The organism is Streptomyces sp. NPDC088746 (assembly GCF_044751065.1).
In the GTDB taxonomy this organism is placed as follows: Bacteria; Actinomycetota; Actinomycetes; order Streptomycetales; family Streptomycetaceae; genus Streptomyces.
On the sequence record NZ_JBIVLA010000007.1, the window covers coordinates 228259 to 283251 of the forward strand.

The window sequence follows — 54993 nt, forward strand, 5'->3', positions numbered from 1 at the left end:
GGCCGGGGGCGCGTACGGGGGAACTCCCCGCACGCGCCCCCGGCCCGCGTCGGCCGTGGAGCCGCCCTGTCACGGCCGGCGGTTCAGCCGGGTGTGATCGCGACGCGGTCGATGCCCTCGTCCAGGAAGGCGGCCAGCCCGTGGCCCTCCTCCTCGACGGCGGCCCGCTCCTGGGGAGACAGGGGCCGCAAGGGCGTGACGCACAGCTGCCGGTCGCGCGTGGTCCAGGTGGCCGAGACGCGGCCGTCGACGAGCACGGCGCGTTCCCCCGCGACGGACAGGCCGAGGTCGGCGTCGTCGATGATGCGGCTGCGGTCGCTGTAGCCGAGGATCGCGTTGTCGAAGGCCGGAAGGAACCGGACGGGGGCGGGTGTGTCCGGCGCCGGCCGCGGTGCGTCGGGCAGGTCGAGGAGCAGCCGGCCGCGTTCGTCCCGGAAGGTGACCAGCTCGTCCCGGAGCGCTTCGACCGCCGCGGGGAGACCGGCCAGACCGCTCCAGGAGCGTATGTCCGCCGTGGCGGCGGGCCCGTAGGCGGCGAGGTAGCGGCGCACCAGCCGCTGTCCGACCGGGTCGTCGGCGTCCTCGGGCAGCGGGGCGGGATCACGCCCGAGCCACGCGGCCAGGGGCAGGTTCCGTACGCCGGCCGTCGTCTGCCACAGCCCGCGCGGAGGAAGCTGCGCCATCGGGACCAGAGCGGCGACGACGAGCTCGCCCAGGGCGCGGCGCGGCGGGCCGGGCCAGCGGTCCTGGAGCGCCTGGACGAGCTCGGCCATGGTGCGGGGCCGGCCGTCGGCCATGACCGCCCGGCCGGCCGCGGCGACTTCGCCGGGGTCGATGCCCGCGAGTTCGCGCCGGTAGGTGCCCCTCACCCGCTGGAGCAGCATGGCGTCGTGGCGGGACCGCCAGGCGAGAGCGTCGTCGCCGGTGACCAGGTGGACGGTGCGCCGCATCAGGTGGGTGCGTACGACGTGCCGTTCCACCAGCGCCCGGTCGAGCCGGTCGGGTGTGAAGGCGCGCAGCCTCGTCCACAGGCCGGTGAAGGGCTCCTGCGGCTCCTGGGCCTGGAGGCCCGCCAGGTGCGCCACCGCCTCCCGGACCGGTGCGGTGGAGCGTTCGAGCAGGTACTGCCGGGCGAGGGTGGCGCGGTTGAGGGCGCGTGTGTCGAGGACGGTCATGGGAGTGGATCAGCCGTTGTACGGGGCCGCGACGTCCAGGACCCAGGTCACGCCGAAGCGGTCGGTGAGCATGCCGTACAGCGGCGCCCACCGCGACGGTTCCAGGGGCTGCACCACCGTCGAGCCCTCCGCCAGCTTCTGCCAGAGGGCGCTGATCTCATCCGTGTCGTCACCGCGCACCGAGACGAAGAACGGGCTGCTGCCCTGGTCCCAGGGCAGCTGGGACGGCACGTCGTAGGCCATGACGTGGAAGCCGTTGTCGCCCGTCACCTCGCCCCAGACGACCCAGTCCGCCTCGTTCTCGTTGCGCACGTCGCCCATGTCCTTGTACGTGATGGCGGTGACGCGGCCGCCGAAGACGGACCGGTAGTGGTCCAGCGCCGCCCTCGCGTCGCCCCGGAAGTTCAGATGAGTGGTGGTCGTGACGGACATGGCCTTCTCCTTGTTGCTCGGGCTGATCTTGATACCGACCATTCCACGGGTAGCGGACAGGTTGTGTCCTGTAATGCGGAGAGAATGGTGAGCATGCAGAAGACGTCCTCCCGGCTGCTCGCGCTGCTCTCGCTGCTCCAGACGCAACGCGACTGGTCCGGTGACGATCTCGCCGAGCGGCTCGGCATCACCCCGCGCACGGTGCGCCGCGACATCGACCGCCTACGGGAGCTGGGCTACCCCGTGCGCGCCTTCAAGGGCCCCGCCGGCGGCTACCGCCTGGACGCCGGCTCGCAGCTGCCCCCGCTGCTGTTCGACGACGGCCAGGCCGTCGCCCTGGCCCTGGCCCTGCAGTCCGCGGCCACCGACGGCACGATCGGCGAGGATGCCGCACGAGCCCTGGCCACCGTCCGCCAGGTCATGCCGCCCCGCCTGCGCCGGCGCATCGACACGCTACGGGTCACCGCGGTCCGGCCGCCCGGCGCCGAGGAGGTCTCCCCGGCCGGCACGGAGCTCCTCGTGGAACTGGGCCGCGTCATCCACGCCCATGAGGAACTGCGCTTCGACTACGGGCAGGACGCCCCCGGCCGGGCCCGCCGGACCCAGCCGCACCACCTCGTCACCTGGCGCGGCCACTGGTACCTGATCGCGTGGGACCTCGACCGTGAGGACTGGCGCACCTTCCGCGTCGGCCGCATCCGTCCCCGCACCCCCACCGGCCCGCGCTTCACCCCGCGCGACCTCCCCGGGCACGACGTGGCCGCGTTCGTCACCGGCCGCTTCCGGGGGACCGACGGCTCCACCACCGACTGGCCCTGCCGCGGCGAAGTCGTCCTCGGGCTCCCCGCGCAGGCCGTGGCGCCCTTCGCGCGGGACGGAATCGTGGAGGAACTCGGCCCCGACCGCTGCCGGCTCACCCTCGGCTCCTGGTCGTGGACCGGCCTCGCCACCACCATCGGCCACTTCGGGGCCGACATCCACGTCATCGGCCCCCCGCGGCTCACCCGTGCGTTCGCCGAACTCGCCGCGCGTTACGCCAGGGCCGCAGGCGGTGGTTCCGAAAGGGAACTTACTTAGGATGGGGCCGGCCGTCCCATCCTCGCCCTCCGGAGTGCAGCCATGAATCCACGCCGCGCTGCCGATGACACGTGTGGGATCGCCCAGGCGGCCGCCGTGGTGGGGGACTGGTGGAGTCTGCTGGTGCTCCGCGAGGTCGCACGCGGGCACGTGCGCTTCGAGAGCCTGGCCCAGGAACTCGGCGTCTCCCGCAAGGTCCTCACCGAGCGGCTGCGCGCACTGGTCGGGAGCGAGGTCCTGGAACGCCGCCTCTACCAGGAGCGCCCGGAGCGGTACGAGTACCACCTGACGCCGCGCGGGCAGGGCTTCGTGCCCGTCCTGGTCTCCCTCCAGGACTGGGCGGACCGCTGGCTTCTCGGGGACGGCACCGTCACCGGGCTCCCGGGCGAGGAGGCCGCCGAGACCCGGCGTACCCGGGGGCTGGTGGGGGAGACCGTCCCCTCGGGTCTGACCCTGCCGGGCACGGACGGCCGTCCCCACGACGTGGTCCGCGAAGGGGCGCGGGCCACGGTCGTCTTCGCGTACCCGGGCACGGGCATCCCGGAGGGGGTTCCGGGGGGCGTGGGATGCACCCTGGAGAACCGCCTGTTCCGGCAGGCGTGGCCCCGCTTCGAAGCGGCCGGCGTCGCCGTCCACGGTGTCAGCACCCAGCCCGCCGAGGCACAGGCGGACTTCGCGAAGGCCGAGGAACTGCCGTTCCTCCTGCTGTCCGACGCCCGGCTCCGGCTCACGGCGGCGCTGCGGCTGCCGACCTTCCGGACGGGCCAGGATCTCCGTATCAAACGCCTCATCCTGGTCGTCGGCCCGGACCGCGTGGTGCGCCACGTGATGCTGCCCATCACCGACATCCCGGGCGCCGTGGCCGAAGCCCTGGACCTGGCGGCCGCCCTCCCCGGTAACTGAGCGCGGCGCCGGGACCGGGCGGCGCGCCGGCGCCCCCGCTACTCCGGGGGGTTGAGTTTGCGGAAGTACGTCCAGCTGGTCTCGTTCGGCTCGCTCCACTCCTCCGGGGCGTGGGCGAACTCCGGGTGGTGGCCCGCGATGTAGGCGCGCGTCCGGCCGGGAACCTCGGCGTACGAACCGAGCTTGCGGCCCCGGCAGTGGAAGGTGAGGCCGCCGGGCCGCTGCCCGCGGGCCATCCACGGGAGCCACGGGGACATCCGGCTCCACGACATGGTGGCCGGGACACCGGGCCCCGGGCCGGCCAGGTCGGCGCGGTCGGCGAAGAACTGGAAGAGCTCCAGGGCCTTGTACGTGTCGCCGGCCGAGTGGACGGGGTACTGGGCGACCGGCAGCGGCGAGGGGTAGGCGAGCGGGATCTCGAGGCTGAAGCAGACCTGTCCGCCGAGTTCGGTCGTCGGGATCGGGAAGGGGCGCCACTTCTGGTTCGCGGGGTCGTTCCAGACGTGCACCACCGGCAGGTCCTGCCAGGTCTCCAGGATCTCGCGAGTGACGGGGTCCAGGTAGAAGGCGGCCTCACGGGTGAGCAGCCGGTACGCGTCCGGGCCGGCCTCGGCGTCCTGGACCAGGCGGGAGACATTGAGACCCTCGAAGCCGAAGACGCGCTGGTAGGGCTCGTCAGGGGCCCAGGAGTACACGTCTCCGGACCACCAGTACGTGACCTCCTCACCGTCGAGCGAGGCGCGGGTCCGGGCGAAGGAGCGGAGCAGCTCCGCGGGAGTCGTCATACGGACCACTGTGCGCGACAGCCGCCCCGCCCGGGGGGCGAACACCCGGGCCGGGGGCGGAAGCGACCGCGGCCGCTTCCGCCCCCGGCCACGGCGCTCAGAACACCGGCAGCGCGACGACCGACCCCTTGTCCAGGAGGAACACCCGGTTGCCCGCGGCGGCCAGGTGCCGGTCGCCCTCCGACTCCGGCTCGTAGGTCCACATCAGCTGGCCGTCCGATTCGCTGTCCGGGTTGTTTCCGAAGGCCGATACGCCTGACGAGGTGCTCCCCTCGACGATCCAGAGAGTGCTGCCCTGGAGGACCGGTGGTGTGCGGGACGGGAGGGTGCCGTCCGGCCACGCGACGTATCCGTCCTGGGCCCCGGTTGTTCTGTCGACCCGGTAGAGGCGGCCGTCGTCGATGGCGACGAGGGAGCCGCCGGATATCACGGGGGAACCCCATCCGTCCTGTTCGGGGCTCAGGGACTGCGAAGCCGCCGACCAGACCTCGTTGCCGGTCTCCAGGTCGAGTGCCAGGAGCGATGTCCCGCCGACGTAGACGAACCGTTTTTCGACGGCGGGGGTCAGCGCCGTCCCGGCGTGGCCGCCCAGCTGCCAGGCCTCGTCGCCGTTGGCGGAGTCGAGGGCGAAGTAGTGCCCGTCCGCCGTGCAGACGACCAGCCGGCCCGATCCGGCGACGGCCACGGCGGCCTGGTCGACGGTGGCCTCGGCGGGGGCCCCCACCGTCCAGCGGACCTTGTGCGCCTCGGTGTCGACTGCGGCCATTTCCCCGTCCTTCGTCAGCACGAAGACGAGCTTCGCGTCGGGCGAGGTGGCAAGCAGCTTCTCCGCCTTCGCCGGGACACTCCAACGGGGCTCGCTGGTGGACGCGTCATAGCAGCGGACGTCGCCGCCGGCGTCGGCTGCGACGAACTGCTCGCCTGTCAGCTTCAGGAAGCCCGCGGACGGCGACACCTCCGGAAGTGTCCATTTCAGGCGGCCGTCGGTCACCCTGTGCGCCGCGAGTCCCTCCGACGAGCCGGCCATCATGACCACATCCCGCACCGGCAGCAGCATGGACGCACTCGGCGCGGCTGCCTTCAGCGGCCCCCAGAGGGGCTTGGGCGGCGTACCCGACTCGTACTCACCGGCGGCCAGCAGCTCCGCCGGCGGGGCGTCCGCGGCTTCGGGCAGACCAGGCGCTCTGTTCAGCCACCAGACCGTCGTGCCGCCGCCCAGAGCAAGCACCGCTCCGCCGGCGGCGAGCGAGGTGAGGAAGAGCCGCCGCGACGGCTTCGCCTCCGCGACAGTGGTGCCGGCCAGAGTGCTGAGACGGCTCGCCCGGGACTCGTGCTCCTTGATCTGCGTGCCGAGAACACCCTTCTTCCACAGCCTGTCCGCGCCGCGAGGAGGCGCGGACATCTGGATCACCGACGAGGGCTGGGGACGGTGTGCGGGGTCCTTGGCCAGGCACGGCGCGATGAGGGAGCGGAGCGCTTCCGGCACGGCGTGGAGGGCCGGGCTGCCGTGCACCACCTCGTACTGCACCGCCGCGACGTGCGCACCCTCGTACGCCTGCCTGCCGCTCGCCGCGTACACCAGGACCGCCCCGAGGGAGAACACGTCGGCCGACGGGCCGACGCGCTGACCCAGGATCTGCTCGGGGGCCCCGTATCCCGGGGTCGCCGGCGCCTGGCCCGTGGTGGTGAGGGTGAGGCCGTGCTCGGGGCGCGCGATGCCGAAGTCGATGACGCGGGGGCCCGAGGAAGTGAGCACGATATTGGCGGGCTTGAGGTCGCGGTGGATCAGCCCCGCCGCGTGGATGTCCCGCAGGGTCGACGCCAGGGCGGCGGCCAGCGCGCGTACACCGGCCTCGTCCAGCGGCCCGTGGCCCGCGACCGCCTGCTCCAGCGTCGGCCCCGACAGATACTCGGTGGCGATCCAAGGGCGCCCGCCCTCGGTGTGCGACCCGACGACGCGTGCCACACCGGTGCTGCTCACCGCCTGCGCGGTCCGGGCCTCGCGCAGGAACCGCTGGGCGAGGTTCTGGTCGTGCGCGAGCTCGGGACGGAGCACCTTGACGGCCGCGAGGCGGCCGGAACTGTCATGACCCACGTACACCTTGCCCATGCCGCCCTCGCCGAGCACACCGGCGATGCGGTACGGCCCCAGCCGGATCGGGTCGCCGAAACTGAGAGGTTGCATGGTGTGAGCCGAGCCCTTCGTGGTGATGAGGTGGGGGCCTACGACGACGCATGGTCCGAGGGCCGCTCCAGGGGGAGGGCGGCCACCGGCCCTTCCCCGACGCCGATGAGCAGCCCCTCCGCGATCAGGGCGCTGAACTTGTCGAGACTCTCCGGGTGGAGCCAGGCCGTTTCGTGGCTGCGGAGACCGATGGCGCGCAGCCCCGCCGCGCAGTGCTTGTAGACGTAGTCGTCGTCGACCGTGGGCGCCACCCGGAGCTCGTGCCCGGACGCCACAGGGTTCTTCTCCCGCCACAGGAGTGCGCCGGTGCCCGAGTCGATGGCCACGAGGCCCCGCTCTCCCACGGCTTCCACCGCGTAGACGACTCCGTCCTTCACCGCCGGAGGGCCGTACGCGGTCACGTTCGTCCCCTTGTAACTCCATGCCTCCTTGCCGTCCTTCACGCGCCGCGCCGTGACCGCGTCCGACGCGGTGTAGAGGTGCTCGGCGTCCGAGGAGACGGGACTGCGCGCGGCGTCGACGGCCGTGATACCGAGGGGCGCCCGCCACACGCGCGTCCCTGTACGCGTGTCGCAGACGAGCGCGTCGACCCCGCCGGATTCCGTACGGAAGAAGAGGACCAGGCTCGAACCGGTCACTCGGGCACCGGTCACCCAGGGGTACTCCCCGGGCACGGTCTCGTCCAGGACCAACTCGGTGCGCCGCTTGCCCGTCGAGAGCGAGAAGGAGGCGACGAGCCAGCCGCGTTCGGGGCCGACACCGCTCGACTCGGCGGTGTCCTCCTCACGCACCCGCGCGGTGAGCAGCCACGCGACGTCACCGTCGACGCAGAGAAGCTGATTCCCCACCAGCTTCCCGTTGTACGCCTTCTCGACCACGACCGGATCCGCCAGAGACCCGTCGCCGAGGTCGATCTCCGCGATACGGAGTCCTTCTCCCGGGTCCAGGGAGTAGTCCACCGCGAAGAGCCGCTCCCCGTCCGTGGCCACGTCCCAGGGGCTCAGCACCGCGTTGCCCGACCAGACGGGCCGCCCGGTCGACGCCTCCACGGCACTCACTCCGGCCTCGGTGGTCACGATCAACTTGCCGCCGACGACGAGCGGACGTCCCAGTTCATCGGGTGCGGCCGTCGTGATGTTCCGCTTCCATCGGGCCACGGGAGCGCTGCCCGCGCCCGCGGACTGCGGCGCGTCCGGGCCCCGCTCCCGCGTCGCCGCCCAGACACCCGCGCCGGTCGCCGCCGTGGCCAGCAGCGCACTGCCGCTGAGGGTGAGGAGCTTGCGGCGGCTCATGCCGGGCGCTGCGGTGGCCGGGACGGTCTCGGCCGTCGCGTGACCGGCGGGAGCGGGAAGCCGCTCGGGCCGGTGCTGCCAGACCTCGGACGCCCGCCGGGCTATGTCGGCGAGCAGGGCGTCGGGGAGATGGTCCGCGAAGTGACCCTCACCGCTGTGGAGCCGGCTGACCAGGTCGTGGGTGGTGGGCCGCCCAGCCGGATCCTTGGCCAGGCAGGGGCCGAGGACGGCGGCCAGGGCCGGGGAGAGGCCGGAGAGGTCGGGTTCGGCGTAGCGGACGCGGTACAGGAGGTCCGCGGCCTGTCCGGTGCCGAAGGGGCCGTGGCCGGTGGCGGCGTGGAGAAGGACGCCGGCAAGGGCGAACACGTCACCCGCGGGTGTGTGTTCCTGGCCGACCGCCTGCTCGGGGGACATGAAGGCGGGTGTTCCGGCGGCGGATCCGGGGCGGGTCAGGTGGTCGCCACCGGAGGCGTGGGCGATGCCGAAATCGATGATCTTGGGGCCGTAGGCGGTGACCATCACGTTCGAGGGCTTCAGATCACGGTGGACCACGTCCGAGGTGTGGAGCTGACCGAGGGCCCCGGCGAGCGCGGCGCCCAGCGCGCGAACGGTCGCCTCGGGAAGGGGCCCGCAGAGGGCGACGGCTTCGTCCAGGGGCGGGCCGAGGACGTATTCGGTGGCGAGCCACGGGGTGGGCGCCAGGGGGTCGGCGTCGACGACGACGGCGCCGTGATGGCCGCCGATGATGCGCGCCGCGTCAGCCTCCAGCCGGAAGCGGGTGCGCGACGCCACGTCGGCCGCGATGGAGGGGTGCATGGTCTTCAGAGCGACCGTGCGGCCGGCCTGCGAACGGGCCAGGTAGACGGTGCCCATACCGCCGTGGCCCAGCCGCGCGAGCAGGCGGAAGCCCGCCAGCCCGGCCGGATCGTCATGGGTCAGAGGGGAGAGCATCGCGTCAGGTCCTGGCGGTCTGTGAGATCGGGGTACGGACTTCCGCGGCGAGGACCTCCGCGGACTGGCGTGCCATGGCCGCTACCACCCGGCTCGGCAGCCAGCCCGGCCCCAGCAGTGCGCCGGCCGGGTCCAGGACCGTCGCCACGGGGGCGGACGACGCTCCCGCCAGCGCGCCGAGCACCTCGGACGCGGCCGGGCGGGCGGCGGCGTCACGCGCCAGACAGCGCGCGACCAACGACCGGAGCGACTCCGGCAGTTCCGCGGTGTCGGGGACCGAGTGACCGGTCGCCGCGTATGCCAGCACCGCACCCAGCCCGTAGACGTCGCCGGGCGGCCGGGGCCGCCCGCCCGTCGCCTGCTCGGGGGCCAGGCTGCCTGGCTCGAGCCCGGGCAGGCCGGTGCGCCCCGTGCCGTCCGGGGCCGCGGTGCGGACCGCGCCGAAGCAGGTGAGGCGCGGTCCGTCCCAGGCGAGGAGCACGGAGGCGGGGGACAGGCCGGCGTGCGTGATGCCGACGGCGTGCGCCCCCGTGAGCGTCTCCGCCAGGGCCGCACCCAGGGACCGGACCGTGCGCTCGGGCAGTGGTCCGCCGTGCACGGCGAGCGCCACCGGGAGCGGGAGCACGGGGAGGTAGGGGGCGGCGTACCAGGGCGCGTCGGGCTGGGCGGCGAGCTCGGCGACGGGCAGGACCCAAGGGCCGAGGAGGCGGCGGCCCGCGTCGGCCTCGACGAGGAAGCGCCCCGGATCGGCGCCGTCGAGCGGCGCGCTGATGAGTACCGTACGGTCGCCGTCCGCACTGCGTCCGATGAACCGGTGTACGGGTACGGGCGGTTGGCCAGCTCCGCTCGGGTCGAGACGGGCGATGAGGTGGTACGGCCCGATCCGCCGCGACCCGCCCGGGTGCGGGCGGTCCGTGCGTGCTAGTTCCATGTGCGAATCCCCCCACCCACGACAGCGGCCAGATGAGACTACCGGCGTGCCGGCCCGGAGGCGCCGCCACCCTCCACGCGGGGGACGTGGAGAGCGACGGCGGACCGGGGACGGGCGCCGACCGGTCGGGGCTCGCGTGCGCGCCGGTGGCCCGCCGTCCGGCGCGCGGACGGGCAGGCGCCGCTGATCACCGGCGGGCCTCGATGACCGGCCCCAGGCCCCTGGGGCGCCGCGCGGCGGTGTGTGAGGGAGTCAGGGTCAGCAGTCGGCTCGGGCTTCGGCGGCGGCCTTGAGGTCCTTCAGCCAGATCTCGAGGCCCGCGCCCAGTGCCTCGGTCGAGGTGGGGACGTCGGCCTCGGCCTGTTCGCCGGTCCAGGTCTCCTCGGTACGGACGAGGACACCGCCCTTCACCGCGGTGAAGGTCCACACGTGGGTCCCCTCGTCGATGTGTATGCCCTCGCCGTCCGCGGGCCCGGTCCAGCGGACGCAGCGGTCGCGCTGGAGCTGCTGGACGGTGGAGGTGATCTCCAGAGTGGTGGCCGGCGTCGATGGGGTGGCGGGCACCGGGGTGGTCCACCTGAAGGAGGAACCCGCGCGCAGGGGACCGGAGTCGAGCCGCTCGCTGGTGAGGACGGCGTCCTGCCAGGACGGCCACTGCTCCACGTCCGTCTGCGCCCTGAAGACCGTGCTCAGCGGTGCGTCGATCTTGATCTGGGTCCGGTAGCGGACGCGGGAGTCGGGATCGACGCCCTGCCCGCGGCATTCGAGCGCGGCGGTGTGACGGCCGGTGTGCGCGGGCCCCGAAGAGGCCTGGGCGGAAGAGGCGGTGGCTGCGAGGACGCTGCCGGCGGCGGCGAGCGAGAGGGCGAGCGCCGCGATGTGCGTGGCGAGGCTGGGCCGGGTGGTGGACATGGGACGGATTCCTTCCGTGAAAAGCGACTGAGGTCGGGGAGTTGCCGTGTGCGAGGCGCAGGAGCGCGGACATGACGTACGAGGCAGGGGCCTTCAGCGTCGGCGGACGCCGTGGAGGGTGAGGAGGAGTGCGGCGGACGCCGCGACGATCAGTCCGATGAACCCGGGGTGGATGTCCTTCGACAGGCTCGGTGCGCCGTCGGGCCGCGTCTGCCAGATGACGAACGGGATCGCGTAGGTGACGGCGAGGACCGTGGCTGCCGCCTTGACCACCCTGTCGCGGGCCCGGGCGAGGGCGCCGATCAGTGCGATCAGGACCGGGACGCATGCGACGAACGCGAACCCGGTGAGCACCAGCAGCGGGGCGACCCAGGCGGAGACGGTCACCGCCAGGGGGGTGCGCCGCTGCTCACGGGTGATGGAGCGGGGCGAGCGTGCCACGACTTCCTCCTTGTTTCTCTCGGTCTGTCGTTCTCGGATTCGCATGCTTCGCCGACGGTCATGCCGGGCCTGCCGGGCCGGCCCGCCGTCCGTGCGGCCTTACGCTCGTAACGCTACGGCTGTAAGTGGAACGCCGCAAGAGGTCACGGCCATAAATTTGCGCCCGTAAGGTCACGGGCGTTGCGAGACCGCGCGACAGGCCCCTGGCGGAGGCGTGTGCTCCGGACGTCGCGGTTCGCCGCTCGGCTGCGCCACGAGGTGTTCGCGAGACCGTCCGAATTCCACTCGATGGCTGAGTTAATTCCGAAAGGCCCTCCGCCGAAGCCTCGAATCGTTCTCGCGTCGCATTTATCTCCAGTGGCTGCGCTTTGCCTGCGATGCGAGAGTATTCTCCTGACGGCCCGGCGGTGAGAAATTACTCGCCGCTTTCGTGGTATAGTCCTAATGGATTTACAGGACGCCGCGAAAAAAGGGGAATGGCGTGAATACCGAGAAGGTCACGGCTCGACGTCTTACGGCCGCAGAGGTTTCCGAACTGGGCCTCCAGGACGGCATCTTCGTCTCGGCAGGGACGGACGGCCTTCCTCTCGACTGCTACGCACCGGCTTTCCTCGCGGAGCCGGGAAAGAATTTCGAGGGAGGGGCGTTCGCTGTGCGGACCATCTTCGGCGAGGAGGCTCATGTTCTCCCTGACAATGCCGAGGAGAGTGGGATCTGGATTTCCGACAAGGCGGGGGAAGAGATCGAAGTTCTCCAGAGTGCCGGCGTCCTCCTGAATCTCGTCCTTTTCGTGCCCGCCGGGAACAAGGATTCCCTGGAATCGCTGTACTCCGCCGCACGGGACGCGTTCGGCGCGGGCATCGTGCAGCGCTGGAGCGAGGAGACGGTCGCAGTGCCGGACGTCAAGGTCGACCTGTACGAGGAGCCGGCCCGGGGACGGAAGAGCGCGAACAGCCAGAACCGTGACCGCCGCGCCCTGGACATCTACCCGACCCGGGTGCGGTTCCTGGAGCCCAGCGACGGCTGGAGGTTCGTCGTCGAGCCGCACAAGGAGATCGTCGACGAGACGCCGACGATCTGACCTTTGACCTGACCTGATGGCAGGTTGAGTCCCAGTCCTTCGCGGGAGCCCGTCAGCCGGCTGACGGGCTCTTCGTCTGTCGCGGAACCCCTGCGTCTGTCGCGGAACCCCCGCGTTTGTCGCCGGCCCCCTGCGGGTTCGTCCGTGATCGGTAACAGGGGTGCCTGGCCAGGGCGTTCGTGTGACTTGATGGGGGCACGGCATCGGCGGAAGCAGCAAAGGGGCGGTCGGACATGGCAAGGCACAAGGGAAAGGGATGGCACGGCCGGCTCCTCGCCGCAGGGCTAGGGGTGACGGTGCTGGCCGCCGCCACCTCGGTGTGGACCGCGCAGGCCGACCCCGCCGGAGCACGGAAGCCGCAAGCGCGTGTCTCGGCGCCGGTGGTCAAGGTGGCGGCCGACATCGCGCACGCCTCCGACCGCGGCGCCCGCGGCGTCAACATCACCATCGACGACGGACCGGACCCGGTCTGGACGCCGCAGGTGCTGCAACTGCTGGAGGACAACGGCGTGAAGGCCACGTTCTGCATGGTGGGCACGCAGGCCAAGGCGTACCCGGACCTGGTCAAGAAGGTCGTGGCGGCCGGGCACCGGCTGTGCGACCACACGGTCGAGCACGACACCACGATGGACACCCGGTCCGAGGCGTTCCAGTCGCAGCAGATCCTCGATGCCGAACGCATGATCACCGAGGCCTCCGGAGGCGTACGGCCGCAGTACTACCGGGCCCCGGGCGGCGCATTCACCCCGTACAGCAGGAAGCTCGCCGCGTCCCGGGGGATGCGGCCGCTGGGCTGGAACGTCGACTCCAAGGACTTCGAGCTTCCCGGCGCGGACACCATGGTCGCCACCGTGAAGAGGGAGATCTCCAACGGCCCGACCGTCCTCTTCCACGACGCGGGAGGGGACCGCTCCCAGACCGTGGCCGCTCTGCGCGAGGTGCTGCCCTGGCTGAAGGAGCAGGGATACTCCTTCGGCTTCCCCGTGCGGTGATCGGGGCCCGACCTCACCGCCACCCGTACGCAAATCCCAAGTAGTCAGCACGCGTTTCCGTATGGCCTGTTCGGGCGCGGCCGTACCCACCTCTTCGGGGCCTGTCCCGCGAGGTCCTTCGGTGCCACGTTGAGAGGGCAGTGCCCTCTCGACCGGCCGTCACTCCAGCCTCCGGGCGGGGCTGCTGGACGGCTGTTCCACACACCGGGACGGCTGAACGAAAGGCATCCCATGAAACGTCCCAGGAAACGTCCGATGAAACGCACAGTGAAACGCCCGATCAACCGCCCCGTCGTCCGAAGCCTGGTCGTCACTTCGCTCGCGACCGCGCTCGCCTGCCCCTTGTGGGCCGGGACCGCTTCGGCTGCTCCCCCGATCACCTGCGTGGGGCAGCAACTCACGACGTACAGCCCGGGCTTGAAACAGCTCGTGCCCCAGACCGTCACCTACGCGTCGAACGGCGCGTACGGCTCCTGCCCGGTCAACGACGGTGTCACCTCGGTCTCCTACAGCGAGGGAAGCACGGTCCCCGGCGCCACGTGCATCACGTTCCCCAGCACAGCGACGGCCACGCTGGTCTGGCACCTCGTCAACGGCAGTACCCAGCAGTCCACCGTGCGGGTCACGGGCATCGACATCAGCGCCGCCGGGCTGACCCAGGTCTATACGTCCGTGGGGACGGTGCAGAGCGGCCGTTACGCCGGTCACCTCGTCAACGTCACCGTCGCCATCATTCCGGATCTGACCGACCTCACGCCCTGCCTCAGCCCGGCCGGGCTGACGGAGCTGGACGGCGTCAGCACCCTCGCAGTCGTCTGACCGGCGGCCGTGGGCCCGCGGCCCCGCGTACGCACGTGCGGCGGGGCCGCCCGGCCACGGCCTCGGTCGCATCGTCCGCCGGACGAGATTCACGTCCGGCTTGACCCTCACGTTGCGTGAGGCCTCACCGTGGGGCCCATGAGCGACTACTACGACGCGTTCGAGATGGGCCCCGTCCCCGTTCCCGGCCCGGAGGCGGTTCCGCCGGAACCGTTCCGTGGCATCTACGGGATGCCGGCGTTCGTGACGATCCCCACGACCGATCTGGCGGCGTCCATGGACTTCTGGATCCGTGGGCTCGGGTTCATCGAGCTGTTCAGCATCCCCGGCCAGGTGGTGCATCTGCGCCGGTGGGCGTTCCAGGACGTGCTCCTCGTCCCGGCGCCCAGCGTTCCGGAGCAGGCACCGGCGGTCAGCTTCAGTTTCTCCTGCGTGCTCAGCCAGGTCGACTCCCTCGTCGAGGCCTGCCGTGCGTTGTGCCCGGACTCCGTCGAAGGCCCACGGGACACTCCCTGGAACACCCGCGACCTGACGGTGACCACCCCCGAGAACGCGCGGATCGTCCTCACCGCCGCGAAGCCCTTCGACCCGGACAGCCAGGAGGCGCGGAACCTTGCAGCCGTCGGGATCACCCCACCCGCCGGCGCGCCCCGGCGACAATGAGGAGCATGCCTGATGCCACTGATGACGACCTGACCGTCGGACAGGTCTCGGCGCGTCTGGGCGTGACGGTCCGCGCCCTGCACCACTGGGACGAGATCGGTCTGGCGCGCCCGTCACTGCGTACGGCTGCCGGATACCGGCTCTACACCGCCGCTGACCTGGAACGTCTGCACCGCATCGTCGTCTACCGGGAGATCGGCCTCGGCCTGGACAGGATTCGGGCCGTCCTGGACGACTCGACCGCCGACGTACCCGGTGCGTTGCGCGCACAGCGCGCCCGGGTCGCTGAACGGATCGACCGCCTCCAGCAGCTCGGTGCCGGACTGGACCGGATGATCGAGGCCCACGAGCGCGGCCTGCTGCTGAGCGCCGAACAGCAGGCCGCGGTCTTCGGCCCCACATGGGACCCGGACGGGCCCGCCGAAGCCCGCCGGCGTTACGGAGCCACGACGCAGTGGCTGCAGTTCGCCGAGCGTTCGGCCTCCCGCGGCCCGGAGGAATGGAAAACCGTGGCCGAGGCCGTGGCGGGCCTCGACCGGGCCCTCGGAGACGCGATGGACGCGGGCGTCACACCGGGGAGCCCGGAAGCGGATCAACTCGTCGAGCGGCACCGCGAGGTCTTCGCCTCGTACTTCCCCCTCACCAGGCAGATGCAGGTCTGCCTCGGCCGCATGTACGAGACCGATCCGGGATTCGCCGCCCACTACGACGGCGTCCGCACCGGCCTCGCCGCATGGTTCCGCCGCATCGTCGACGCCTCCGCCCGCACCCACGGCATCGACCCCGACACCGCGACCTGGCAGTAGAGCGCGGTCCGGGGCGGCGTCCCGCCCCGAAACAGGGCTGCTCCCCGGGGGCCGGCCATGAGAAGCTGCGGTCCGGCCCGGCAGAGGGGGAGACATGGGGCTGACCTACGGTTACGACATCTACCTGCGGCCCGGGAACATCGCCAGGGCGCTGACCGCGCTGGCCGAGCTGGCGCCACCGGCCGGTGGCGTGCCGCCGCTCGAGGTCACCCTGCCCGGCGGTGACCGGCTCGTCCTCCCGTTCACGTCCCACTTCGGGAGCGAGCCGGTCGACTGCTCCACGGGCGGCACGTTCGAGCTCGACACCTCCATCATGTTCGAGGTCGATGACGTACTGCGCGCGTACGCGGAGACAGGCCGCCCCGAACCCGACGCGGACGGTCGCCTCCAGGTCGGGTACGTCTACGCGACGGTCCGGTTCGAGTCGCTCCCGCACCCCGATTACGCGTCGGTGGAGCTCTGGGCGGCGACGTCGGACATGAGCCGCTTGTTCGCACGGTCGGCCAACGTCAGGAAGGCGTTCACCGGCCTCGCGGCCGCAAGTGGCGGAGTGTGCTGCCTGTTCGACACCGGTGACGGCGGTCCCGAGCGGGTGTGCTGGCTCAACGGTGAGACGATGCGGGAGATGGTGCCCGGCCGCCGTTTCCCGGACTGGCAGTCCCTCGTGGCCACGTGGCCGGACCCCGGTGACAGCGGGATCGCTCGAGCCTCATGAGCCGCCGGCCGGTTGCCCGAGCCGCGGAGCCCCAGGTGACGGGGCGGGTCAGTCGCGGAGGTCCATCCCCAGAGTGAGCGAGCCGGGCTCCTCGGTGAGTTGCTCGAAGCCCAGGTGGCGGTAGAACCCGATCGCGCGGGCGTTCGCCTTCCCCACTCCGAGGTGGACACCGCGAACGCCCCGCGCGCGCAACGCACCGAGCAGGGTGCGGATCAGACGGGAGCCGTTGCCGCCGCCCTGAGCCTCGGGCAGAAGATCGATGTGCAGGTGGGCCGGGTACGCGGACACCAATTCAGCCGAGGCGGTGGGGGGATGGGTGATCCACTCCCAGGACCGGGCATCCGCCGTACCCTCACGGATCGCTTCCCCGTCGTAGCGGTCCCGGAGGGCGGGCCACCACTCCCGCTCCAGGGTCCGCTCGAACGAGGCCGTGTCGGCGACGCCGAGGACGTACCCCGAGGCGGGCCGGTCCGCCTGGGCGAGAACCCAGGCGAGATCGGGCGCGTACCGCAGGTAGGGGCCGACGAAGATCTCCCCCGGCAGTCGGGGGTCCTCGAACAGCTCGGTCGCGTCCTCGCCTCCCGCCGCCGTGCGCACGCAGATCTCGTAGAGCCGCTCGACCTCGGCCCCGTCATCCGTGTCGGCGGCGCGGATCCCGAACTCCGTGGCCGGTTGCGGACGGTCGATCACGTGCACCTCGCAGAAGGAATGGTCGGGCTGTCCATGGGGCCGGCCCAGGGCGGGGCCCGTGATCAGAACTATGACGCAAGGCCGGCCCGTTCGTCCGGCCGGCAGGTAGCGGCACGCCCGGCCGGGTGTCCTGCTCAGCGCCGAAATCCACTGTGCGGAACGGCATCGGACTGCTGGGATGGGCGCATGAGTCTCTCACCGGCCGGTGCGGCCGAGGTCGTCGTCCCCGTCCTCGTACGTGATCTGACGCCCGCCGACCTGCCGGCCTGTGCCTGGTCCGGTTCGGCGACCCATCTGGTGCACGTGGCCCATGAGCTGGAGCGCGCGGCGGCCGGGGAGGTGGACTACCTCGCGGTCTGCACCCCGGCTGGTCTTCCGGTGGCGATCGGCGGCGTCGACTACCAGGCCGCGGCCGGCGCCGGCACGCTGTGGCAGCTCGGGGTGCTCCCGGCCCTCCAGTCGTGCGGTCTGGGCACCGTGCTCATCCGCGCCGCGGAGGACCGCATCAGGTCACGCGGCCTGCGGCGTGCGGAGCTCGGAGTGGAGGAGAGCAACCCACGCGCCCGGGCGCTGTACGAACGCCTGGGTTACGTGGCCTACGGCAGCTGGCCGGACTCCTGGGACGTGGAGACGCCGGACGGATCCCTGCGCCGGTACGAGACCGTGTGCACCCTGATGCGGAAGGCCCTGACGTAGGGCCGGCTCCCCTTCATGACCGGGACGCCCGGTCGTCCTGCGCAGGACGTCACGCCGGGCGTCCTGCGCCAGGCGCACGCCGGGCGTCCTGCGCCAGGCGCACGCCGGGGGTCCTGCGCCAGGCGCACGCCGGGGGTCCTGCGCCAGGCGCACGCCGCGCCGTTCGGTTCCCTTCGGCTGGGCCCTCGGCGGGACAAGGGCACTGTCCACGCCACGGTGATCGCCGACACGCGCCTGCAGCAGCTCCTCCGCCGAGGGCCACCGTGGAAGGATCGCGGCGATCCGGACGTCCGACCGGCCCGGATCGAGAACTCGGTGCGTGGGAGAAGAGATGTCCCTGCCGGAACCGGAGCGCGAGGCCGAGGCCGCGGCGGCCATCGGCTTCGATCTCAGCGAATGTGTCCGGGAGCCCATCCACCGGCTGGGCATGATCCAGTCCCACGGGACCCTGCTCGCGGTGGAGGCCGACACCGGCACCGTGGACACCGCAGCCCTGAACACGGGCCGCCTGCTGGGGATCCCTGCCGAGGTGCTGGTCGGCGGGCCCATCACACGGGTGCTGACCCCCGACCACTGGGCCGAGGCGCTGGAGGTCGGCGCTCAGCACGAGGCGGCGAGCCTGGTTCTCCCCGTCTCCATCGATGTGGCGGGCACTCCCCGGATGTTCGACGTGACCGCACACCGGCAGGGGCCCCTACTGGTTCTGGAGTGTGAGGCGCGCGCCGTCGCGGCGCCGCACTTCGCGCACTTCTACCAGGGGGTCCGGCGAGCTCTGACGCGTATGCGGTCCTCGACGACGGCGGCCGAGTGCTGCCGGGCGGCCGCCCGTGAGATCCGGGCGCTGACCGGCTTCGACCGGGTCGTCGCCTACCGCTTCGACGGAGAGAACGGGCCGGGAGAGGTGGTCGCGGAGGAAGTCACCGAGGGCCGCGAGCCGTGGCTGGGACTCTGGTTCCCCGCCAGTGACATCCCGCCCCAGGCGAGGCGGCTCTACCGGGACAACTGGATCCGGGCGATCGCCGACGTGGACGACATCAGTGTGGGCCTGCACCCCCCGCTCCGAGCCGATTCGGACCTCCCGCTGGACCTGTCGAACTCCGTTCTGCGCACGGTGTCCGGCTTCCATCTGGAGTACCTGCGGAACATCGGTGTGAAGTCGTCGATGTCGGTGAGCGTCCTCCGGGAGGGCGAGCTCTGGGGGCTGATCGCCTGTCATGGCTACACCGCGGTCACCATCCCCCCGGAACTGCGGGCGGCCTGTGAGTTCTTCGGCGTCGCCTTCTCCCTCCAGCTCGCGGTCATCGAGGAACGGGAGCAGGCCGAGGCGCTCACCGCGTCCCGCGAGCGCCTCGACCGGATCATCTCCCGGGTCACGTCCGACGTGGAGGACTCGCTCCTGGCAGGTGACGACGCCCTCAGCACACTGCTGGACGCGGACGGTGCGGCGCTCCTCCGCGGCGGCCGCAGCACCATCAGCGGCATGAGCGTGCCGCCCGCTCTGCTGGAGGCCCTTCGAGGACGGGCGGCAGGGCCGGCACCGGGCACGCTCTGGAGCACGGACCGCCTCGCGGAGGAGCCGGACATGCCCGACGACGCGGTGGAGGACGGTCCGGCAGGGGTCCTGATGGTGACACTGAGCCGGTCGGGCGACTTCCTCGCCTGGTTCCGCAGGGCCCGTCCGACCGCCCGCCAATGGGCCACCGACCCTTCCAGACCCGTCCAGGTCGGGCCGCGAGGCGAACGGCTCACCCCGCGCGGCTCCGGTGCCGTGTTCCGCGCGATGGTGCACGGACAGTGCCTGCCCTGGACACCGACCGACCATGCCACCGCGCAGGAACTCTGGCGCACGCTCACCGGAGTCGTACTCCGGCACGAGGCGGAGCTCGCGGCACTGAACGAACAGCTGCGCATCACCAACTCCGACCTCGACTCGTTCGCCCACGTCGCAGCTCATGACCTCAAGGAACCGCTACGAGGCATCTCCAACGCCGCGGCCTTCGTCATCGAGGACGCCGCGGCGCAGCTCGACGCCACCACCGTCCGCCGCTTGCACACCATGCGGCGACTGGCCGGCCGGATGGACGACCTGCTCGACTCGCTGCTGCACTTCGCCCGGCTGGGCCGGGGTGGTCTGCACCGCTCCCGCGTCCCCCTGGACCGGGTGCTGGACTCCGCACTCGACGTGGCCGGCGATCGCCTGGCCGAGGCCCACGTGCGGGTCATCAGACATGACCTGCCGGAGGTGTACGCCGACGAGAACCGGCTCTACGAGGTACTGGTCAACCTCCTGGTGAACGCGGCCAAGTACGCCGCCGACCAGGGCGACCGCACGGTCGAGGTCCTGGTCGACACGCTCCGCCCACCGTCGGGCGGCCCTCCCCGGCAGACCGTCGTGGTCCGGGACAACGGCATCGGTATCCCGCCCGAGCGGCAGGACGAGGTCTTCGAGCTGTTCCGCAGACTGCACGGGCAGGGGGAGCGCGGGGGCGGCACCGGCGTGGGACTGGCGATCGTCAAGCGGATCGTCGAGCGCCACGGCGGCGAGCTGTGGCTCGACAGCCGACCAGGCCGCGGGAGCACCTTCTTCTTCACCCTGGGTCAGGAAGGAGGCTGAGCGGCAGGGCCCTCCTCCCCACCCGTCGCCCTCCTCTGCCAGTAGTCGACAGCACCTTTCAGCACCGCCTGGAAGAGCTCGAAGTTGACCGGCTTGTAGATGTAGCTGTCGGCGCCCGCCGCATAGGTGGTGTCCACGTCGTCCGGCCCGGTGGCCGACGTGAAGACCACCACGGCCACGTCGTCCAGTTCCGGCCGGGAACGGATCGACCGCAGCACCTCGGTCCCACCGGGACCGGGCAGTTTGAGGTCCAGGAGGACAAGCCCCGGCCGTCGGCCGGCTTCCAGCAGGCGCTCGACGAACCCCGTCCCCCGGTCGGTGAATTCCAGTACCAGGCCGGGGTGCGTGCGGCCGAGCGCCCGCGCGATGGCCTCGGCGTCCTCCGCCGAGTCCTCGACGACCCAGACGAGGTCGTGATCGATCCTCTGTTCCCCGGCCCCGGCAGCCCCGTTCATCCGACGAGCTCCGCCCGCGCGACCAGCACGGCGATGTCGTCGGAGCCCGTCGCCCGGAATTCCACCGCGGCCTCTGCCAGCCGCTCGGCGAACCCCTGGGCGTCACCGATACCCTTCTGCGCCACCACGTCCTGCAGACGTGCTTCGAGGAACGTCCCGTCGGCCGCTCTCGCCTCGGTCACCCCGTCGGTGAACATCACCAGTGCGTCGCCCGGCGCCAGGCGCGCCGACCCGGATCCGTACTCGATCTCCTCCAGTACGCCCAGCAGATCCCCGTGCGCCGGGAGCTCCTCCACGGTGCCCTCCTCACGCCGCACCAGAGGAGCCGGATGCCCGGCACTCCAACAACGCACACGGAACCCCTCTCCGTCGGGTACGAGCACCGCTACGAGCGCCGTCACGAAGCGGGACGTGCCCTCCCTGACCAGGGCGTCGTTCAGCCGTCCCAGTGCGTGCTCGGGCGTACTGCCGTCCTCGAGAAGGGTGCGCAGGGTATGGCGGGCCAGCCCCGTGAGGGCTGCCGCCTCCGCTCCGCGACCGCATACGTCACCGATGAGGAGGGTCACACCCCCCTGCGCCCCCGGCACGGCGTCGTAGAAGTCACCGCCCACATCGAGCGAGACGTCACCCACCTCGTACGCCGAGCTCAGCGTCAGCCCCGGGATCCGCGGCAGCTCCCTCGGGAGAAGGTGTCGCTGGAGGGAGACCACGTGACGGCGCCGCTGTTCGTACAGGGTGCTGCTGTCGATGGCCAGCGCGGCCCGGTCGGCCAGACCCGCGAGGAACCGCGAGGCCCCCTCGGCCACGACCACCCGGTGGTAGATGAAGGTCAGGGTCCCCAGGGCCCGGCCCCGGGCGTTGAGCGGGTTCACACTGATCGCACGCACGGCACGGCCCGCCCCGGACGATTCGGGCCCGAACGGTCCCCCCTCCAGCTCCTCACCCTTCAGCACCCGAGCCTGCCCGCTGTCGAGGACCCCCTGCAACACGTCCTTCAGCCAGGTGTCCTCGGCCGCCACCTTGCCGAGCCACTGCTGCTCACCGGCGTCCATGTGCGCGAAGGACACGGGCGTCAGTCCCTCGGAGGGCCGCAGATGCACGACGCACCCCTCGGCGATGGCGGGAACGGCCGTGCGAGCCACCCGCCGCACGGTGCTCCGTACGTCAAGGCTCGAATCCATCTGCAACGACGCCTCCGCCAGGAACGCGTCACTCACCTGACGCACCTCGTCGTCGCGCCGCGCCGTGATGCGTCTGTCCGAGACCATGGCGACCTCGGCCACCTGCTTCAACCGCGTCCGCAGCGTCGCATCGAGTGCGTCCCTGCCCTCGGTGCCGACCATGAAGGACGCCCAGCCGCCCTGCCCCAGCGGCACCGCACACTCGGCCACACTCCGCGCTCCGGCTGCCGCCAGCACCTGGACGTACGGCATGGCGCCGTCGAGCCCGGACACGTCATGAACCGTGACGGCCGGGTCACCGTCCGGAGCACCGGCGGCGCCGGATTCACCGTAATCCTGTTCGATTTCCATGCGGGATGGCGTCGGCTCCGCCGAAGTGACACTCCGCAAGTAGTGCAGCAGCCCGCCGCTCCAGCGGGTGCCCACGACGGTCAGTACGCCGGGCATACGGAGCAGCATGTCGTAGAGGGAATCGGACAGCCCCGCCACGTCCTGCGCCGTCTCGGCGACACGCCAGAGCTCATGCAGACGGCCGGACCACCATCCGTCATCCGCCTGACGGGAAGCTCTGCCCTCGTGCTGCTCCACCGCTGATCCGCCGTCCCGTATCGCCACTGTCGGCCCCGGCCCATCAGGGGAAACGCTATGTCAACCTGAGGCTGAGCGCCTCCAGGGGCGCGGCCCGGGCGGTGCTCCCGGCGGACCGTTGCGGAGGATCGCTCGGCGGCTGCGGATGGTGCCGTTGCGGCCGCCGGACGGACCCGGCCCACGGACGCTGAAGTTGCGGTACGTCCGGGTCGGCCGGGAGGCCCGACGAGGCCGACGAGCTGTCCAGGGCCCCGTGCGCGGTCAGCGCAGTCCGGCGAAGAGATCGTTCTCGGGTACGGCCGCACCGGTGGCGTCCTTCACGCGCACGAACGTCTCCACGCCCATCAGCTCGCCGAACCGCTCCTTGCCCATCCTGAGGAAGAAGATGTTCTCGCCCTGACTGGCGTGCGCCGCCAGCGCATCGAACTTCTGACCGCTGAACGCGGTGGTGTCCACCCAGGTGGTGATCTCTTCGTCGGGGAGACCGATCTCGGCCATCGCGGCCTCCTCGGCAGGATCCGGTTCCGGCGCGTCCTCATGGAACTCGCGCATGGTCTCCCCGAACCGCTGCATCATCGAGCGGGGCATCGTCGTCCAGTACACCTTCGGTGACAGCCCGGACACCTCCAGCGCCGCCATGGTGATGCGGTGGGCCTGGATGTGGTCGGGGTGGCCGTAGAAGCCGTTCTCGTCGTAGGTGACGACCACATCGGGCCGGTAGTGCCGCATGAGCTCCGCGAGCCGGGCGGCGCCCTCCTCCACGGGGGTCTGCCAGAAGGACCCGGGGGCGTCGTTGGTGGGCCAGCCCACCATCCCGGAGTCGGCGTAGTCCAGCATCTCCAGATCGCTGACCTTCAGCACGTCACAGCTCGCCTCGAGTTCTTTCCGGCGCATCGAGGCGACGGCAGCCGGGTCGTGCCCGGGATCGCCCGGCTTCGAGCCTCCCGGTCCGTCACCGCAGCCGCCGTCGGTACATGTCACCAGAACCGTGCGGATGCCCTCCGCCGCGTACCGTGCGAGGACCCCTCCCGTTCCGGTGGCCTCGTCGTCGGGGTGAGCGTGTACCGCCATGAGCGTCAAGGGCCGGTCAGTCATGGAAACAGTCCTCCTGCAGAACTACGTGTCGGTCCGTGTGCGCGGCGGCGTACCGCGATCATCGGGCGGGTCCTGGTGGGGCCCACGACCTGGTGGTCTCCGTGCTCCCCGCCCGTGCGCCGCCGTCCCCCGGGTGCAACCGTGCCGGCCGTGCCGGCTGTTCCCGCCGCGGCCGGCCGGCGAGATCCGTGAGGTTCACGCAGCGGCCCACACCGGCTCGGCCGGCCGGGAAGAGGCCCTCAGGTACAGAGAAGGTACAAAGAAGCCCCGGGCCGCCGGCCCGGGGCTTCGGCCGTAGTGGCACGGCCTCCCGTGCGGCGTCGAGGGAGACGCCGTATCCGGGGCTTTGTCGTGTGCTCCCCGTGACCGTCAGCCGACCGGCACGGTCAGGGCACGGATCTCGCTGTACGGCGAGTAGTTCCCGGCCGCGTCATAGGTACGGGCCCGGTATTCATGGGTGCGTCCGTCGGCGGGCAGCGGGTCGCAGACGGTGGCCGTGGCGCCCAGGCGCGGATCGTAGTCCTTGCGCAGGACGACCGACCAGGGATCCGTTCCCGCAGTGCGGCGCTCGATCGCGAAGCCGGTGAAGTCGCGGATCGGGGCCGGCGTGTAATCGGTGGCGGTCGCCTGTATGCCGGTCGCGCAGGAGCCCAGGGTCAGCTCGGGGGCGTAGACGGGGGCGATGCCGTCGGGGATGTCGAGCCAGAGCTCGTTGGTGGCGGTGGCGTCGAGCCAGCCCGGGTTGTAGGTGGTGGTGCCGCCGTCGTTGGTCACGAGGACGCGGTAGTGGCGGGTCTCGCCGTCGGCGACGACGGGGCCGGTGGTCCAGGTGCTGCCCTTGGTGGTGCCCAGGGGGACCCAGACGTAGGAGCCGTCCACCTTGTCGTTGCTCAGGACCGTGTAGCGGTCGAAGTGCGGCTCGGTGTTGAGGGGCCACTTCATGGTGACCTTGCCGGTCGCCTTGTCGTAGGTGCCGGTCAGCGAGGTGACGACGGGCAGGGGGCGGACGATGGTGTCCGTGCTGCCCGACGAGGTGTTGCCCGCCTTGTCCTTGGCGCGAATCTCGTAGTAGTAGGGCGTGCGGTCGTCAGGGTTCACGAGGGGGTCGGTGTGGCTGCGTGCGGTGGTCGTGGTGACCCTCGTCCAGGTGCTGGAGCCGACGGGCCGCCGATACAGGGAGTAACTCGCCAGGTCCATCTCCTTGTTGGCGGACCAGGAGACGGTCGTCTTACGGGTCGTGGTGTTGTAGGCGGTCTTCACGCCGGTGGGGGCGAGTGGCTTCGTCCTGTCGTACGTGGCCGAAGTCCGGGGCGCGTACGCGTACGTGACCTTCGCGGCGCCGGTCCAGTTCACGTAGTCGACGCGGAGGGCGTGCTTGCCCGAGGGGACGGTGAGGTTGACGCTCTTGGACCGGGCGGTGTCACCGGTGCCCTTCCACAGGTCGATCTTGCGGACGCCGTCCAGGTAGACGCGGACGCCGTCGGTGGCGGAGGCGGTGAAGGTGAAGGGACCACCGGAGCCGAAGTCGCGGGTCAGCGACCAACGGACACCGAAGTTGTTCGACGGCACGCCGGAGACCGGGGCGCCGGACCAGTTCTGGCTGATGGCGCTGTCGCAGTCGGTCTTCACCGGGGAGCCGGAGAACGAGGTGTTCTTGTAGAACGTCCGCTTGTATGTGTTGGTCGAGCAGGTGACGTCGGCGGCTGCCGCCTGCGGGGCGGAGACCAGCAGGCTGCCGAGGACGGCGGCGGACACGACGCCACCGGTCCGGGCGGCGACGAGACTCTTCAGGTGCACGGGGGCCTTTCGCGCTGTGCGGGCAGAACGTACAGCGAGGAGACCCACGGGGCGGGCGGAAGGTTGCACGACGCGTCCGAAGACGTGAAGGAACGCGGAGGCGATCGCGACGCCTGAGCTGCGGGAACGGGCTGCTGCCGGCAACCCGGTGACCGGGACCGTCGGCGTCAGCTGTCGCCGTCACCGATCACCGCTCACCGCTCACGGGGTCATGATGGGCGGCGGGTGGGGCCAGCCGCCTTCGACGGCCGGGCCACTACCCGCGGGAATGTTCGCCGCTATCAGCGCCGCGGCCTCGTGGACGCCGAGGCGGGATCCGAGCACACGTGACGGCATGTGCGGCGACCACCGCGAGCCGTGGAGAACCACGTTCCACCGGCCGTCTCCGCTCGGCACCGCACGTGGAAGCTCCTCGTAGAAGGGGTCCGCCGTACTGCTGAGGAGGCTGAACTGCCCGTGCGACGGCCATGGGAAGAACACGCGCAGGGCCGGCTGCGCATACAGGGCCTCGGCCAGTTCGGCGTCGCCCAGCCTGATCGTCGGTGAACGCTCCAGGGTCAGCCGCCATGCGGTCCGGACGACACTCCCCGGCGGGGCCGCTTCCAGCGGGCTGCTGGCGAGCAATGTCCACTCGCGCCGCAGTTGACCGATCGATGCCCCCGCACGCCAGGCGTGCAGGATGGCGTCGACCACCGCGAGGTCACCGGTGCTACCGAAGAGTGCCGTTTGCTCTCCGCGGTCCGTGGAGATCTCGATGCGGAACTCGCGTACGTCAGCGTCGGTCGCGTACACGGCGAACCGGGCCTCTCCACGCGCGCAGCCCGCCCCGACCGCGGGACCGTACCCCTCGACGGGATCCATCGGTTCGGCACGATGCCCTCGCCGAACGGCTTCGCGCGCCAGCGCTTCTCGCAGGCCGCCTGCCGCAGCCAGCTCGGGATAGAGCTCGGGCGGCAGTTCGTTCGAGCGTTCGGTCATGCGCATACCTTAGGCAGTGACAAGGCCGGACGGCTGATCGCGCCGAAGCGCGGAGGGGCACGTAACGGGTTCCGGAGAACAAAGAAGCCCCCGGCCACTGGCCTGGGGCTTTTTCATGGAACGGGGGACGAGAGCCGAACCCGCGCTCCGAGCTTGGGAACCCACCGTTCCCGGGAGGCTCAGCCGACTGACACACGGTCGACGAGGCGCTCCCCAGGGGTGCGCGATGCCGACGCTGCCGGCCCCGGTTCGTCAGACGATGACGGGGACGGCCCCGGCGCGGTCGGTGGCCCAGTTGGTGACGATGGGCTTGTCGACGGTGGCGGTGTCGGGGAGCTTGAGTTCGGCGGGGTCGGGATCGTCGTTGGTGACGGCGATGATGACGTTCTCGAACTCGATGCCGCCGTCGGTGTTGGTGGTCTTGGGGCTGATACCGGTGTAGGCGACGGCGGAGCCGGTGAGCTTGATGGGGTCTTCGCCACCCTGTCCGACAGGGGAGGCGACGCCGTCGGCACCGGAGCCGAAGGACACGCTGGGGGTGTTGACGTCCAGGTAGCAGGTGATACCCGACTTGGCCTTGGCGGTGACGAGGTAGTAGCCGCCGGCCTGGGTCTCCGAGGTGACCGTGAAGTCCAGGTCGTTGGTGCCGCAGGACTGCCCGTAGCCGCTCTTGTCGCCGTTGCCGGAGTCGGTGGTCTTGGCGTCGGAGGCGCCGGAGTCGGAGGAGCCGCCGGAACCGGACGCGCTGGCGGCGAGGCTGCCGCCGGAGGAGGGGCTGCTGCTCCCCCCGCCGCCGGCGGAGGGAACCGAGGAGCTGCTGGTGTCCCCGGCGTCGTCCGGGCCGCAGGCGGTGGACGTGGCGGCGAGGGCCGTCACGGCCGCGGCGGCGAGGACGAGACGGGCGGAACGGGCGGCGAGGCGCGAGCGCATCATGATCTCCAGCGGCTTTCGGATCGGTGCTTCCTGCTTGCACTGATGACACTAGGGCCGGGGCGATCCCGAAATGATCCTGTGCATGTCCGGGTTCTGTCTCAGCAAGATCGGTTCCGGAGGACGGGGTTGGATCGCACCCTGCCGTCGCCGACCAGGCCTCGCCCTGCGGGAACTGGCCACGCACAGCCTCGCCGTGCCCCCGCCCACCACGGACTGCGGACAGGCCACCTTGCACGTCTGCCAGCAGGCAGGGTTCACACCCACGACGCGCTACGTCACCGCCGACATCGCCGCCCAGCTCACCCCTCGTACGAGCCGGCCTCGCCACCGCACTCATCCCGCGGACGGCCATCGACCCGGCCACACCGGGAATCCGCACGGCGCCCATCGGTGATCAACCGATTCTCCGTCGGCTGTTCGCCGCGACGCGTCACACCGAGACCGCGAACCCCACGACCACGGCCGTTGTCGCAGCGCTGAGTTCAGCCGCGCGGCGGGATCGCGCCACGTATCTCCCGCCGGACTAGGACAGGCCGCCGAGCGGCCTGAGGAAACGGCGCTCGTAGCGCTTGATGCAGCGGGTCTCACGGGCCAGTTCGAACGCTTGCTGGCACTCCGGGTCGGACATGCTGTCCGAGCGGTACTGCTCGTACGCGGCCAGACTGGGGAAGGAGAACAGGGCGTAGGCGATGTCGCTGTCGCCCTCACTCGGCAGGAAGTAGCCGTGGTGCGTCCCGCCGAACCGGTTGACGAGCCTGACCCAGCGGCGACCGTACTCCTCGAAGTCCTCAAGCTTGTCGGCGTCGATCTCGTACTTCAGGTGAATGGTGATCATGCGTGCATGATGCCGTGTCACGGAAGGGCGCCCGTGCGATCGGGGCCGGTCGCCAGGGCATCCGGCACGGATATGGCACGAGGTACCTGCACTGGTCCAGGCAGCAAAAAGGCCCCCGGCCGTTGGCCTGGGGCTTTTTCATGGAGCGGGTGACGAGAATCGAACTCGCGCTCTGAGCTTGGGAATCACTGGGCATGGACTGCCGCAGTAGCTCTGACCTGCATGTTTGCCCAGTCCGGGTGAGGGCGACGAGGTCTCTGGGAGCCGTACTTGACCGCTGCTGTCCGCTCGGAAGGGCGCGGATGGGGCACGACGGCCGAGGGGCGGCACCTCATGTCGCGAACCGCATTCCTGTCGAGCGGTCGGCATCCGTCAGGCCATCAGTCCTCGTGCGGGGCCTCAAGCTCGTGGAGTCGTTCCCCGATATCGTCGGCCCATGCCTGTGCCCACTGTCGCAGCCCGGTGATTGCCTGCTCGTCGAGTCCGTAGGCGGCGAATTCCGTGTCGTCGATCCAGTCGGCTCCGCTCAGCCGAGCCTGAAGCTCGCTGAGATCGAATGAGTCGCGGGCATGGCGTTCGGCCGAGTTCTTCGAGTTCGACAGGGTTCCAGCGGTCCGTGGCGGCCTGCACATCGATCAGATCCCCGGCGAGTCCGCGATCGGCCAGGGCGCGAACCTTGGTACCGACGACATCTTCGAGGGACAGCACCAAGCCGTGCTCGGTGTGTACGGGGGGTCGCCAGAGTGCTTCCTTGAGGATGTCGACCTCGCACTCTTCGCGGCTGGCAGGGTCGGTCACGATGAGGCGTGCGGACAGCGGGTCAGTCTCCAGCGCTTCTACGCGCCATCCGCGCTGCTCCAGTCCGGTGCGCACGGCGGAAGCGATGTCCTCCATAGGCTCTGGGTTCTCGGTTGCGACATCGAGGTCCTGGCTGAGCCGGTTGACCAGGCCGTGTGCCTGGACCGCGTAGCCGCCGGTGAGCGCTAGGGGGTACGCGCCGCCCACGGCGAGCACGTCTGCAAGCAAGCGGCGGTGCAGGCCCGTGAGGTTCACGCAGCGGCCCGTGCGGTATCGGCCAGCTCGTCGAAGGCGCTCTCCCAGACCTCGCGGACATCCCGGCTGACCAGTGTGCGCAGTGTGGGCCACAGGCCGACGAGAAGGCCATGGTCGAGGTACTGGACCAGGTCGTCGTGCCGGCCCTCGGCCAGGACGATGCGGTAGTAGCTCATCCGCAGCCGGGGCCGGTCGAGGTCGAACGTGGTCAGCCCCGACCATGCAAGGTGGAGCGGCAGGCGTACCGAGCCGTGCCTGGGACCGGCGAGCTCGGAGAGCGCTGCGGGCAGGCGCCGGGCGTACTTGGCACGACGGAGATCGGAAAGGCCGGGCTGTGATGCCATAGGTCGATTATCCAGGAAGAGCCAGCAGTGAGCTGCTTGGTCCGCAAACAACACTCCTGTGAGCAGAGACGGGCCCAACCCACCGCCGCCCCGCCAGCGGCGAAGCTGCCAACGAATAAGCCCCAGCCGCTGGCCTGGGCGTCATGCTTCAGGACGAGCCGGTGCGTTGACCTTCTGTTCCGTAGCTCGATGCAGGGCGGTCAGCCTCAGACATTCCGGTCAGTACACGGCTGCACAGGACGCCTGCAGTTCGTGGGCGACGCATCCGACACGGTCGCTGTGCTTCTCTGCTGTACTGCTTTTCCGGCTGTCAGTGCTGCATGGCACGGTGCCGCCATGACGACAACGACAGAGCTCACCCTCTTCGCCGACTACTTTCAGATACACGTATCCGATGCGGATTCGGACGGTGATCTAAGTGACGCGTGGACGGACCAGGCCATTGCCGATCACCTCGCGGTTGCACAGGATGCGCTGGGCATCGGCACGGCGGTCAATGTCAACGTATCCGTCACTGTTTTCGTCCTGCCTCAGGAGCCGAGTGATGACAGCTCCGAATTCGATCACGTGGTTGAGGCCAGCCTCGACGTGTCGTTGGGGCGCCTGATAGTTCTGGGCTGCACGGACTACGCCCCCGATGCGGCTACGTTTGAGGTCCCGGCAGGCTGGCATCGCGTCCGCGTGTCCCGGAGCAATTTGGATCGGGCAACTCAGGCCGACATCGACTCTCACGAGAGCCCTGAAACCACCGAGAAGATGCGTATCCAGGTGTGGCCGGCTCCGGAACTTCCAGCAAAGATCGTCAAGCGGTGGTCCGGTCCGGCGGGTAGCAGGTCCTGGTGATCCGTGCCGATCGTGGTCAACAGCCCCACGGAGGCATGACAACTCGATGAGTGGCGGGACGGCAGCAGCGGACGACCAGGCATCTGGTACGAGTCGCTTGAACTGGTCCAGACAACAAAGAAGCCCCCGGCCGCTGGCCTGGGGCCTTTTCAGGGAGCGGGTGACGAGAATCGAACTCGCGCTCTGAGCTTGGGAAGCAACGGTTCTTGGACCATCAAAGGGACCCTGACCTGGTCTTTCCCGCTGGGCGGGATGGCTGGCTACGGTTCCTGGGGGCCGCACCTGACCGTTATTGTCCGCTCTGATGGGCACGGATGGGGCACGGAAGCTGACGTGCGACGCGTGTTCCGGGCGGGCCAGCTGGTCAGAGGGGGATGATGCGGACCTGATTTCCGCAGAGCTTGGTCATGTCGTCGCTGTCTGAGGTCAGCAGGGCGACGGGTTTCGGTTGGCGCAGTGCTACCTCGGCGACCGTGGCGTCGATGGCGTACTTGTGCCCGTGCAGCCCGGCGCCTTTGAGGAGCTCAGCCGCAACCTTCGCCGCCTGCTCGGTGACGGGCTCCACCTTGACACGGGACAGGGCCCAGTTCAGGCGGGGCATGTTGGTACGGGAGTGGGTGACTTCCACGATGGTGTTGGCCCCGATCACGAGGTCGGCTCCCATGTCGTGGAAGACCTGAAGCATCGCGAGGAGCTTGCGGTCCTGAGCGATCCAGGCGGAGAGCCCTTCCGAGTCCAGGACGACGGTTTCGATGCGCTCGCTCACGCGGCGTCCGCGTCCTTGGAAGAACCGGCGGAGTCGAAGATCTTGGCGCGGGCCTCGGCGAGCTCCTCGTCGCTGAAGGGGCCGTGCTCCTCCTCGTGACGGCGGAGGTCGTCGCCCACGAGCTGGTGCCGGATCTGGCGTGCTACGGCTTCCGCCACGTAGCCGGAGACGTTGTCCGTGAGCTTGCGCAGTTCCGCCACCTGGTCGCTGGGGAGCGTGACGGTGATGCGAGTCGTAGAAGACATGGGGCCAGCATACTGGAGTATGCACATGCTTGCTCGGGATTCTCCCCCCAAGCCTCGACGGCCGCGGCCGTACTTCTGCACACGCTGGAAAACCATGCTCGGCGGCAACCCCGTAGTCCAGCCGTCCCCACAGCCTCCACACCTCGGGCCGGCCACGAACGCAAGAAAGGCCCTGGTCGCCGACCGGGGCCTTCATCAAAGAGCGGATGACGAGAATCGAACCGCATGATGCCGCCATGCACAAACACCTGGGGAGACCGTCGGAGGCCCTCGCCTCGATGCGCCGCACCATGCACACGCACCACATCGTTGCCATCCGCACGCTCTTTCCGCTCGAATCCGGGCCTGATTCCCTGGTCGGGAAGGCACTTGGACTCGACCACGAGGTGGGGTATGGAGCGCACGACCCAGGGGACAGCACAGCGCGGTACGTATGGCATCGGAGAGCGGCAGCCCTCCCGCTTCCTTGGCAGCCTATCGGAGGAGGCCAGGGAAGAACTGCTGAGTATCGCTTCCCCGCGGCAGTATCCGCCTGGAGCGAAGATCCTCGTGGAGGGGGCACCGGGCGATTGCCTGATGCTCTTGGAGACCGGCTACGTCAAGGTCACCAGGAAGCGCGCCAACGGGCATGAAGCCCTGATCGCCATCCGGGCCGGCGGAGACGTGGTCGGAGAGATGGCCGTGATCGATGGCACGCCCAGGTCAGCCACGGTGACGGCGGGTGAGGACATCGACGTACACGTCATCCAACGCCGAGCTGTGCAGAAATTCCTCGGCAAGCACCCCGAGACCACCTTTCACATCATGCGACTCAGCAACCGTCGCCTGCACAGCGCGAATTCCTGGCGCATCGTGTTCGGCGAGTTCCCGGTTCGCGTTCGGCTCGCCCGGGTGCTCGCCGAACTCGCCGAGAACCACGGGGAGCTCATCGGCTCGCACACTCTGATCTGCGTCGAGCTCACGCAGGCCGAACTCGCCGCGCTCATCGGATCACGAGAGAGGTCGGTCCAGGGGGCGCTGGCGGGGTTCCGTGACGCAGGAGTCGTGAGAATCAGGAACGGTGAGATGGCGGTGCTCAAGCCCGACCGCCTCCGGGCGATCGGGCTCCTGTCGCCGATCGGCCGCTGACAGGAACCGGCATCCCGCATTTTTGCGGCCTCTCCGGAGAGTTGGACGCGTCGGCAGCACAGTTGGCGACCAGCACCACCGACCGACTATCCGAACTCATCGAGTAGGTGATGGTTCACATGACGTCGCAGCCGACCGTCCGGTCAGGGGACAAGCCTTGGCCGGATAACGACCGCCGTATCTGCCTGGCGGCGGACATCGAGCAGTACAGCCGCTTCGACACACCGGGCCAGCGGACCGCACAGGCCCAGCTTGCCCGCGTGCTGAGGACGGCAGCCGAACTCAGCGGGCTGGACCACGGCACGTGGTCCGTCCAGCCGCAGGGCGACATGGAGTTCGCGGTCCTCCCGGCCGGCACTTCCGAGCAGCTGGTGCTGGGTGAGTACGTCACCCACCTCGCGGCCGAGCTCGGAGGTTACAACGCCACCCGCCGGCCCGCCGGGCGCATGCGGCTTCGGCTGGCCATCGACACCGGCGTGGCCGCCACCGCCGCCCTCGGCTTCTCAGGCCCCGCGCCGATCGCTGTGGCCCGCTACCTGAACGCACCCGAGGTGAAGCGGGCCCTGGCGGCTGCCGGGTCAACGAGCCTGGCCGTGGTGATCTCCGACCGGCTGTACCAGGACGTGGTGCGCTTACGGTTACACGGACACGACCCGGAGCAGTACCGCCGTATCCACGTCGAACAGAAGGGGTTCGCCGGGTACGGCTGGGTCCGGCTGCCCGGTGTGGACCCGCAGGACGTGGGGGAATTCCGGCCGGACACGCCGGAGGGCGGACCGCGCCCCCCGGCGCGAGCGGCGGCGGAACGGCCGAGCTTCGTCCAGCAGGACGTCCACGGCACGGCCGTTTAGGGCGTGATCCACGGGTCCGTCGTCCACGGGGTGGTGCCCGGCGGGGCAGGCCGATGAACTACGTCCCGCCTGCAGGAGGCTGCGCCTCTTGCAGGATCGCAGCCGGCGGCAACCGCCAGCAGGACACTCAGGGCCTCTCCGTCCAGGGCCGAACTGGCGACGTGTACTACTACGCCGCCGCCTGCGACCACGACTCCGCCGCGAGCACGAGGCGGTACACGGCCGGTTTCTCGCCGGTCCCCTACGAGACGCTGCGCGAGAAGTTGCACCGGATCGCCCGGGCCTGCTCACGCATCGTGGACGGCATGGGTGACGATTCAGGAGGTTCACCATGGGACTGATCCCCTACGACCGGGTGTTCGATGCGCTGGAGCACCGATTTCTGCTCACTGACCTGCCCTTTCCGGTTATGATGGCCGAGGGTCCCACCCAGCTCTCCGCCCTGGCGGCCCGGCGGGCGCTGTACGGCAAATCGGCGGACCCGTCGCTCCGCGAAGAAATCTGGCGCAAGGCCGTCGATGCGGCCCAGCGCGACACCGATGTGGCGGGATCGGCCCGCCTGCTGACGCTCTGGCTGGCCCTGCCCGTGATGCGGAGCATGCTCCACCGGATCGCGATCCGGTGGCCGATCGACCGGCGGGAGCTCGAATCTGAGGCATTGCTCGCCCTCCTGACAGTGCTCGCGGACGCGGACCTGCGGACCCAGCAGGCGGGGCTCGCACTGCTGCGCCCCTCCGTCAACCGAGTCTGGGCGTTCGCCAAGGCCCGCACTCAGGAGCGGCCGGTGGCGGATGTCGAGGCGCTGGCCGCCGCTCACCTCTCCATGGAGTCTCCTTCGTTACGCTCGGAAGCTCCCTCGACGTAACCCACGCCGCGGACACGTGGTGCGGGCTGTCGGCGGCGGCGTTCATCGGCGGCAAGCAACTTAGGTGCCTCGCCCGCACAGAGTGGCGAGCGCAGGCAGCGTTGATCTGAGTGAAGAGAGCGTCTGGCCGACATTGAGCGAGTCACTGCCATCGGGATGTTGGAGTGCCATCGGGATCAAGTCCGAAAGGCCAGCGCGTTGCTAGCAGATGCTTGCTTAGGGCGTGTGCATGGCCGGCATCGGCGGCTTGGCGGGCCAGGGCTTGTGCCGCCATAAGGTCTCCGGCTCCTTCGCGGAAGGAAACCAGGCGTGCCAGAGGACTCGGAACGCCAGCGTCGGCGGATTGCCAGGCTAGGGCTTCAGCTGCGTTGCGGTCTCCCGCTTCCTCCCGCCAGCCAGCCAGGACGGCCAGAGCGTGCACATCGCCGGCGTCGGCGCCCTGCTGGATCAATGCTGCGGCTCTCTCCTGGTCTGCGGCTCTATGCCCTTGCATGGCCTGGAAGCCCAGCCACGTCAGTGCGTTCGGATTGCCGACGGAGGCCTCCCGGGCTAGCGTTTCCGCCCCCTCATGGTCTCCTGCTGCGTCTCGCTGGACAGCCAGGAGTGTCAGAGCGTTCCAGTTGCCGGCGTCAGAGGCTTGCCGAGCCAGGGCTTCCGCCCGCTCGCGGTCTCCTGCTTCCTCTCGTCGGAAGACCAGGGCTTCCAGAAATGTCGAATCAAGTTCGGCGGCTTGCCGGGCAAGTGTCTCGGCGTTCTCCAGGTATCCGGCTTCCTCGTGCTGGCGAGCCAGGAGCAAAAGAGCTCGTGGATCTCCTGCGTTGGCGGCTTGCCGGGCCAAGGCCTCGGCCTCTTCATGGTCGCCCGCCTCCACACACCAGCCGACCAGGAGCCTCAGACCTTCTGTGTCGCCTGCGTCGGCGGCTTGCCGGGCTAGGGTTTCGGCCTCCTCGTGGTCGCCAGCTTCCCTGCGCAAGTCGGCCAGAATTCTCCAGGCCGACGGATGGCCTGCGTCGGCGGCTTGCCGGGCTAGGGTTTCGGCCTCCTCGTGGTCGCCAGCTTCCCTGCGCAAGTCGGCCAGAATTCTCCAGGCCGACGGATGGCCTGCGTCGGCGGCTTGCCGGACCAAGGTATCGGCCCCCTCATGGTCTCCCGCTTTCCTACGCCAGTCGGCCAGGAGGCTGAGGACATGTAGGTTGCCTGCGTCGAAGGCCTGCCTCAGCAAGACTTCGGCTTCCTGGCGGTGTCCGGCATTGGCTAGCCATATAGCCAGGGAGGCAAGAGCCTGCGGGTCGTCTGCATCGGTGACCTGCCGCATCAGAGACTCGGCTTCCTGGTGTCTTCCGGCTTCCTTCAGCCACGTAACCAGGGCGCGATGGGCGTTCGGATGGCCGACGTCCACGGCCCGGCGCGTGAGGTGGTGCGCCCACTGCATGCGGTATCGGGCATGGGCTGCCTGAGCGACGCTGTTCAGGTCATCTGGGTTCGTGAGGTGAGCGTGTGCCGCCTGCCAGAAAGAGGCGGGTGGGCACGCCAGACGCCGGGTCTCACGCCCGTGCTGCTCAAGGTAGTCGGCCAGCCGGAACACCGGACCCGGATGAGAGCCGGCTGGTACCACTGAGTGCAGAGTGTCTGACGGGCGGACGGTGACGCGACGCAAAGGGGCCTGCTTGCCATGAACTTGCTCGGCCAGTTCGGCGAACGCGGCTTGCACCCAACCATCGGTCAGGTTGTCGTAATCAGTGTCGGTGAGGTAGTCGATTGCGGCGTCGAAAAGGAAGGCCTGAGGCAGATGCAGGCCGACACGGAGCCGGCGGGCATCCATCGCTGCTTGTAGCAATGCCTGTGCCGCAGGGGAACCGTTTTCATAGCGACGCAGCAGCTCGGGGGCACCTGCCAGATCCTGAGTTACGCGCCCATGGACATCGGCTCGTGTCAGAGCGTCCGCCAGCAGCTGGTCGCCGCCCTGTGCCAGGCGAGTGGCGGCGGCCAGCGACTCTGCATCGAAACTCTCTGGAACGCTTACGGTGCGTCCGGCCAGGAGTTCTCGTGCCCGGCTGTACGGGTCCGGCCGGCCGGTTGCGGGCAGGGCGGTGTATTCACGGGCGTACTCGGGCCAAAGGGTGCCCAACACCAGGACAGGTGTCCGCGCTTCGTCGGTGAGCAGCGCGTGCAGTGCGGCAGCGATCTGCTCACCCACATGCGCATCGCCGAAATAGTGCTGGGCCTCGTTGAGCCAAATCACGGTCCGTGGGCAGACGAACGAGAGTTCCTTGAGCGCAGCTCCCGCGCGCGTGGGATCGAAGGGATGCCACAGCTTCCACCCGGCACGGGCCAGCGGCCTGATGGCTTCCCAGCAAGCCCGGGTCTTGCCGGTTGATGAGGTTCCGGACAGGACCACCATGCGGCTCCGGCCAGCTTGAACCTGCCGCACCGCCTCGACCAGAGTTCGGTCATGCTCCCGCGGTACGTAGCTCGGCAGTTGCTGCTGTCTGGGCAAGTCGGCCCCGCACGCAGCCGTACCAGCAGGATGAACCTCCAGGTCATGAGGCCCCCACTGGTCAATAGGGCGACCAGGTCCTGGATTCTTCTCGACGGTTGGTTCAGCCTCCTCAATCACGGCAGTCCGCCGAAGTTTCAGTAGCTCCTCCGCTGGTCGACCCAGAGCCGTAGCAAGTGCGGCCAGCGTCCTGGCCGAGGGCACCGGCCCATCAGGCTGAAACGCCTCCGACACGGTCGTCCGACCCATGCCCGTACGGCGGGCGAGCTGTGTCTTGTCCAGCCCAGATGTGGCCAGCCAGTCACTCAGGCGCCGACGTAGCTCGGCGAGAGCCACATCCGGCTTGCGCTGCATGTCGTGCACCTGTGCCCCCACGCCTTGAGTGTTCGCCGGTGTGCATATTCGTCCGCTGCGCACCCCGGCGTACGTCGTTTCCGCGACCTTCGATGGCGTCAACGGTCCATCGCCTACAGGGAGGCTGGCATGTCCGTCGCCGTCGTTCTACTCACTGCCGCACTTGCGGTCGTCTTCGCGCTGCTCGCTGCTGCCGGTGCGGGCAAACTTGCCCGCCTGGACGGAGCAAGCTACCCCACCGCCGTCACGCAGGCAGCCGGCGCGTTCGCGGCGGTGGTCACACTCGCGGCTGCCCTAACAGCCGCCTTTGCGGCCGTATTCATCTAATTTGTAGGCGATCGAAAACTGACCGTGGTGGTGGGGGTCAACGCCAACCTGCCACTGCGGCATCAGGTTGTCGGGTGTCCGTCCGCTAACGGCTGATCGGGATCTCGTAGACGATCTCGCAGTGCGCTGCGGGCACCACGATGTCCGCTGTCTCCACGGGACGACCCTGGTCGCTGTAGTACGTCCGCCGGATGTGCGTCACGAGTGCGGCCTTCTGGATGCCGAGTAGCGACGCTTCCTCGGCGGTCGCCTGCCGTGGCTCCGGCTGCTCCACCGCATGGCTGACAGACACCCCGATTGCGGCCATGCGGTTCACGACACCCGCTCCGGCATGCGGCCCTCCCTCAGGGAGGACAACGAGGGTGCCGGCGGTGAGGTCGCCGTGGCCAAGGCCTACCGGCTGCTCAAGGCCATCATGGAAACCGCGGTCGACGACGAACTGATCCTCGCAACCCCTGCCGCATCCGTGGCGCCGGGAAGGAGTCGTCCGCCGAACGCCAGATCGCCACCGTCGGCCAGGTCGACGCGCTCGCAGACGCTCTCGGGCCTCGCTGGCGGCTGATGGTCTACCTCGGTGCGTACGGTCCAATGCGGCCGGAGGAACAAGCCGAGCTCCGGCGTAAGGACGTCGACCTGGACGAGATGACCATCCGGGTCCGCATGGCAGCCCCCGAGCTGACCACCGGTCGCCGCGCTCCTGGCGACACCAAGTCGGATGCGGGCAAGCGGGTCGTGGTCCTGTCGGCGTTTCTCCGGATCGATCTTCGGCGTCACCTCGACTGGTACGCCGAGAAGGGCCCGGACGGACTGCTGTTCGTGGGGGAGAAGGGAAAGCCGTTCCGGCGTTCCACCTTCGGGCGGAAGTGGCGCAGGGCTCGCGTGCTCGTCGGCATGCCGGACGGCTTTCGCTTCTACGATCTTCGTCACACGGGGCACACCCTGGCCACCCGGTCCGGAGCCACCCTCAAGGACACGATGGTCCGCGCCGGCCAGTCGTCGGAGAAGGCGGCGCTGATCTACCAGCACTCGGATCTTGAGCGGCAGCAGGAAGTCGCGAGCGGCCTGGATGACCTCGTGCGGTCCGCCCGTAAGAAGGCTGATCAGGGGCCTTCTGGTGCGGATCTGGTGCGAGAGCCTTGAACTGGTCCAGACAACAAAGAAGCCCCCGGCCGCTGGCCTGGGGCTCTTTCATGGAGCGGGTGACGAGAATCGAACTCGCGCTCTGAGCTTGGGAATCTTGCTCTGCGGCACCGCTCTCCCGCGCTGACCTGCCGCGATGCCACATTGCACTGCCACCGCACCCGCTCTGGAGTCTCCGCCATTGACCGTCGTTGACCGCCCTAGGTGGTGCAGAGGTGGTGCGGGCCAGGCACGCTCTGTGTTGGGGCATCGCGGCAGCCGTCACTTCTATGCTCGGATGATGCACACCGTCCTTTTCTACCCTTGATTATCGACTACCGTTTCAATAGCGAGAAGTCGAACGAGTCTAATATCCGGAGCGAGGAGTCCAGCCTCTCTGCTACGCGGAAGCAGTACTGAGGATTCGGCATACCTGGGGTTGTCTTTCGCGTGGACGATGCGGTTTCGAAGAGCGTAGGTACGTCGCGCAACTTGAACAGCAAGCGTCTCGCTGGTTGACTTCGAGTTAATGGGGGGAACGCTCAATTGAGGCCCGCTTTTTGAGAAGTGTTTCGAATTGTCGTCTGAGGTGATAAATTCATGTAGCACGTCACCCCTAACGCATTCAGACACCAGGGTTTTAAGCTGATCCTCCTCATTTGAGTTTTTGTTGCGCTCGATGCTATTGAGCACGCGAAGCACTGACGCATCACTCTTGTCATCGAAACCGAGTGCTCTCAGTTCGCGCCGGATCGCCTTCAGTCCTCCCCGGCTTGCAGCATGAGGAAGGTAATACTCCAATACCTGATAGTACGCGAGAAACATGAAGGGCGGGTTATCAGCCGCCTCGCCTGCGAATGAGAAAAGGGCGGATACCTCTCGGGGGACCTGCACCTTCGGAAACCTGACCATTGGAGCTTCAGGTCTTCTGGAGCTAGGGATCCTAACGAGTCGGCGAACGCGAGGGATGGTTGTTGCGTGAATTCCATGCGTGGCATCGAGCTCGAAGAGCAGCCGATCGACAAGGTCTCGCGCGCCTTCAAGTCCTAGAGCCCCGTTCGCTCCTTCATTGGAGTCGTTGAATACCTTTACGGTGTACGCGCGAGATCGTTTAGCGTTCCCCCGAGAGATAATCTGAACGCTGAATAGAAAAGCGGCAAGTGGGGTCGCCGGGGAGAGTTCAATGCAGGCAGCGCCATCCTGGCCAGTCAAGTGAAATGAGTAGCCTTCCTCGTCTCCCTTGTAGTCGTGGGCGCATGCCTTATCTGGTTGGCCCCACCGGTAACGAGAAAGGGGGCGTGCGGTGGAGCGGACTGCGAATTCGTACACCCCGCTCTGTTTGTCGAATATGGCCTGAAGGTCGTCATGTTCTAGAATTCCGGATTTCAGGGAGCTGGCAACCTCTGGCGCGTCGCAAATATCGACGGATGCGTTGAAGAAGTCCGAACTGTTCGGCTTGGTAAAATAGAGAGTTTCTCCCTTCTGTCCGGAAAACCCAAATCCGTGGCGCGCGATCTCTGCAATAGTCGCAGCGCTTTCGTCCGTCAGATTCTCCACTTCCGATGGGTCTTCGATTCCGCGAAGGTGAAACGTGCCAACAATGTCATCACTCATAGCCTCGCCCCTGCCGTGTCGTTTGTAGGCATTATGTAGGCCCTGCCGGGGCATCGTGCGCGAAACAGTCAGTTGTCGCCGAACTGCTACCCCAGGATCTGTTGGGTAGCGTCGACGCCAAGATTGATTGCGGGCGTCCACAGCCCCTGGCGCGCCATGACGAACAAAAACGGCCCACACCGTGGGGTGTGGGCCGGCGGAGGTGTCGGGTTAGCTGATCGGCGGACGGTGGCGGAGAACCTAGTCAGGGCTGGCCCGAACCGCATCACCACGCGGCCGGGGACACCACCCGCGCACTGGAGGTCTTCGCCGGAGCGACCCGAGAGGCGGCGGGCGAGGCGACCCGGGATGAGCCGAGGACTGCACTGCCGGTCTGACGCCCCCATCGGGCACGACGGCGCGAGCCTAGGCGCCGGCGCATCAGAAAACCCCAGGTCATGGGCTACGTGACCTGGGGTTTCTCGGAGCCCCTGCCGGATTCGAACCGACGACCTACGCATTACAAGTTGTCGGATCTTGATCCGTGGTGGTCCATCGGCGTCCGCCAGAAACCCGTCCGCCCTGGTCAGCGCATTTCAGCGACCAGGGCGGACGATGGTGGACGACCACGGACGACCAGCCAACTGAGACTGCGGATGAGACTGGGGTTCCTGCTACCCCTCGGGCACGAGACGGCCTGTGAACCCGTCCGCGCAAAGGCGCTCGTATGCGGCGGCGACGGCGCCCGGAACTTCCTGGTCAATCATGAACCCTTGCTTCGGGTAAACGACCAACCGCTGTTGCGCCCCCACGAGCATGTCGAGCACCAGACGCGGGTCTTGGAGAGTGTCGACATACTCCGCGAGCGTCATTGCTGCTGACGCGCTGATGAATTCGACCCCGGGCCAGAGCTTGCAGGCTGTCGCATACGCTCGCCGCTCCTCGTACGGCTTGCTAACCAGTAGCACTGAGGTCACGTCGATGCCGCGCCGAGCCAACATGGCACGGGACAGGATGATGTTTTCGCCCGTGTTGCGCGCTTCCGGCTCCACGAGGATCGCGCCTGTAGGAACACCCAGCTCTACGGCTCGCTCCCGGTAGTGCTCGGCTTCCCCCTTCGGCATCCGGTCGCGCGTAGTTCGGCTGGTTGCGCCGGTGAAGACGATCAACGGGAACATGCCACGCTGGTACAGGTCAGCAGTCACGTCCGCTACGCCCAAATCGTGGCTGCCGAGCCCGATGCCGACCGAGCAGGGGCGCGGGTCGTGGTGCATCTGCTGAAAGTCCCACAGCCGCTGGGCGTCAGACCACGCTCGTGCTTGGATCACTGGGCTGCTTCCTCCGCCGAATCAGGGACCTTGAAGTCGTACGCCCACGCGAATCGGCTGGCGGCGTGGATGCCGATGGCGAACTCCACCACGGTGTCATCAGCGGTGCGGGTGGTGCGGTGAAGTTCTACGACCCACTCTCCGGGCGTCAGCTGAAGCAGCACTGCTTCTTCAGAGGACGCGGGCCGCGCAAATAGCTCCTCTCGCATGTGGTCGATCTCGTACCCCGCGTCGTACAACACGCGATAGCCCCCACCCTTGCCGGCGGGGCCGGGCGTCGGGTCCACGAGCCGAGTGCCCTCGACGTGCTCGGGGCGGTAGTAGCTGGTCAGGGTGTGCGTCGGCTGATCTCCCTCCTTCACGAGGCGAGCCCGCGCGTACACCTCGGCACCCTCGGCCAGGCCGTGAGCTGCAGCCACTAGCGGCGGCGCCAGCACGCGGCTGACGTTCTGCGTCTGCTCGCCACGCTTGTGAGCGCGCCCCGAAGCGACCCGGTCGGCGATGAAGGCGACCTCATCGCCGTCCCGCCACTTGGCCTTGTCGTACCGAGCAATACCTAGCCGCTTGAGCGGGGCCTGCTGCCTGACCACCGTGCCGTGACCGCGCGAAGACGTCACCAGCCCTTCAGCCTCCAGCGCCTTGTACGCCGCGTGAACCGTGGACTTCGATCCCTCGCCGGCTTCCACCAGCTCTCGAATGTGCGGCAACTGCCTGCCGGGGGGCAGTTCACCGCTCTTGATCTGCTCGGCCAGCTTGTCCGCCAGCTCTCGCCACTTGGGTGCCACGCGCACTCCTCTCACCAACCTCAGTGAAACACAGTCCCAGGACTGTTGACAGTCCTGGGACTGTGCGTCATTGTCATTTCAGACGCAACGCAGTCCTAGGACAGCGAAGCCGAAGCCCTGTTTCAGGGCTGCTCGACCTGCGCCCGACGGTTCTCCGGCGGACCGCATCGCTTCACCGCAGGAGCCCCGCATCGGACGGGGGGAGGGCACCGGACCCCTTGGCAACCGGATGGCATCGAGACCGAAAGGTCACGTCTCTGCCTACAACGGGCTAGCGGCTCTTCCTTAAAACGGGAGTCGCCCCCGAAGGAGACACGCACGTCAACCACACCGCAGGCGCTTCGGCGACTGCGGCCGGTTGCCTCCTCCGCCCGTCCGATCCTCCGGGGTCGTACGGGCGGAGCTGAGGGGAGCCGGGCTGTCCGGAACCGCGACCCACGGGAGTGCTCCATGCCGAAGTACAGCTTCATCGCCGATGCCGCCGACACTCTGACCCCCGGAGAGACCACGAGCGCACGCGGCTCGCTGGCCGCGCCCTCACCGGAGGCGGCCAAGAAGGCGGTCGAAAAGAGCCTGCGGTCCAGGGGTTACAAGCCGACCGACGTCACAGTCACGCCGCAGTAGCCGCCCGCACCACCAGCCCCGGCATCTCGCCGTGAGGGCGCCGGATCGAATCCGGCCCGGGGCGCTCGCCGCCTGCTCCGGCGGCCGGGCCACCACATGCCGTGGCGGCTCATCCCTGAACGGCGCGCGGCCCCGGTGCTGGAACACCGGGGCCGCTGTAGGGCCGTCCCACGACTAGGAGAAAACGACCCATGAAGACCATCGTTGCACTTCAGGCCGCTGTTACGGCCGCGTCGCTCGACATCGAGCCGTCGGCCGCTGAGCTGGACGCGATCGAGCTGGAGATGCCGCTGATCCGGGCGGAGGTCGAGCTGCTGGACGCGCAGATCATGACCCTTGACCGCCCGGCGAACGAGCTGGATGAGCGACGGGTCCGCCGGGCCGGTAACCGGGTCCTGGCGGCGCGGCGGGACCTCGCCAACCGCGTTTCCGGCACGGCGATGTCCGGGGGCGCGGCATGAGCAAGCAGATTTTCGGAGCGCAGATGTCGTTGCGCTGCTGCGGGACCACAACACCGGAAGTGACGGCCGGTCCGTGCTGGCAGGTGTTCGTGGCCATGTCCGGAAGGGTCAGTGAGTGGCCCACCTACACGTGGCCGACGTCCACCGACGTCCCGACCCCTGACCAGCGCCGGGAGGCGCTGTCGGAACTCGGGTTCGCCCTCGCCGAGGGCGCCGGATGGGAGTGGACGGAGGACACCGGGCCGGAGTACCACCCGCACCCGGTGCGCGTCGCGCTGCTGGCTGCGGTCAAGGTCCAGCCGCTGGACGGGGGTGTGGCATGAACGCCAAGACCGTTCTGCCCGCCGTCGGCATGACGGCGGTATCGATGGTCCTGACCCTGGCTGTGGTGGTGATGTGGCTGGGCGTGGCGATGCCGTGGCCGGTCGCGCTGGTCGTGGGTCTCGGGATCGACGGCGGATGGCTCGCCACCCTCGCCTACGAGCGGCGTCTGGCCGCGCAGGGCGACCACTCCACCCCGGTCACTGTGGTGGGCTGGTCCTTCGGGCTGATTGCCACCGGGGTCCTGGTCGCGCATGCGCTTGCCGCTGAGGAGTCGGCCGGCGCGTGGCTGGCCGTGGCCTGGCTGCCGATCGCGGCCAAGGCCCTGTGGCTGGTGCACGGGCTGTGGGAGCGGACCGCGCTCACCGGTGAGGCGCTGGATGCGATCCAGGGCATTCAGCAGGAAGCCCGGGACGAAGCCGCCGTGGCCCGCGCCCGCCTGCGGGCGGAGGCGTCCACGGAGGAGACGCGGTTGACGGCCGTGACGCAGGCCGGTGCCCGCGTCGCACACGTACAGGCACGCACCGCCGACACCCTCTCCCGAGCCTGGTCAACCCTGGAGAAAGCCCGAGGCGGGGAGGACACCGGACGGGCCCTGACCAGCGTGACGACCCCCGTCACACCCGGCGTCACACCCCGCTGGGAACTCCCCTCCTGGAGCTCCACCGAGCCGGGTTCGGCACTCTCGCTGGAGTCGGCCGGCGCCCTCTCCGATCAGGTGCTGGATGTCCTCGTGGACCAGATCCGGCACAGCGAGACCCCGGCGCTGTCCTATCGGGAGATGGCGGCCCGCTTCCGTACCGCCGGGCACTCCGCCTCCGAAGTCCGCCTCCGCGCGGCGTGGAAGCGCGTGGTGGCGTGATGGAGCACTTCGTGGCGAACGCCTACCCGGCCAACAATGCCGCCGAGGTCCGCACGCTGGTGACGTGCAAGCGGTGCGGTGACGCCAAGCTCGCTTGGAAGCAGTCTTCGCGCACCGGCAAGTGGTACCTCGCGGACGTTCAGAAGTGCGACCGCTGGTACACCCGGCAGAGCCCGAAGTTCCGCTACTTCGTGATGGCTCGGCTGCCTCACCGCTGCCCGGCCGCCACCCCGGACCGGGCGGCCGACTGATGGCCACGCTCCCCGTCTACCGGTGGCGCCTGGCCCCTGACGGGATGGCCACCCGCCGCCAGCTCCGCGCGATGGGGCTGCGGCCGGGTGGTCAGGAGGTGGCCGCGCAGGTGGAGCGGCCCCGCCGCCGTCGGGGCCCGCTGGTCGCCTACCTGTACCGCATCGACCGGGCGAAGCCCGTCCGGCCGATGACCCCGGGTCGCCGGTCCGCTCTCGCCAAGGCGATGACGGCCCGGCGTACCTGTCCCTCCTGCCGTCGCGATGCGGGGTACTGCATCCCGCGTTCGCTCGGCATGTGCGTGCCCTGCTCGGACATCGAATCTGCCGCCTGAGCTGCGGCAACGAGACGGAGTTGTAGTGAAGCTGGACGTCAGCACACACAAGCTCTTCGGCTACGGGTCCACGCTGCGCACCGCGAAGCGGCTGACCGAGGAAGCCGTCCGGGTCGTGGACCGGGCCGTGGCCGGCCGGATGCCCGACGTGCAGGTCGTCCTCACCGGCGAGCGCGACCTCGCCGAGGTGACTACGGCCGCCGAGTGGGAGACCGCCGGATGCACCGACAAGCGCATCCAGTCCCGTTCGCTGCGCGAGGCCAAGCGGCACGCCCGTGACGTCGCGGGCCGCGCGATTCCGCTGGCCGACGGCGGGGTGTTGATCGTGATCAACGTCGACCAGCACCCGAATGAGGCGACGTTCGCGATCACGGTCGTGCATGAGCTGGTCCACGCGATGCAGAACAGCCGCAAGGACGGCCGCGAACGGCTCATCGCAGGTCTGCGCCACGACCTGGGGGTCGAGCGCCTGTCGCGCCGCGCGAGCCGTGAGCTGGACCGGCTGTTGGAGGCGGACGAGAAGGAGGCGTACGGCCGCGAGTACCTCGCCGGCCGGATCGTCCCCTCGGCCGCAGCCTGACCCGCCCCCACCAACCCCTTCCACTTCGCTCCGGAACCGACCGGGGCAGTCAGGAGTCGTTCCGTCATGAGCGACAACGTCGTTCCCCTCTTCGAAAACCCCACCCCCGCCCCTGTGGAGCCCGCTCCGGCCGTCACGGCTGCTGTAGCAGCTGTGGCCGCTGAGACGGCGCCTGTGCCCCTGTGGGTGCGCTCCGCACGCGGTATCCGCACGGTGGCCACCCACGAGACCACCAAGACCGTGTGCCGTGCCACCGCCCGCCACGGCCTGTACGTCTGGGGCGGCACCCGGATCGTGGCCCGCCGCACCTGGGAGGGCCGCACCGCCTCCCGCTACGAACGGCTGCTGCGTGCGGCGGAAGCCGCGGGGAACATGGAGGCCGCCGCCGAGTGGGAAGAGCGCGGCCAGCGCTTCCGCCAGGAACGCCACCGCCGCCGCATGGACCTGCTCACCGCCCCCATGGACGCCGCCAAGGGCATCGCCGCCGGCGCCGGAATCGGGGCGGGCGGGCTGTTACTGCTCGGCATCATGCTCGCGGTAGCGAACAAGGACTGGACCGACATCGGCGCCCCGACCATGGCGCTGATCGAGCTGGTCCGCTGGATCGTCTTCATCATCACCGTGACCTGGGGCCCCCTGGTCACGATCGGCCCATGGGCGGTCCTGCTCGGCCTGTGGGCCGTCGGCAAGAACCAGCAGGCCGCACCCCAATGGGCCCTCCCCGCGAATGTGCGATCGGGTGAGGGGGAGCCGATCACCCCGTCCATCGTCATCCTGGCCCTGCGCAACCTGGGTGTCGCTCCGCTGCGGAACGCCATCAAGGAGATGGGCGACGCCGGCGCCTCGATGCTGGGTCCGATCCGGATCGCCGGATGCGGGGTCGAAGTGGACGTAACCCTGCCGTCCGGTGTCTCCACGGACGAGGTGCAGAAGCGGCGGCGCAAGCTCGCCGAGAACCTGTCCCGGCATGAGCATGAGGTGTTCATCACCATCCCGCAGGCCGCCCGCACCGTGCGGCTCTGGGTCGCGGACAGTGGTGCGCTGGATGAGCCGATCGGCCCGTCTCCGCTGGTCACCGACCCTGACAGCAAGGCCGACTACAAGAGCGGCAAGGCCCCGTGGGGTCAGGACCTGCGCGGCGACGCGGCGTTCCTGAGCCTGTATCAGCGCCACCTCCTCATCACCGGCCTGTCGAACCAGGGCAAGACCGCAGCACTCCGGGCTCTTGCTCTGTGGCTGGCCCTGGACCGCACGGTGGAGTTCCGGCTTGCCGATCTCAAGGGTGCCGGGGACTGGGCGATGTTCGATGGCCTGGCCACCGTGCTGATCCAGGGTCCGACCGACGAGCACGTCGTCGAAGCCACCGAGATGCTCGAAGACGGCGTGTCCGAGATGGAGCGCCGGTTGCAGGCGCCGCCCGGGACCGTGTTCCCGCCGCTCATCCTGCTCGTCGATGAGGCACAGGTGGCGTTCATGTGCCCGCTGGTCGACGAGCAGAAGCGCCCCTACGGCGGGTCCAAGGCGACGGCCCGGTACTTCATGGCCGCACGGAAGATCCACAACCAGGGCCGGGCGGTGAACGTGACCCTGTGGCAGGGCACCCAGGACCCGACCGACCAGAACCTTCCCAAGCTGGTCCGCGAGGGCGCCCACACCCGTGCTTCGCTCGCGCTCGGCACCGAGTCGCAGGCCCGCATGGCTCTGGGCGACAAGGCCGTCGACGGCGGGGCCGCACCGAACCTGCTCCGCCCGGGGCTGGACAAGGGCACGCTCGTGGTCGCTTCGGACGGCATCGCGATCCCGGCCGGCCAGGCATCGATCACGGTACGCACGCACTACATCGACACCAAGGAAGCCGCCCTGATCGCCGACCGTGCCCGCGCCCTGCGTGACGGGGTGACCACCCTGCACGTCATCGAGCGCGACGAGGTCCGCGACCCGCTCACCGACATCGCCACGGTGATCGGGGACACGAACCGGGTCCTGACCCAGGACGTGTTGCAGCGCCTGTCGGTGCTGTCCGAGGACAGCTACGGGAGCTGGACGCACGCCGACCTCAAGCGCGTGCTCGACGGCACGGCCGCCGAGCCCTACAAGTCGGACGGCCGGATGGTCGTCGGCCGTGAGCGCATCGCCCGCGCCCTCGCCAACCGGGACACCGACGGTTCCGATTCCGCTTCCTGATCACAGGGAGTGCATCCGTGGCGGGTCAGGGAGCCAGGGAGAACTCCCTAAACGCCTCCCTGACCCGCCTCCCTGGACCTGACCTGCGCAAAGTGATGTTCAGGGAGGCAGGGAGTCACCCCAGCTCAGCACCCCCGCACCCCCCTCATAGTGCCTCCCGAGGGGGGTTCTTCCGCCTCCCTGAGCCACGAGGGGGAGGCGTTCCGCTTTTGCCCTCGCTGGGCTTCACGCATCGCCGCATCCCACCGCTGGAGGTAGGAGCAGATGAGCGCGACGACCACCCACACCACACCCCCACCGACGACCGATGTCGAGCCGGTTCTCGACATCGACGGCATGCTCCGCGACATCGAGCAGTACCTCGCCGCCCGCACCCGCACGACCGCTCACCCTTTGGTCACCAAGACCACACAGCAGCTCATTGCCGAGGCGCTGGGAGCCCCGGCGCCGGCCGCCGATCCGGAGCGGGTGTTGCCGGGGCGGTTGCTGCGGTTGCTGCCGGACTGGGTCCTCACCGTTTCGGCCGTCCGGCACCGCCACGGCGGCACCCGGACCGTCACGGTCACCGAGCACCTCGAACTCACGGCGCTCGTGATCGAGCGCTACGGCTGGACCCAGAACAAGCACCGCTCCCGCTCCGGGCGCGTCTGCATCCTCGGCGCCCAAGCCGTTCTGTTCCGGCTCGGCATCGGCGACGAGAGCACCGTCGACCGGGCCGGACTGCGGCTGCAAGCCGTCCTCCGCGCCCGGGGCTGCACCTTGGCCTACCACCGCTGGAACGACATGCCCGACCGCACCGCCGGCGAAGTTACCGCGCTCGTGCGCACCGCAGCCCGGACGAAGATCACTTCATGAGCACCTTCAAGAGCGGTGACGAGGTTCGCATCGTGAGTTGCGAGGACGACCCTCGGGCGGCGGGGCGCACCGGCCGGATCGTGGACGAAGTCCCGCCCGGCCCTCTCACCCAGGGCCGGTGGACGGTCAACCGGGTCGGCCTCCTCATCGGACCCGTGCTCTGCCACTCGCACGAGCTGCGGAAGACCGGACGCTAGGCGCCGCTACCGCGACCCGGCACCACTCCACGTTCAGGAAGGCCGAGATGAGCGACAGCCGAGGCAAGCCCAACAGCAGCCGTCCGACGACGACCAGCGGTTCGGGGCCCGGCCGGTGGAACACCGAGAGCGGCAGCCGACCGGCCACCGCCACCACCCGCACCCCGAGCCGCCCCAACGGTCCGAAGGCTTCATGACCGAGGGCGCCCCCCGTCTCGCCAAAGCCGGGGCCGCCCTCATCCAGAAACCCACTCACGAGAACTGGAGACACCCAGCATGACCCAACCCACCGACATCCGGCGAGTACCCGGCCACCGGCCGCTCTTACTGGATCTCTTCTCCTGCGCCGGCGGCGCGGCCATGGGCTACCACCGGGCCGGATTCGAGGTGACTGGCGTGGACATCGTCGACCGCCCGAACTACCCCTTCGCCCTCCACCGCGACGACGCCCTCGAACACCTCGCCAACCTCATCGCGACCGGCGAGATCCGGCGGTATGCGGCTGTGCACGCCTCCCCGCCTTGCCAGGCCGGATGCGCCTTGACCGTGGGCACCAACGCGTCGCAGGGGTGGGGCGGTGCTCACGAAGACTTGGTGGCGCCCACCCGCGAACTCCTGGAAGCCACGGGCCTGCCGTACGTGATCGAGCAGCCCAACGGGCGGGCCCGGATCCGTAAGGACCTGTCCCTGTGCGGGGAGATGTTCGGTCTCGGAGTGATCCGCCACCGCAACTTCGAACTGGGCCGCTGGACCATCGACCGGCCGGCACACCCGAAGCACCGCGGCTACGTGCGCGGCTACCGCCACGGCATCTACCGGGACGGCCCCTACGTCGCCGCCTACGGCTCCGGCGGCGGCAAGGCCACCATCTCCGAGATGCAGGCCGCCATGGGCATCACCTGGACCGACGTCCGCGAAGAACTCACCGAAGCCATCCCGCCCGCGTTCTCCGAGCACATCGGCCGCGCCCTGCTCACCGCTGTCCGTCCGGTGGAGGTGGCCGCGTGAACACGCACCTGCGCACCGCCCTGGACCTCGCCGCTCGGGGCGTTCCCGTGCTCCCGCTGCGAGCCGGGAAGGTCCCGTTCGGGAACTGCCCGGCCTGCCGGGACAACGCCTGCGGCGGCCGGCCCAACATGAAGACCCCCGGCCCGTGCGACTGCCCCCGCCCGTGCCACGCCTGGGCCGCCGCCACCACCGAGCCTGCCGTGCTCACCGGACGCCCGTGGGCGATGGCATGGGCGCAGGCTCAGGCCGTGGCCTACCACCCCGGCGGGACCGGCCTGACCGTCGTGGACCTCGACCACGCCGATGCGGTCGCATGGGCTCGCCGGACGCTCCCCGCCACGCGGACCGTGCCGACGACCCGGGGCGAGCACTGGATCTACCAGGGGGCCATGCCCTCCATGAACGCGGTGCGCGACGGCGTCGACATCAAGTCGACCATGGTCTACGCCCGGTGGCTCGGGCCCGGCGCCGGCACGATGACCGACCTGCCCGACGCCGTACGGGGCCTGGTCGTCAAGAAGCCGTCGCCGGTCAGGCCCGTCACTGTCCCCGTTCCGGCTGTGCGTGGGGAGTGCCGCCACCGGACGCCCGTCTACCTGGAGCGGGGCATCGCGATGGCTGAGCAGCGGATCACCGAGGCGGCCGGCGGGGTGCACGCCACCGTCTACCGGACGTTCCTCGCGGTGCTGTCCGCCCATGGGCGGTGCGGGTGCCTCACTGAGGCCCACGCCGCCCGGCTGTTCGCCGCCGCGCAGACCAGGGGCGAGACCGCCCGGCACTGCACCGATGCGTGGTCCAACGCCCGTACCGCATTGGGGATGTGAGTTATGTCCGAGGACGAGAAGACCCCCGCGCGTGAGGTCATCACCGAGTACGCGCAGTCGCATTTCCGGTACTTCCGCACGACCGAGGGCACCGTCTACGCCCAGCGGCTCGGCCACCCCGTGGCCCGCCCCATCCGCTCCCAGGGCACGACCGGCAGCCACCGGCAGGAACTCATGGTCGACCTCTTCAACGACGGGGTCGGCGTCTTCAACGGGACTTCGCTCAAGGAGGCGTTGGACTTGATCGAAGCACTCGCGCTGAGTCAGGACGTGCAGCCCACGCACATCCGTGTCGCCCCCGGGTTCGACGGGGCGACGTGGCTGGACCTCGGCCGCGACGACGGGCAGTCCGTCCGCATCCACCCCAACGGGTGGGAGGTCAAGGTTCCCGACCCGCGTGAGGTGTGCTGGCGGCGTACCCAGCTCACCGGAGAACTCCCCATGCCCGTCCGGGACACCGAGGGCAAGGGCATCGACCAGCTGTTGCGGCTGACGAACTTCGCCACCGCCGACACCGAGAGCCTGGCCCTGGCCTGGCTCATCGGCTGCCTGGGCCCGTCCGTCCCGGTCCCAGCCCCGTTCCTCACCGGCCCCCAGGGAGCGGGGAAGTCGACGGCCGGCCGCATGCTGGTGCGGATCATCGAGGGCATGACCGGCGATCTGCGCCGGGCGCCGAAGGATGAGGAGAACCTGATCACGGCCGTTGCCGCAGGATGGGTCACCGCGCTGGACAACCTCTCGCACCTGGCCCCGGACCTGTCCGACCTCATGTGCTGCATCGTCACCGGAGCCGAGAGCATCAAGCGCGCGTTGTTCAGCGACGGGGATGTCGTCCGCTCCCGCTACCGCCGCCCCCTCCTGCTGACCGGGATCGACGTCGGAGTCATCCGCCCCGACCTTGCCGAACGCCTCCTGCCACTGCGTCTGGAACGGCCCGGCGTGCGTCGGACAGAAGCGGAGCTGTGGCGGGAGTTCGAAGCGGCCCTGCCCGTGATCCTCGGCTCCCTCCTCGACCTGACGGTCAAGGTCCGGGCGACCGAGGCGGATATCCCGAGTGATCTGCGGATGGCGGACTTCGCCCACATGTGCGCGCAGATCGACGCCGCCACAGGGTTCGGCACGCTCCCCGCCTACCGCAGCAGCCTGGACGAGCTGAACGACGACGTCATCGAAGGCGACCTCCTCGCGCAGACCGTCCTCAAGCACGCCGCCGGCCTCGACCCCGGCACCGAGACGCGGATGACGTCCTCGGAGTGGCTACACCTCCTCAGCGGCCTCTACAGCGGCGACGACTGCCGTCCGCTGCCCAAAGGGTGGCCCACAACGGGGAAAGTCCTCTCCGACCGCCTCAAGCGTCTTCAGCCCACCCTCGCCGCCAGGGGCGTCCTCGTCGACTGGGGCCGCACCCGCGAGGGCCGGTACGTCGAAATGACCCGACGCCCCGCCCCGCCGCCCCACGAGCAGCAGTCGTTCTGACCCGCACCGGCGACCGGGGTACGAACAAGCAAGAGGAGCACCACGCGCCATGGCGGCGGGTGCTCCTCTTGCTGTTCGGCGGAACGCCGCCCAGTGGTCGCGCCGCGAAGCGGCTCCCCACTTCATGCCCTGAGCAGCACCACACCACAACAGACACCCCCTCTCTTTTTTCTTAAGAAAGGGAAGGCTGCGTCACCCGCGTCACCACGGGGGCCAAAACAGCCCCTGAGCTGTGGCGATTCGGGTGACGCAGGACGGCTTCGGCTGCGTCACCCCGCGTCACCTGCGTCACCCGGCACCCCCCCCCATGACGCACCTCTGCGTCACCGATGACGCACCCGCAATCGTCTGCGTCACCACATAACCGCAGGTCAGGCGCCACCAGTGACGTGGATGACGCGATGACGCAGAAATCACAGCCTCGGACACATTCGGGCGCGCTCCGGGCCCGCCCGCCTCGAATCCCAGGGAGTCAGTCGATGAGCAACCTTGCTCACCCTGCCCGGCGACTCACAGCCGTTCCCCCCGTGCCCAGACCGGGGCCGCTGGAAGAAACGTACATGGACGTCAAGGCCCTGGCCAAGCTGCTGGGGACCACCGAGCGATTTCCGCGCCGTCTCGTGGCTGAGCGGCGCATCCGCTACCTGAAGGTCGGTACTCATGTGCGCTTCCCGGCGAGTGCCGTCGAAGAGTTCCTTGCCACCAACACCGTTGAACCGATCCGGGCGCGTCGCCGCATGAGGAGGGCTGCTTGATGGCCAAGCGCAAGAAGAACGCGAAGAAGATGACGATGCGTCGTTTCGGTGCAGTCAGGCAATACCGTTCCGGGCGCTGGACTGCCTCCTATCTGGACCCGGCGGGGGAGCGTCGGCGGGCGCCCGAGACGTTCGAGACGCAGACCGATGCCGAGATCTGGCTCTCGCAGGTCGAAGCGGATATGACCCGCGACGCGTGGCGGGACCCGGACGCCGGCGCGGTGAACTTCGAGGAGTACGCGACGAAATGGGTGGCGGAAAGGGGCGTCGCGCCCCTCACGGAGGAGCTGTATAACCGGCTGCTCAGGCTCCATCTCGTCCCTGCGTTCGGTGCGTTCGACCTGGACGAGATCACCCCACCGCGCGTGCGGGAGTGGCGGGCGGAGCGCCTGACTGTCACGGGTGCCACGACCGTTGCGAAGTCCTACCGGCTGCTGAAAGCCATCCTGGAGACCGCGACCGACGACGAACTGATCCGCCGGAACCCGTGCCGCATTCGGGGCGCCGGAAAGGAGCTCTCGCAGTCGGGTCAGGTGGCGACCGTCGCCCAGGTCGACGCACTCGCGGACGCCATCGGCATCCGGTGGCGCTTGATGGTCTACCTCGGGGCCTACGGGCCCATGAGGCCGGAGGAGCAGGCGGAGCTTCGGCGGAAGGACGTGGACGTGGACAACGCCACTGTCGTCGTTCGCAAGGCCGCCCCGGAGCTGGCCACGGGCAAGCGGGCCGAGGGACCGACGAAGTCGGAGGCCGGGAAGCGCGTTGTAGTCCTGCCGGAGTTCCTGCGGAAGGACCTTCACCGGCACATGGACTGGTACGCGGAGAAGGGGCCGGACGGACTGCTGTTCGTGGGGGAGAAGGGCAGGCCGTTCCGCCGTTCCACCTTCGGGCGGAAGTGGCGCAAGGCTCGGACCACGGTCGGGCTGCCCGAGAACTTCCGCTTCTACGATCTCCGGCACACCGGGCACACCCTCTCCACCCGGTCGGGAGCCACGCTCAAGGACACGATGGTGCGCGCCGGCCAGTCGACGGAGAAGGCGGCCCTGATCTATCAGCACTCTGACCACGAGCGTCAGAAGGAGGTGGCGGGCGGGCTGGACCGGATGGTGCGAGCGGCCCGTGACAAGGCGCGCGAGGAGCGCGAAAAGGGGTCAGGTGGTGCGGAGGTTGTGCAAGGCGCTTAGGGAGGTCTAGACAACGACGAACCCCCAGGTCGATGACCTGGGGGTTCGTGGAAGAGCGGGTGACGAGAATCGAACTCGCGCTCTGAGCTTGGGAAGCTCATGTTCTACCATTAAACTACACCCGCGAAGCGCGCCGGTGATCGGCTGTGCATCGTCCCACACTGTACCCCATCGCAGACCCCCGGCGTGTTCGCCGCGGGGTCCGTGTGTCGTTCCGGGGGGTGGATGCGGGTGCGGGCGAGGGGAGTTGAGGGCGTAGCGTGGGTGGGCGGAGTGCCGCCTGGAGTGGCGTCCCGTTCATCCCCTAATGTGGCGGTCTCGTCCAAGGCTGGTTGGGGAAGGGACTTGATGGAGTCGATGGAGCGCACCGTCGTCCGCTGTGCCGAAGGGCACGTTTTCGCTACCTCGTCGTTCCCGATGCAGCAGCTCGGGTCCGGGCGGATCGGGCCCGGGCGGCTCATCCGCTGCCCGCGCTGCGCGCGGTTGCGGCAGGCGGTTCCCGTGGTGTTCGAGGAGCGTTAGCGGGCGGAAGAGGTCTGAGGCAGGCACGCGCGGGGCGGTCCGGTTGGGGTCGGCTCGCGCGTTCTGCGTATCCTCGGTGCGTGCTTCTCTCAGATAAGGACCTCCGGGCCGAGATCGATGCCGGGCGGGTTCGCATTGACCCGTTCGACGCTTCGATGGTGCAGCCCTCGAGCATCGATGTGCGGCTGGACCGCTACTTCCGGGTGTTCGAGAACCACCGCTATCCGCATATCGATCCCGCCGTCGAGCAGGTGGACCTGACCCGTCAGGTCGAGCCGGACGGTGACGAGGCGTTCATCCTGCACCCCGGGGAGTTCGTCCTGGCGTCGACATACGAGGTCATCTCGCTCCCCGACGACCTGGCGTCGCGGCTGGAGGGGAAGAGTTCGCTGGGCCGGCTCGGGCTGGTGACGCATTCCACGGCCGGCTTCATCGAC

55 protein-coding genes, 1 tRNA gene and 4 pseudogenes (1 of these 60 only partly in view) are annotated in these 54993 nt (G+C 69.4%); 34 read left to right on the forward strand and 26 right to left on the reverse strand.

Annotated elements, in window-relative coordinates; all coding sequences use genetic code 11:
- Positions 1-83 precede the first annotated feature (83 nt).
- Positions 84-1175, reverse strand: a complete 1092-nt coding sequence (locus tag ACIP63_RS28515) for a winged helix DNA-binding domain-containing protein (RefSeq protein WP_401521172.1) — start codon at positions 1173-1175, stop codon at positions 84-86.
- Between the two features lie 9 nt (positions 1176-1184).
- Positions 1185-1607: a VOC family protein gene (locus ACIP63_RS28520; RefSeq protein ID WP_401521174.1), complete on the reverse strand. Its 423-nt coding sequence runs from the start codon at positions 1605-1607 to the stop codon at positions 1185-1187.
- Positions 1608-1700: 93 nt separating this feature from the next.
- Between ACIP63_RS28520 and ACIP63_RS28525 the strand changes: the two genes are divergently transcribed.
- Positions 1701-2684 carry a helix-turn-helix transcriptional regulator gene (locus ACIP63_RS28525; RefSeq protein WP_401521177.1) on the forward strand — a complete coding sequence of 328 codons (984 nt, stop codon included), beginning with the start codon at positions 1701-1703 and terminating at the stop codon, positions 2682-2684.
- A 42-nt stretch (positions 2685-2726) separates the two neighbouring features.
- Positions 2727-3587: a winged helix-turn-helix transcriptional regulator gene (locus ACIP63_RS28530; protein ID WP_401521180.1), complete on the forward strand. Its 861-nt coding sequence runs from the start codon at positions 2727-2729 to the stop codon at positions 3585-3587.
- A 38-nt stretch (positions 3588-3625) separates the two neighbouring features.
- On the opposite strand, the gene ACIP63_RS28535 is transcribed toward ACIP63_RS28530, so the two are convergent.
- From ACIP63_RS28535 to ACIP63_RS28560, 6 genes are all read right to left on the reverse strand, one after another.
- Entirely contained in the window at positions 3626-4372 is a 747-nt protein-coding gene (locus tag ACIP63_RS28535; protein WP_401521182.1) for a DUF1838 family protein, read from the reverse strand.
- Between the two features lie 97 nt (positions 4373-4469).
- Positions 4470-6557, reverse strand: coding sequence for a serine/threonine-protein kinase (locus ACIP63_RS28540; RefSeq protein WP_401521185.1), 2088 nt, complete (start codon positions 6555-6557; stop codon positions 4470-4472).
- A 38-nt stretch (positions 6558-6595) separates the two neighbouring features.
- Positions 6596-8800 (reverse strand): PQQ-binding-like beta-propeller repeat protein, encoded by a 2205-nt coding sequence (locus ACIP63_RS28545; RefSeq protein WP_401521188.1) that lies wholly within the window; start codon positions 8798-8800, stop codon positions 6596-6598.
- A 4-nt stretch (positions 8801-8804) separates the two neighbouring features.
- Positions 8805-9731: a serine/threonine protein kinase gene (locus tag ACIP63_RS28550; RefSeq protein WP_401521191.1), complete on the reverse strand. Its 927-nt coding sequence runs from the start codon at positions 9729-9731 to the stop codon at positions 8805-8807.
- A 258-nt stretch (positions 9732-9989) separates the two neighbouring features.
- Positions 9990-10643 carry an SRPBCC family protein gene (locus tag ACIP63_RS28555; RefSeq protein WP_401521194.1) on the reverse strand — a complete coding sequence of 218 codons (654 nt, stop codon included), beginning with the start codon at positions 10641-10643 and terminating at the stop codon, positions 9990-9992.
- A gap of 93 nt (positions 10644-10736) precedes the next feature.
- The gene (locus ACIP63_RS28560) at positions 10737-11084 is read right to left on the reverse strand and encodes a hypothetical protein (RefSeq protein WP_401521197.1); all 348 of its coding nucleotides are present in this window, start codon (positions 11082-11084) and stop codon (positions 10737-10739) included.
- Positions 11085-11565: 481 nt separating this feature from the next.
- Here ACIP63_RS28560 and ACIP63_RS28565 point away from each other — a divergent pair, with 481 nt between their 5' ends.
- The 6 genes and pseudogenes from ACIP63_RS28565 to ACIP63_RS28590 all read left to right on the forward strand — a co-directional run bounded on the left by ACIP63_RS28565 (position 11566) and on the right by ACIP63_RS28590 (position 16160).
- Positions 11566-12165: a hypothetical protein gene (locus tag ACIP63_RS28565; RefSeq protein ID WP_401521199.1), complete on the forward strand. Its 600-nt coding sequence runs from the start codon at positions 11566-11568 to the stop codon at positions 12163-12165.
- Positions 12166-12398: 233 nt separating this feature from the next.
- Positions 12399-13157 carry a polysaccharide deacetylase family protein gene (locus tag ACIP63_RS28570; RefSeq protein ID WP_401521201.1) on the forward strand — a complete coding sequence of 253 codons (759 nt, stop codon included), beginning with the start codon at positions 12399-12401 and terminating at the stop codon, positions 13155-13157.
- Positions 13158-13412: 255 nt separating this feature from the next.
- Positions 13413-13976: a hypothetical protein gene (locus ACIP63_RS28575; RefSeq protein ID WP_401521204.1), complete on the forward strand. Its 564-nt coding sequence runs from the start codon at positions 13413-13415 to the stop codon at positions 13974-13976.
- A gap of 138 nt (positions 13977-14114) precedes the next feature.
- Positions 14115-14652: pseudogene (locus tag ACIP63_RS28580) on the forward strand (VOC family protein).
- Positions 14645-15445, forward strand: a complete 801-nt coding sequence (locus tag ACIP63_RS28585; RefSeq protein WP_401521207.1) for a MerR family transcriptional regulator — start codon at positions 14645-14647, stop codon at positions 15443-15445. The pseudogene ACIP63_RS28580 and the gene ACIP63_RS28585 overlap by 8 nt, the downstream one beginning before the upstream one ends.
- Before the next feature lie 94 nt (positions 15446-15539).
- Entirely contained in the window at positions 15540-16160 is a 621-nt protein-coding gene (locus ACIP63_RS28590) for a hypothetical protein (protein WP_401521209.1), read from the forward strand.
- A gap of 48 nt (positions 16161-16208) precedes the next feature.
- Here ACIP63_RS28590 and ACIP63_RS28595 read toward each other — a convergent pair whose 3' ends face one another.
- Positions 16209-16850: a GNAT family N-acetyltransferase gene (locus ACIP63_RS28595; RefSeq protein ID WP_401521212.1), complete on the reverse strand. Its 642-nt coding sequence runs from the start codon at positions 16848-16850 to the stop codon at positions 16209-16211.
- 186 nt (positions 16851-17036) lie between these two features.
- On the opposite strand from ACIP63_RS28595, the gene ACIP63_RS28600 reads away from it, so the two are divergent.
- Positions 17037-17546 (forward strand): GNAT family N-acetyltransferase, encoded by a 510-nt coding sequence (locus ACIP63_RS28600; protein WP_401521215.1) that lies wholly within the window; start codon positions 17037-17039, stop codon positions 17544-17546.
- A gap of 331 nt (positions 17547-17877) precedes the next feature.
- Positions 17878-20160: an ATP-binding protein gene (locus tag ACIP63_RS28605; protein ID WP_401521218.1), complete on the forward strand. Its 2283-nt coding sequence runs from the start codon at positions 17878-17880 to the stop codon at positions 20158-20160.
- On the opposite strand, the gene ACIP63_RS28610 is transcribed toward ACIP63_RS28605, so the two are convergent.
- From ACIP63_RS28610 to ACIP63_RS28650, 9 genes and pseudogenes are all read right to left on the reverse strand, one after another.
- Positions 20145-20615 (reverse strand): response regulator, encoded by a 471-nt coding sequence (locus ACIP63_RS28610; protein ID WP_401521221.1) that lies wholly within the window; start codon positions 20613-20615, stop codon positions 20145-20147. The genes ACIP63_RS28605 and ACIP63_RS28610 overlap by 16 nt on opposite strands.
- A complete protein-coding gene (locus tag ACIP63_RS28615; RefSeq protein ID WP_401521223.1) occupies positions 20612-22384 on the reverse strand; it encodes a PP2C family protein-serine/threonine phosphatase in 1773 nt (590 codons plus the stop codon). The genes ACIP63_RS28610 and ACIP63_RS28615 overlap by 4 nt, the downstream gene beginning before the upstream one ends.
- Positions 22385-22645: 261 nt before the next feature.
- On the reverse strand, positions 22646-23479 hold the full coding sequence (locus ACIP63_RS28620) for a PIG-L family deacetylase (RefSeq protein ID WP_401521226.1): 834 nt from the start codon (positions 23477-23479) through the stop codon (positions 22646-22648).
- Positions 23480-23848: 369 nt separating this feature from the next.
- Positions 23849-25276 (reverse strand): PA14 domain-containing protein, encoded by a 1428-nt coding sequence (locus ACIP63_RS28625; RefSeq protein ID WP_401521229.1) that lies wholly within the window; start codon positions 25274-25276, stop codon positions 23849-23851.
- A 201-nt stretch (positions 25277-25477) separates the two neighbouring features.
- A complete protein-coding gene (locus tag ACIP63_RS28630) occupies positions 25478-26254 on the reverse strand; it encodes a DUF6193 family natural product biosynthesis protein (RefSeq protein WP_401521232.1) in 777 nt (258 codons plus the stop codon).
- A gap of 252 nt (positions 26255-26506) precedes the next feature.
- A complete protein-coding gene (locus ACIP63_RS28635; RefSeq protein ID WP_401521648.1) occupies positions 26507-27184 on the reverse strand; it encodes a hypothetical protein in 678 nt (225 codons plus the stop codon).
- A gap of 526 nt (positions 27185-27710) precedes the next feature.
- The gene (locus tag ACIP63_RS28640) at positions 27711-28022 is read right to left on the reverse strand and encodes an NIPSNAP family protein (protein WP_401521234.1); all 312 of its coding nucleotides are present in this window, start codon (positions 28020-28022) and stop codon (positions 27711-27713) included.
- Between the two features lie 380 nt (positions 28023-28402).
- Positions 28403-29075 (reverse strand): annotated as a pseudogene (locus ACIP63_RS28645) (nucleotidyl transferase AbiEii/AbiGii toxin family protein).
- Positions 29072-29419 (reverse strand): transcriptional regulator, encoded by a 348-nt coding sequence (locus ACIP63_RS28650; RefSeq protein ID WP_401521236.1) that lies wholly within the window; start codon positions 29417-29419, stop codon positions 29072-29074. The pseudogene ACIP63_RS28645 and the gene ACIP63_RS28650 overlap by 4 nt, the downstream one beginning before the upstream one ends.
- A gap of 336 nt (positions 29420-29755) precedes the next feature.
- On the opposite strand from ACIP63_RS28650, the gene ACIP63_RS28655 reads away from it, so the two are divergent.
- On the forward strand, positions 29756-30262 hold the full coding sequence (locus ACIP63_RS28655) for a hypothetical protein (protein WP_401521238.1): 507 nt from the start codon (positions 29756-29758) through the stop codon (positions 30260-30262).
- A gap of 364 nt (positions 30263-30626) precedes the next feature.
- On the opposite strand, the gene ACIP63_RS28660 is transcribed toward ACIP63_RS28655, so the two are convergent.
- Both ACIP63_RS28660 and ACIP63_RS28665 read right to left on the reverse strand, forming a co-directional pair.
- Positions 30627-31028 carry a DNA-binding protein gene (locus tag ACIP63_RS28660; RefSeq protein ID WP_401521240.1) on the reverse strand — a complete coding sequence of 134 codons (402 nt, stop codon included), beginning with the start codon at positions 31026-31028 and terminating at the stop codon, positions 30627-30629.
- Positions 31025-31273 carry a hypothetical protein gene (locus tag ACIP63_RS28665; RefSeq protein WP_401521243.1) on the reverse strand — a complete coding sequence of 83 codons (249 nt, stop codon included), beginning with the start codon at positions 31271-31273 and terminating at the stop codon, positions 31025-31027. Before ACIP63_RS28665 ends, ACIP63_RS28660 begins: the two co-directional genes overlap by 4 nt.
- A 393-nt stretch (positions 31274-31666) precedes the next feature.
- On the opposite strand from ACIP63_RS28665, the gene ACIP63_RS28670 reads away from it, so the two are divergent.
- The 4 genes from ACIP63_RS28670 to ACIP63_RS28685 all read left to right on the forward strand — a co-directional run bounded on the left by ACIP63_RS28670 (position 31667) and on the right by ACIP63_RS28685 (position 34117).
- Positions 31667-32401, forward strand: coding sequence for a Crp/Fnr family transcriptional regulator (locus tag ACIP63_RS28670; protein ID WP_401521245.1), 735 nt, complete (start codon positions 31667-31669; stop codon positions 32399-32401).
- A gap of 119 nt (positions 32402-32520) precedes the next feature.
- Positions 32521-33252 carry a hypothetical protein gene (locus ACIP63_RS28675; protein WP_401521247.1) on the forward strand — a complete coding sequence of 244 codons (732 nt, stop codon included), beginning with the start codon at positions 32521-32523 and terminating at the stop codon, positions 33250-33252.
- 161 nt (positions 33253-33413) lie between these two features.
- Positions 33414-33593 carry a hypothetical protein gene (locus ACIP63_RS28680; protein WP_401521249.1) on the forward strand — a complete coding sequence of 60 codons (180 nt, stop codon included), beginning with the start codon at positions 33414-33416 and terminating at the stop codon, positions 33591-33593.
- Positions 33584-34117: a hypothetical protein gene (locus tag ACIP63_RS28685; protein WP_401521251.1), complete on the forward strand. Its 534-nt coding sequence runs from the start codon at positions 33584-33586 to the stop codon at positions 34115-34117. Before ACIP63_RS28680 ends, ACIP63_RS28685 begins: the two co-directional genes overlap by 10 nt.
- Before the next feature lie 142 nt (positions 34118-34259).
- Here ACIP63_RS28685 and ACIP63_RS28690 read toward each other — a convergent pair whose 3' ends face one another.
- Positions 34260-36968 carry a tetratricopeptide repeat protein gene (locus tag ACIP63_RS28690; RefSeq protein WP_401521253.1) on the reverse strand — a complete coding sequence of 903 codons (2709 nt, stop codon included), beginning with the start codon at positions 36966-36968 and terminating at the stop codon, positions 34260-34262.
- 129 nt (positions 36969-37097) lie between these two features.
- Here ACIP63_RS28690 and ACIP63_RS28695 point away from each other — a divergent pair, with 129 nt between their 5' ends.
- Positions 37098-37295 carry a hypothetical protein gene (locus ACIP63_RS28695; RefSeq protein ID WP_401521254.1) on the forward strand — a complete coding sequence of 66 codons (198 nt, stop codon included), beginning with the start codon at positions 37098-37100 and terminating at the stop codon, positions 37293-37295.
- 85 nt (positions 37296-37380) lie between these two features.
- On the opposite strand, the pseudogene ACIP63_RS28700 reads toward ACIP63_RS28695, so the two are convergent.
- Positions 37381-37674: pseudogene (locus tag ACIP63_RS28700) on the reverse strand (UTRA domain-containing protein); the annotation flags it as partial.
- Here ACIP63_RS28700 and ACIP63_RS28705 point away from each other — a divergent pair.
- A pseudogene (locus ACIP63_RS28705) lies at positions 37666-38435 on the forward strand (tyrosine-type recombinase/integrase); the annotation flags it as partial. The pseudogenes ACIP63_RS28700 and ACIP63_RS28705 sit on opposite strands and share 9 nt — an antisense overlap.
- 297 nt (positions 38436-38732) lie before the next feature.
- Here the strand turns inward: ACIP63_RS28705 and ACIP63_RS28710 are convergent.
- From ACIP63_RS28710 to ACIP63_RS28720, 3 genes are all read right to left on the reverse strand, one after another.
- Complete coding sequence (locus ACIP63_RS28710) at positions 38733-40028, reverse strand: hypothetical protein (protein ID WP_401521257.1); 1296 nt, start codon at positions 40026-40028, stop codon at positions 38733-38735.
- Positions 40029-40681: 653 nt separating this feature from the next.
- A complete protein-coding gene (locus ACIP63_RS28715) occupies positions 40682-41335 on the reverse strand; it encodes a YdcF family protein (protein WP_401521259.1) in 654 nt (217 codons plus the stop codon).
- A complete protein-coding gene (locus ACIP63_RS28720) occupies positions 41332-42120 on the reverse strand; it encodes a GntR family transcriptional regulator (RefSeq protein WP_401521262.1) in 789 nt (262 codons plus the stop codon). The genes ACIP63_RS28715 and ACIP63_RS28720 overlap by 4 nt, the downstream gene beginning before the upstream one ends.
- 450 nt (positions 42121-42570) lie before the next feature.
- Between ACIP63_RS28720 and ACIP63_RS28725 the strand changes: the two genes are divergently transcribed.
- The 16 genes from ACIP63_RS28725 to ACIP63_RS28800 all read left to right on the forward strand — a co-directional run bounded on the left by ACIP63_RS28725 (position 42571) and on the right by ACIP63_RS28800 (position 54034).
- Positions 42571-42744, forward strand: coding sequence for a hypothetical protein (locus ACIP63_RS28725; RefSeq protein WP_401521263.1), 174 nt, complete (start codon positions 42571-42573; stop codon positions 42742-42744).
- A gap of 191 nt (positions 42745-42935) precedes the next feature.
- Positions 42936-43205, forward strand: a complete 270-nt coding sequence (locus ACIP63_RS28730; RefSeq protein ID WP_401521266.1) for a DUF6284 family protein — start codon at positions 42936-42938, stop codon at positions 43203-43205.
- The gene (locus ACIP63_RS28735) at positions 43202-43528 is read left to right on the forward strand and encodes a DUF6303 family protein (protein WP_401521269.1); all 327 of its coding nucleotides are present in this window, start codon (positions 43202-43204) and stop codon (positions 43526-43528) included. The genes ACIP63_RS28730 and ACIP63_RS28735 overlap by 4 nt, the downstream gene beginning before the upstream one ends.
- On the forward strand, positions 43525-44388 hold the full coding sequence (locus tag ACIP63_RS28740) for a protein spdB (protein ID WP_401521271.1): 864 nt from the start codon (positions 43525-43527) through the stop codon (positions 44386-44388). The genes ACIP63_RS28735 and ACIP63_RS28740 overlap by 4 nt, the downstream gene beginning before the upstream one ends.
- Positions 44388-44639 (forward strand): hypothetical protein, encoded by a 252-nt coding sequence (locus tag ACIP63_RS28745; RefSeq protein WP_401521273.1) that lies wholly within the window; start codon positions 44388-44390, stop codon positions 44637-44639. The genes ACIP63_RS28740 and ACIP63_RS28745 overlap by 1 nt, the downstream gene beginning before the upstream one ends.
- On the forward strand, positions 44639-44971 hold the full coding sequence (locus tag ACIP63_RS28750) for an RRQRL motif-containing zinc-binding protein (protein WP_401521275.1): 333 nt from the start codon (positions 44639-44641) through the stop codon (positions 44969-44971). The genes ACIP63_RS28745 and ACIP63_RS28750 overlap by 1 nt, the downstream gene beginning before the upstream one ends.
- A gap of 25 nt (positions 44972-44996) precedes the next feature.
- Positions 44997-45551, forward strand: a complete 555-nt coding sequence (locus ACIP63_RS28755; RefSeq protein ID WP_401521278.1) for a hypothetical protein — start codon at positions 44997-44999, stop codon at positions 45549-45551.
- Between the two features lie 66 nt (positions 45552-45617).
- Positions 45618-47735, forward strand: a complete 2118-nt coding sequence (locus ACIP63_RS28760; RefSeq protein WP_401521281.1) for an FtsK/SpoIIIE domain-containing protein — start codon at positions 45618-45620, stop codon at positions 47733-47735.
- A 264-nt stretch (positions 47736-47999) separates the two neighbouring features.
- Positions 48000-48590 carry a hypothetical protein gene (locus ACIP63_RS28765; RefSeq protein ID WP_401521284.1) on the forward strand — a complete coding sequence of 197 codons (591 nt, stop codon included), beginning with the start codon at positions 48000-48002 and terminating at the stop codon, positions 48588-48590.
- On the forward strand, positions 48587-48787 hold the full coding sequence (locus ACIP63_RS28770; protein WP_401521287.1) for a hypothetical protein: 201 nt from the start codon (positions 48587-48589) through the stop codon (positions 48785-48787). Before ACIP63_RS28765 ends, ACIP63_RS28770 begins: the two co-directional genes overlap by 4 nt.
- Positions 48788-48834: 47 nt before the next feature.
- Positions 48835-48984, forward strand: a complete 150-nt coding sequence (locus ACIP63_RS28775; protein WP_401521290.1) for a hypothetical protein — start codon at positions 48835-48837, stop codon at positions 48982-48984.
- A 79-nt stretch (positions 48985-49063) separates the two neighbouring features.
- A complete protein-coding gene (locus ACIP63_RS28780; protein ID WP_401521291.1) occupies positions 49064-49795 on the forward strand; it encodes a DNA methylase in 732 nt (243 codons plus the stop codon).
- Positions 49792-50619: a bifunctional DNA primase/polymerase gene (locus tag ACIP63_RS28785; protein ID WP_401521294.1), complete on the forward strand. Its 828-nt coding sequence runs from the start codon at positions 49792-49794 to the stop codon at positions 50617-50619. Before ACIP63_RS28780 ends, ACIP63_RS28785 begins: the two co-directional genes overlap by 4 nt.
- 3 nt (positions 50620-50622) lie before the next feature.
- Positions 50623-52095, forward strand: a complete 1473-nt coding sequence (locus tag ACIP63_RS28790) for an ATP-binding protein (protein ID WP_401521296.1) — start codon at positions 50623-50625, stop codon at positions 52093-52095.
- A 560-nt stretch (positions 52096-52655) separates the two neighbouring features.
- Positions 52656-52850 carry an excisionase family DNA-binding protein gene (locus tag ACIP63_RS28795; RefSeq protein WP_401521298.1) on the forward strand — a complete coding sequence of 65 codons (195 nt, stop codon included), beginning with the start codon at positions 52656-52658 and terminating at the stop codon, positions 52848-52850.
- Positions 52850-54034, forward strand: coding sequence for a tyrosine-type recombinase/integrase (locus ACIP63_RS28800; protein WP_401521300.1), 1185 nt, complete (start codon positions 52850-52852; stop codon positions 54032-54034). Before ACIP63_RS28795 ends, ACIP63_RS28800 begins: the two co-directional genes overlap by 1 nt.
- A 54-nt stretch (positions 54035-54088) precedes the next feature.
- Here ACIP63_RS28800 and ACIP63_RS28805 read toward each other — a convergent pair.
- Positions 54089-54159 (reverse strand) — tRNA-Gly (locus ACIP63_RS28805).
- Positions 54160-54636: 477 nt separating this feature from the next.
- Here ACIP63_RS28805 and dcd point away from each other — a divergent pair.
- Positions 54637-54993 carry the 5' portion of a dCTP deaminase gene (dcd, locus tag ACIP63_RS28810; protein WP_099173424.1) on the forward strand. The gene runs 219 nt beyond the window's last position, so only the first 357 of its 576 coding nucleotides appear in the window; the start codon lies at positions 54637-54639; its stop codon lies off the right edge, out of view.

Bases quoted from the DNA above. Each gene is read 5' to 3' on its own strand.
- ACIP63_RS28515 (WP_401521172.1), bottom strand. From the start codon at position 1,175: ATGACCGTCCTCGACACACGCGCCCTCAACCGCGCCACCCTCGCCCGG.
- ACIP63_RS28520 (WP_401521174.1), bottom strand. From the start codon at position 1,607: ATGTCCGTCACGACCACCACTCATCTGAACTTCCGGGGCGACGCGAGG.
- ACIP63_RS28525 (WP_401521177.1), top strand. From the start codon at position 1,701: ATGCAGAAGACGTCCTCCCGGCTGCTCGCGCTGCTCTCGCTGCTCCAG.
- ACIP63_RS28530 (WP_401521180.1), top strand. From the start codon at position 2,727: ATGAATCCACGCCGCGCTGCCGATGACACGTGTGGGATCGCCCAGGCG.
- ACIP63_RS28535 (WP_401521182.1), bottom strand. From the start codon at position 4,372: ATGACGACTCCCGCGGAGCTGCTCCGCTCCTTCGCCCGGACCCGCGCC.
- ACIP63_RS28540 (WP_401521185.1), bottom strand. From the start codon at position 6,557: ATGCAACCTCTCAGTTTCGGCGACCCGATCCGGCTGGGGCCGTACCGC.
- ACIP63_RS28545 (WP_401521188.1), bottom strand. From the start codon at position 8,800: ATGCTCTCCCCTCTGACCCATGACGATCCGGCCGGGCTGGCGGGCTTC.
- ACIP63_RS28550 (WP_401521191.1), bottom strand. From the start codon at position 9,731: ATGGAACTAGCACGCACGGACCGCCCGCACCCGGGCGGGTCGCGGCGG.
- ACIP63_RS28555 (WP_401521194.1), bottom strand. From the start codon at position 10,643: ATGTCCACCACCCGGCCCAGCCTCGCCACGCACATCGCGGCGCTCGCC.
- ACIP63_RS28570 (WP_401521201.1), top strand. From the start codon at position 12,399: ATGGCAAGGCACAAGGGAAAGGGATGGCACGGCCGGCTCCTCGCCGCA.
- ACIP63_RS28575 (WP_401521204.1), top strand. From the start codon at position 13,413: ATGAAACGCACAGTGAAACGCCCGATCAACCGCCCCGTCGTCCGAAGC.
- ACIP63_RS28585 (WP_401521207.1), top strand. From the start codon at position 14,645: ATGCCTGATGCCACTGATGACGACCTGACCGTCGGACAGGTCTCGGCG.
- ACIP63_RS28590 (WP_401521209.1), top strand. From the start codon at position 15,540: ATGGGGCTGACCTACGGTTACGACATCTACCTGCGGCCCGGGAACATC.
- ACIP63_RS28600 (WP_401521215.1), top strand. From the start codon at position 17,037: ATGAGTCTCTCACCGGCCGGTGCGGCCGAGGTCGTCGTCCCCGTCCTC.
- ACIP63_RS28605 (WP_401521218.1), top strand. From the start codon at position 17,878: ATGTCCCTGCCGGAACCGGAGCGCGAGGCCGAGGCCGCGGCGGCCATC.
- ACIP63_RS28610 (WP_401521221.1), bottom strand. From the start codon at position 20,615: ATGAACGGGGCTGCCGGGGCCGGGGAACAGAGGATCGATCACGACCTC.
- ACIP63_RS28620 (WP_401521226.1), bottom strand. From the start codon at position 23,479: ATGACTGACCGGCCCTTGACGCTCATGGCGGTACACGCTCACCCCGAC.
- ACIP63_RS28630 (WP_401521232.1), bottom strand. From the start codon at position 26,254: ATGACCGAACGCTCGAACGAACTGCCGCCCGAGCTCTATCCCGAGCTG.
- ACIP63_RS28635 (WP_401521648.1), bottom strand. From the start codon at position 27,184: ATGCGCTCGCGCCTCGCCGCCCGTTCCGCCCGTCTCGTCCTCGCCGCC.
- ACIP63_RS28640 (WP_401521234.1), bottom strand. From the start codon at position 28,022: ATGATCACCATTCACCTGAAGTACGAGATCGACGCCGACAAGCTTGAG.
- ACIP63_RS28650 (WP_401521236.1), bottom strand. From the start codon at position 29,419: ATGGCATCACAGCCCGGCCTTTCCGATCTCCGTCGTGCCAAGTACGCC.
- ACIP63_RS28655 (WP_401521238.1), top strand. From the start codon at position 29,756: ATGACGACAACGACAGAGCTCACCCTCTTCGCCGACTACTTTCAGATA.
- ACIP63_RS28665 (WP_401521243.1), bottom strand. From the start codon at position 31,273: ATGTCTTCTACGACTCGCATCACCGTCACGCTCCCCAGCGACCAGGTG.
- ACIP63_RS28670 (WP_401521245.1), top strand. From the start codon at position 31,667: ATGGAGCGCACGACCCAGGGGACAGCACAGCGCGGTACGTATGGCATC.
- ACIP63_RS28675 (WP_401521247.1), top strand. From the start codon at position 32,521: ATGACGTCGCAGCCGACCGTCCGGTCAGGGGACAAGCCTTGGCCGGAT.
- ACIP63_RS28685 (WP_401521251.1), top strand. From the start codon at position 33,584: ATGGGACTGATCCCCTACGACCGGGTGTTCGATGCGCTGGAGCACCGA.
- ACIP63_RS28690 (WP_401521253.1), bottom strand. From the start codon at position 36,968: ATGCAGCGCAAGCCGGATGTGGCTCTCGCCGAGCTACGTCGGCGCCTG.
- ACIP63_RS28695 (WP_401521254.1), top strand. From the start codon at position 37,098: ATGTCCGTCGCCGTCGTTCTACTCACTGCCGCACTTGCGGTCGTCTTC.
- ACIP63_RS28710 (WP_401521257.1), bottom strand. From the start codon at position 40,028: ATGAGTGATGACATTGTTGGCACGTTTCACCTTCGCGGAATCGAAGAC.
- ACIP63_RS28725 (WP_401521263.1), top strand. From the start codon at position 42,571: ATGCCGAAGTACAGCTTCATCGCCGATGCCGCCGACACTCTGACCCCC.
- ACIP63_RS28730 (WP_401521266.1), top strand. From the start codon at position 42,936: ATGAAGACCATCGTTGCACTTCAGGCCGCTGTTACGGCCGCGTCGCTC.
- ACIP63_RS28735 (WP_401521269.1), top strand. From the start codon at position 43,202: ATGAGCAAGCAGATTTTCGGAGCGCAGATGTCGTTGCGCTGCTGCGGG.
- ACIP63_RS28740 (WP_401521271.1), top strand. From the start codon at position 43,525: ATGAACGCCAAGACCGTTCTGCCCGCCGTCGGCATGACGGCGGTATCG.
- ACIP63_RS28745 (WP_401521273.1), top strand. From the start codon at position 44,388: ATGGAGCACTTCGTGGCGAACGCCTACCCGGCCAACAATGCCGCCGAG.
- ACIP63_RS28750 (WP_401521275.1), top strand. From the start codon at position 44,639: ATGGCCACGCTCCCCGTCTACCGGTGGCGCCTGGCCCCTGACGGGATG.
- ACIP63_RS28760 (WP_401521281.1), top strand. From the start codon at position 45,618: ATGAGCGACAACGTCGTTCCCCTCTTCGAAAACCCCACCCCCGCCCCT.
- ACIP63_RS28765 (WP_401521284.1), top strand. From the start codon at position 48,000: ATGAGCGCGACGACCACCCACACCACACCCCCACCGACGACCGATGTC.
- ACIP63_RS28770 (WP_401521287.1), top strand. From the start codon at position 48,587: ATGAGCACCTTCAAGAGCGGTGACGAGGTTCGCATCGTGAGTTGCGAG.
- ACIP63_RS28775 (WP_401521290.1), top strand. From the start codon at position 48,835: ATGAGCGACAGCCGAGGCAAGCCCAACAGCAGCCGTCCGACGACGACC.
- ACIP63_RS28780 (WP_401521291.1), top strand. From the start codon at position 49,064: ATGACCCAACCCACCGACATCCGGCGAGTACCCGGCCACCGGCCGCTC.
- ACIP63_RS28790 (WP_401521296.1), top strand. From the start codon at position 50,623: ATGTCCGAGGACGAGAAGACCCCCGCGCGTGAGGTCATCACCGAGTAC.
- ACIP63_RS28795 (WP_401521298.1), top strand. From the start codon at position 52,656: ATGGACGTCAAGGCCCTGGCCAAGCTGCTGGGGACCACCGAGCGATTT.
- ACIP63_RS28800 (WP_401521300.1), top strand. From the start codon at position 52,850: ATGGCCAAGCGCAAGAAGAACGCGAAGAAGATGACGATGCGTCGTTTC.